We start from the raw sequence: 47,246 nt of genomic DNA on the forward strand, positions 1-47,246 counted from the left end.
ACAAAAGGCCCTTATAGGGCCAGAGGATACCACCCGTTTTACGGGTGGTTTTGATATAAAAACAGCAGTGATGCATCACTTTCCATGAAGACAAAAAGCTCTTCCCGTTTACGCAATTCCTGCCGTGCGGCTGTCGATTTATGGTAAAATAAAGAAAATAAAGGGGACGGGAAGCGCGATGAAGTTCAGCATCCGGCATAAAATCATTTTCTTTTTTTCGCTGGCCAGCCTGCTGGTCTTTTCCGCGCTGGGGGCGTATATCGGCTTTGCGGTGCGTCCCCGGACGATGACCCAGACCCGCTTCGCAATCAGCCAGATGGTCGAATCAAAGGCTAACGAGGTCAGCATGTGGGTGAAGCGCATGGCGGTGGAATACCGCACGATCGCCGCGATTCCGGCATTCAGCTCAATGGACGTGCGCGAGATTACGCCGTTGATCGACCGCTTCACCGAGCTTTACAAGAAGAATGGGGAAACGATGGAAACCTTCTCTTATATCGGAAAAAACGGCTTCTGCTGGATCAACTCCAGCGCTGTGGAAAACCTGATGGATCACACCGACTACCAACAAGCCTATCAGAATGACCGTGAATTTATTCTGTCGCTGCCGGTGACCAATCCTGAACACCGGCAGGTGATGCTGTTTTACTATCCGATTTTAGGCAGCACGGGGATCAAGGAAGCGCTGATCTGCGCCGCGATCCCGACAGTGCGCTTAAAGGAAATCGTCAATCCGGTTCAGATCTACGAAGGCCGCAGCTGGGTCATGACGCGCAACAAAGATCTGATCACGACCGACGAGGAATATTTCGTTGAAAATGTTCTTTCCCGCAGCGCGTTGGATCAGCTGGATATGCGCTCGATTACCAGCTCCGACCAGTTCCGTGTCCGCGACGCCCGGGGAAAGCAGGCGACGTTGTTTGTTTCGCCGGTTACGGAATATGACGACTGGGTATTCTGCACGCTGGTGCAGGACTCCGTGATCGGCCGCTCAACCCATCAGATTTTAATCGGCGTGCTGATTCTGTTCTGCGTGCTGTTGTTGATCAACATCGTGATGGGCGCTTCGTTAGTGCAGTGGGTGCTCAAGCCGATCCGCTCGCTGCAGGGACGGATGAAAAAGGTCGAGGAAGGTACGCTGGACGCCTACTACACGCTGCCGGGCACGCATGATGAAATCGACTCGCTGGGTCAATCCTACAACGCGATGCTTGACGAGATCATTTCGCTGATCGATCGGATTTATCAGGAACAGGCGGAAAAACGCCAGGCTGAGCTGAAGGTGCTGCAGGCGCAGATCAAACCGCATTTCCTCTACAACACGCTGGATAATCTCAAGTGGATGGCGAAGGCTCAGGGCGCCGACGAGGTGGCCAAAGCGATCACCTCGCTGTCGACCTACTTCCGGATCTTTTTAAGTAATGGTCAGGAAAAAATCACGCTGGCGCAGGAATTTAAACATACCGAGGCCTATTTGACGATGCAGAAAATCCGCTATGGTCAGAAGCTGAATTCCACGCTGGAGCTGGCGGAGGACGCACGCGATTTGCCAATGCTGAAAATCCTGATTCAGCCGTTAGTGGAAAACGCAATTAATCACGGGCTGAAACCGAAGGAGAACGGCGGAACAATACAGGTCAGCGCCCGCTTGATCGGGGATCAGCTGGAAATTCAGGTGCGGGACGACGGCGTAGGGATGGATGAAGCCACGCTGACGGCGCTGCGCGAAGCGCTGCAAAAGGAACAGATGGAAGGCCATTACGGATTGCAGAACGTCTTGCGCCGCTGCCGGATTGAATACGGCGAAAAAGCTCGTCTGAGCATTGACAGCACCCCTGGCGTCGGCACGTGCGTGACGCTGACGCTGCCGGTGAAAGGAAAGGAGGAATCGGTATGATCCGCGCTTTGGTCGGGGACGATGAAGAAAATATCCGCAAGGGCTTAATCCGTCAGATCGAATCGCTGGATCTGGGAATTCAGGTGGTCGCGGCTGCGGAAAACGGCCGGCAGGTCATGGAATACTATGAGAAGATGACGCCCGATCTGCTCGTTCTGGATATCAACATGCCGCTGATGAGCGGGCTGGAGTGTATCGAACAAATCCGCGCGCAGGATCCCGACTGCGTGATTCTGATTCTTTCCGGCTACGATCATTTCAGCTATGCCCAGAAAGCGATCCAGCATCACGTCGATTTCTATTTGTTGAAGCCGGTGGAGGATGAGGAGCTGGAAGACGCGCTGCGTCAGTCCGTGGCGCGCTTTCAGCAGCGGATGGAACAACGCAAGCTGATCCGCCAGGCAAAGGAGGCCGAGCCGGAGCCGGCGTCCCTGATCCGTTATTTATATGAACACTTTACCGATCCGGATCTTAACGCCGAGAAGCTGCAGGAACAATTTTCGATCAGCCATTCGACGCTGTTCAAGCTTGTGAAAACCGCGACGGGCAAGACGCTGGTGGAATTGATCACCGACCTGCGGATGGAGCTGGCGCAGAAGCTGTTAGCCCAAAAGGAACTGCCGGTCAAGGAAATTGCCGGACGGTGCGGGTACAGCGATCAGTTTTATTTCTCCCGGATTTTTAAGAAGCAAACCGGTCTTTCGCCCAAAGAATACCGCGGCGAAGTGACGAAGGGGGATTCTGAATGAAGCGGGCATTGACCGCGCTGGCCTTGTGTCTGGCGCTTTCCGGTTGCACTGCCTCCTCAGCCGCAAAGGGGAAGATGGATGAACAGGGCCGCATCAGCGGGACATTTACCGGTACGGGTCAGGGGAAGCAGGGCGAGATCAAGGTCGATGTGATGATCGACCGCAACCAGATCCAGCACATCGAGATTCTCTCGCATAATGAAATCCCGGGCTTCGATACGGCGATGGTGCAGATGAGCGATGAAATTCTGTCGAAGAATTCCCTGCAGGTCGAAGTCGTCAGCGGCGCGACGTACACGTCAAAAGGTTTTCTGGAAGCCGTGCAGGATGCGCTCGATCAGGCCGGGATCCGCGAGGATCAGCTGGGCTGGAGCGACGAGGAAAACGAGGAACAGGAAATTGCATGCGACGTGCTGATCGTCGGCGGCGGGGGCGCGGGTTTCGCAGCGGCAATCGAAGCGCTGACGCAAAGCCATGATGAAGTTTGCATTGTGGAAAAAATGTCCTTTGGCGGCGGCAATACGCGGATGTCGGGCGGGGAATTTGCCGCGCCGGGCAACTGGGTGCAGCTTCAGGAGGGCATCGACAACGACAGTCCTGAATTGTTTTATGAGGATTTAATGAAGGGTGGAAAAAATCTCGGCAATCCGGAGCTGGTGCGGATTCTGGCAGACAATGCTTTAAGCAACGCCGAGTGGCTGCGCGATACCGTCGGCGTGCAGTACCGCGATCATCAGTCGTGGTATGGCGGGCATACCGTAGCGCGCACGCTGTGGCCCATCGGCGATGGTCCGCAGTATGTGGAAACGTTGATCCGCAAAGCGGAATCGTCAGGCGTAAAGGTGGAGTACAACACGCGCGTAGAGCGTTTCCTGCAGGATGAAACAGGCCGGGTGATCGGCGTGGAGGCTACCCGCGGCGGCCGGCCGCTGCGCTTTTACGCGCGCAAAGGCGTCATTTTGACGACCGGCGGCTTCGGCGCGAATGTGGAAATGCGGATGCAGTATGACACGCATTGGAACAAGCTCGACGCGAGCATCCCGACGACCAACTCCCCGGCAATCACCGGGGACGGGCTGCGGATGGCGGAAGCGATCGGCGCGAATCTGGTGGGGATGGAATACATTCAGCTCTATCCGGTCAACAATCCGGCTACCGGCAACTATTATTTTCTTGATTACGCCCGCCTGACCGCCAACGCGCTGTTAGTCAATAAGGAAGGGCAGCGGTTTGTCGACGAAAAGGAAACGCGCGATAATTTATCCGAAGCTGCGCTGAACCAGACCGGTGCGATGATCTACGAACTGATCGAACAGTCGGTTGTCGACGAGATGCAGCTGGATGAAACGATTGAAGCGGAGGTGCAGCGCTGTTATGACCAGGGCGTGTTGGCGATGGGGACGCTGGAAGAATGCGCGGCGTTCTTCGACATTCCGGTTAAGACGCTGCAAGCGACGGTGGATCGCTACAATCAATACGCCGCAGCCGGTCAGGATCCGGATTTCGGCCGGACCGATCAGCTGCAGCCGTTAGGGGAAGGTCCGTATATGATGTTCTCCGCCGTCGTGTCCGTCCATCACACGATGGGCGGTGTGCAGATTGACACCGAAGCCCGCGTCCTTGATACCGAAGGCCACCCGATTCCGGGTCTGTATGCGGCTGGGGAAGTGACGGGCGGGATCCACGGCGCAAACCGTTTGGGCTCCTGTTCAATTCCCGATACCGTGACATTCGGCCGGATCGCAGCCCGCAGCGCGCTGGCGATGAAATAGATCGTTAGCATTGAAAATCAACCCGGCTTTCCGCTACAATAAAGACATTGATTTGAATGAAGGATACAGGAGGAAATCCATGATATTTTTATGCTACCCGAAATGCAGTACATGCATGAAAGCGAAGAAACATCTGAATCAGCTGGGGCTGTCGTTTGAAGAACGGGATATTTCCCGGGAAAATCCGACCGCGGAAGAACTGGAACGGTGGATCGCGCTCAGCCACCTGCCGGTAAAGAAATTCTTCAATACGTCCGGCCGGCTGTATCAGTCGCTGCAGCTGAAGGAAAAACTGCCGCAAATGAGCGAACATGAGATGATTGCGCTGTTGGCCAGCGACGGGATGCTTGTGAAACGTCCGCTGTTAATTAAGGAAGACAAGGTGTTAGTCGGCTATCAGGCCGAGGCCTACGCCGCGTTAATATGAAGATTCTGTTATCGCCAGCCAAAACCTTCCGCAGGCAGCCGCTGCCGGATGTGCCTGCCGGGCAGACTCCGCAGTACATGGAAACGACAGAGCTGCTTCATGAGGAACTGAAAAAACTGACCGTCGATCAATGGCAAAAGCAGTTTAAGCTTTCGGAAAAAGCAGCGCTGGAAAACAGAGCGCGGATGAATCAGCCGCAGCCGGCGGCCGCCGCGCTGGCCGCTTTTCATGGGGAAGCATTCCGCAATTTCCAGGCAGAAACCTTGAGCGCGGAGGACTGGCGCTATTGCGAGGAACACCTGCGGATTTTATCCGCGTATTACGGCTTGTTAAGACCGCTGGATTTCATTCGGCCGTACCGGCTGGATCCGGTCGATAAAGCCGGCACGCTGACACCGTTAACCTTGTGGAAGCCGCTTTTAAGGCAGGCATTAGACGGCGAGGAGGTGCTGATTCTGGCGTCGCAGGAGTACGCCCGGATGGTCGATGTTTCCGATGCGGTGACGGTACAGTTTGTGAAGAACGGCCGGAAGGCGCCGTCGATGGAAGCGAAGAAGCTGCGCGGCAGGATGGCGCGTCAGATCGTCGATCAGCGGATCACGCGGCGCGCGGACGTGCGTTCGCTGGACGTGGCGGGCTATCGTTACCAGAGGGAGCTTTCCACAGCGGAGGTCTGGGTGTTTGCAGAGGGGGAACAGGAATGAAAAACAAAGGGGTTCAGTTTATTTTATTGTCCGCATTTTTCTTCGCGGTCATGAATTTGTTCGTCAAATTATCCGGCGATCTGCCGTCGATTCAGAAAAGCTTTTTCCGCAATCTGGTGGCGGCCGGGGTTGCGGCGGCGATCTTGATCCGCAGTCATCAGGGGTTTGGATTCCAGAAAAAGAATCTGCCGCTGCTGATCCTGCGCTCGACGCTCGGTACGATCGGCATTCTGTGCAATTTTTATGCGGTCGATCATCTGGTGATGTCCGACGCGTCGATGTTAAGCAAGCTTTCGCCGTTTTTTGTGATCATCTTTTCGGCGCTGTTCCTGAAGGAAAAAGCCGATAACGTGCAGAAGCTGAGCGTTGTGGCGGCGTTTGTCGGCAGTCTGTTTATCATTAAACCGGGCTTGCGGATCGAACAGATCGTGCCGTCGTTAGTCGGTTTTGCGGGAGCGATGGCCGCCGGCAGTGCGTATACCTGTGTGCGCGGTTTAAGTCAGCGCGGCGAGCGCGGACCGCTGATCGTCTTCTTCTTTTCCGCTTTTTCCTGTCTGGTGACGCTGCCGTATCTGGTGTTCAGCTTCGCGCCGATGACGCTGTTTCAGCTGATCTCGCTGTTGTTAGCGGGGGTGGCCGCGGCCTGCGCCCAGTTCAGCGTGACGGCGGCATACAGCTATGCCCCGGCCAAGGAAATTTCAGTGTTCGATTATTCCCAGGTCGTCTTCTCGGCAATCCTGGGCTGGATTGTTTTTGGTCAGATCCCGGACGCGCTGTCGTTTGTCGGCTACGCACTGATCATCGCCGTTGCGGTGCTGTTGTACCGGCATAATCAGAAGGTCGGCGGATGATTAAAGAAGGTGCGCTTTATCCCGTGTATATCAGTTCTTTTCCACAATGGCTGCGTCCGTGGATGGAAATCCCCGCAATGAAGCGGCTGAAAGACATTGGCATGAACTGCGGGCTGGAATATACCCGGTACCCGATCTATCGCCATCTGACGAAACCCTATTTCCGTTATGAACACAGCGTTGGAACCGCGTTGATCGTCTGGCATTTCACGCAGGATCGGGCTCAGACAATCGCGGCGCTGCTTCATGATATCAGCACGCCGGTGTTCGCGCATGTGATCGACTTCCTCAACGAGGATCATCTGACGCAGGAATCGACGGAAGGGCCGACGCGCCGGGTGATTGAACAGTCGCCGGAATTGCAGCGGCTGTTAACTCGCGCCGGACTGAGTACGGAACAGGTGTGCGATTATCATCACTATCCGATTGCGGATAACGATTCGCCGCAGCTGTCGGCAGACCGGCTGGAATATACGCTGGGCAACGCGCTGGCGTTTCAAGCCTATCCTTTGGATCGGCTGCGGGCGATCTATGCGGATCTGATCGCCGCTCATGATGAACACGGTCAGCCGGAGCTGGTGTTTCGCTCCTTCAGGCGGGCACGGGAATTCGCTCGGCTGGCTTTGATCAATTCCTGGATTTATGTCGCGGATGAGGATCGCTATGCCATGCAGCGGCTGGCGGATTTAATCCGGTCTGCACTGCATCGCCGCGTGTTGTCGCTGGAGGACTTGATGACGAGTGAACCGCAGGTCATTGCCAGGCTGAAACAAGAGGATCAAAGCTGTAAGGCATGGGACGCCTATTGCCAGCTGCATCAGCTGCGCCGGGCGGTCGTACCGGGGCAAAAGGAAGGTTGGCTGCAGGTCAAAGCGAAGCGGCGCTGGATCGATCCGCTGGTGCTGAATCAGGGGCGGTTAAGCAAGCTTGATCCGTTTTATAAGGCGGAGATCGAAGCGTTTCTGCATCAGGATCAAACGATCTGGCTGAAAGAAATTTCCAACGAAAAATAACGGCAGAAAAAAATCTGCCTTTTTTGTTGACAGAACAGTTATCCTGTGGTAACATTTAATCATAAGTTAGATAATACTAACTTAAATGCAGCTAAAATCTCCTCTTTCCTGCATGTGTATCAAGTTCGCTGCGGTCCCGGATTTTCACTTTCAAAGGAAAGGTGAAAATTCCGCAGCCTCCTCTTATTGATCATCCTCACCCCCTGTATTGCCTAACAATTTCCCCCAGGAAAATCAATCAGGATGATCAAAATCTTAGCTCTCTTTCGCTGGCGGCAGAGAGCTTCTTTTACTTTTGCTTCCCCCTTGCCTGCGGGCAACTTACAACACTGAAGTTGCCTTACGCTAATAAAGTTAGTTAATCTTAACTAAATGCGTTGACATGGCTGGGGACCATGCTAAAATTGTACTGGAACAGTTAGAAAGAAGGAATGGCATGACCTTATTTGATTGTCAGGTCGGCGAAAAAGCGGAGGTTCTCGGCGTCAGCGGGGAACGGGCGATCCGCAAACGTTTGATCGATATGGGAATTACCACAGGCACTGTCCTGTTTATCAGAAAAGTAGCGCCGCTGGGCGATCCGATTGAGATTCGCTGCCGCGGTTATGAATTATCGCTGCGCAAAGACGAGGCGAAAACGATAGAAGTCAGGAGGGTCGGTTAATGAATTTTAAAGTCGCCCTCGCAGGCAATCCGAATTCCGGAAAAACGACGCTGTTTAACCGGCTGACCGGTTCCAGGCAGCATGTCGGCAACTGGCCGGGCGTTACGATTGAGAAAAAAGAAGGTTCCTTTCAGATTGAGGAGCATGAAATCACGCTGGTCGATCTGCCGGGAATTTATTCGATGTCCGTTTACAGCATGGAGGAAATCGTCGCGCGTGATTTCATCATGGACGAACATCCGGATTTGATTTTAAACATCGTTGACGGCACCAACATCGAGCGCAACCTGTACCTGAGCTTACAGCTGAAGGAGCTGGGCATCCCGATGGTCATCGCGGTGAACATGCTTGACGAGCTGAAGGGCAAAGGCATAACGATAGATTTGAAAAAACTGGCAGCGCTGTTAGATACGCCGGTTGTCGCAATCAGCGCGAAAAACGGCAGCGGCATGGAAGAACTGATTCATGAGCTGGTTCACAACACACACAGCTCGGTATTGGACTACGATCCGGCGACAGAAGCGATCCTGAAACAGATCAGCGTGATCCGCGAAGCCTGCCGGCACGATCATGTCCACGACAAGTTCTATGCGATGAAAATGCTGGAAAACGACGAGGTGATCGTCCGCGATCTGCGGATGTCCAAAGCGCAGCTGAACGAACTGGAGTCGCTGCAGAAGCAATTCTGCGCTCAGCGGGGACAACGGGAAATCGACATGGCGGTCGCAGACATGCGCTACGCATTGATCGAAGCGATGATGAAGCAATGCGTAAAAAAGAGCGACAGCGAGACGTCGGTTTCCGACCGCATCGACATGATCGTCACCAACAAGTATTTGGGGATTCCGGTTTTCTTTCTGATCTTATTTTTAATGTTCATCGTGACCTTCGGCCCGATCGGCGAAGGGCTGAAGGGCTGGGTTGAAACGTTGATCAACGACGTGCTCGCAGCAAATCTGTTAGTGGCGCTGACTTCGATGGCCGTGGCGCCGTGGGCGCTGGATCTGGTCAACACGGTGATCGGCGGGGTGGGCAGCGTGCTGTCGTTCATGCCGCAGATCATGCTTCTGTTCTTATTTCTGTCAGTGCTGGAAGACAGCGGTTATATGTCCCGGGCGGCGTTTCTGATGGATGGGATGCTGCGCAAGATCGGTCTGAATGGCAAGGCGTTCATTCCGATGCTGATGGGGTTTGGCTGTACAGTGCCGGCCGTCATGGCTTCGCGGGTGCTGGAACATGAACAGGACCGCAAGATGACGATCCTGTTGATTCCGTTTATGTCCTGCGGCGCGAAGCTGCCGGTCTATGCCCTGTTTGCCGGGATTTTCTTTCCGGAACATTCCGGCGTGGCGATCTTCAGCATGTATGTGCTGGGCATTCTGGTTGCGATTGGCTGCGGCTTCCTGCTTCGCCATACGGTGTTTAAAGAGAATGAATCCACATTTATTTTAGAGCTGCCGCCGTATCGGATTCCGTCGTTTCAGGTCACGATGATCCACATGTGGCAGAAGGCCAAGGGGTTCCTGATCAAAGCCGGAACGATCATCTTCTCGATGACGGTGCTGCTGTGGGTGCTGACCAATTTCAGCTTCACACTGCAGATGGTGGCGGATCCGACTTCGAGTATTCTGGGGACGATCGGCCGGTTGATCGCGCCGCTGCTGATCCCGCTGGGCTTTGGCCACTGGCAGTCGGCGATCGCGCTGATTTCCGGGCTGATCGCGAAGGAGAGCGTCGTCTCGTCGATGGCGGTCATGTACAACGTCGGCAATGTTTCGCAGCTTTCAGGCGTTTTGACCCGCGTCTTCACGCCGGCCTCGGCGATCGCGTTCATGACGTTTGTGCTGCTTTACGCGCCATGCGTCGCGGCCATTTCAGCGATTCACTCGGAGGCGGGCAGCTGGAAATATACGCTCAAGTCGATGGGCTTTCAAATCAGCGTGGCCTATTGCGTTTCCTTTGTCGTGTACCATGTCGTTTCCTTATTTATATAAGTCGATAATTTCTGCTGCCAAGACAATCTCAAAAAAGGGCTGAGGAATCCGATTCGGATTCCTTTTTGCGAGGGGGAATAGCCTGATGAAAACGTTCTGTTTCCATCATAAGAAAAATAAGCACGACGCAGAATGCACTGCGGGCTGCTTACAGCTGATATTGTGGGGGGTTCAGGATCTGAGACCGCCGGACGCAGTTTAACCTGTCCGTCTGGCCGACGCTGTACCCGCGCGAGCAAAGGCTGGGGCTGCCGGTTCAGTTTGGGATTCAAGCTTGGAATTTGCGAAGAAAGAAAGCGGTTTAGTTGTTCTGATTCAAAGGATTTGTTATAATAAAAAGCAGAAAGCGAGGGCAGGATCATTATGGAACGAATTAATGAATCATCAGAGAATTATCTGGAAAGCATATTGATTCTGGAACAGCGCAACCCGAGCGTCAGAATGAGCGACATCGCCGCCATGCTTCACGTCAGCAAGCCCAGCGTCAATAAGGCGATGGGCGTCCTGAAGGATGCCGGCTACATTCATCAGGAAATTTACGGTACGATCCACCTGACCGAATCCGGCCGCCAATATGCCGAAAAAGTTTACAGCCGGCACATTTTGTTTAAACGATTTCTGACGGAAGTGCTGGAAGTCGACGAACCGACAGCGGAGGAAGATGCCTGTCATATGGAACATTGTGTCAGCGATGAAACCATGGACAAACTGCGGATCTTCCTGACTGAGGCGCTGGAACGCAACGCACAGAAAAACAAGTAATTCACGAAAGCGGCGAAGGCCGCTTTTCTGATGGTGCCGCGCAAGATCGGTCGCCGCAAAAAGGCCGCCGCAAAACATTCGGGAGGTCAAATTCAGCCGGGATTGCGCGAACATTGCCGATGACAGAGCAGGCATGTGTCCGATCCTTTTCTGCGGTCCTTTTGTTTTGGATCGTTGAAGGTAAAAACAAAAAACGTCGTTTCTGATAATAGAACGACGTTTTTCGATGAAACATCCGCAATCACTGAGATTGCGATGCGTCTGTTTCGCTGATTCTTATAGAACAGCGGTGCAGGGAAGCTTATTTCACTTCCTGGATTGAAGAAGCGACATGCTGAGCCGCGATTCTTCCAAACGTGATCGCGTTGGAAATGGTATAACCGTTGGAATTGGTCACGGTGGTCACTTCACCCGCGGCATACAAGCCGTCAATGACGCTGCCGTCAATCCGCGTAACCTGAGCGCTGCTGTTTTTCGTGATCCCGCCATGACAAACGCTGGAGAAGAACGTCGTCTTTAACGCATAGTACGGGCCCGTTGAGATCGGGAACCAGAACTGCGCGGTGCGGCCATAATCTTCATCTTCCATCTTTGCCGCAAAGGAGTTCCAGCGATCAACGGTGGCTTTTAACGTTTCCGCGTCGATTCCGGTTTTCTGCGCCAGCTCATCCAGCGTATCCGCAACGACGACGCCTTCATGATCCTTAGCCGCGTCTGCGATCTGCATCATTTCCAGCGATGCTTCGTCGGCAAGACTCCAGAAATAATCGACGCCGGTTCTTCCATACAGATCAACGACGTCATCTTTGATTTCCTGATTCCAGGTCTGCGCCGTTCTTTTCTCATCCATAAAGCGGCGGCCATCCTGACCGACAAAGATCGTAAACATATATGGGAACTGGCTCGTACGGTTTTCAACCTCGCGCAGATAGACCTGAATCTGATCAAGATTCTGAACGCCTGCGCCCACCGCAGCAGCCATCACCAGACCATCGCCGGTCTGATAAGCTAAATTCGACGTCTGAAAATAGCGGTTCTGCTCGGCCACGGCAGCCATCAAATCCCCGTTGGCGCTGTATCCGCCGGTAGCCATGAGCGTCGCCCTGGCTTTAATCCGGATTGTTTCGCCGTTTTCGTTCACACATTCCGCGCCGATGACACGGCCTTCCTCCATGATTAAGGCTTTGGCTTCCGTATTCAGCCGCACGTCGATGGAACGATCCGCAACAGCTTTTTCAAACGGTTCGCGCAAGCCGGAACCTTCGCCTTCGACCAGATGGATGGTCGGGAACGTACCGTAACCGTCTTTAACGATGACCTCCGGCTGAAACGGAACGCCCAGCGTATTGATCATCCAGTCGATCGTTTTGCCGGCGCTTTCAATCGTTAGCCGGGTTAATTCTTCATCCAGAATGTAGTGCTTTTCCCGCTGCTGCTCCGCAATCACATCCTCAACATTCACGTGCAGATCCAGCGCTTTGGTGACTTCCGTTTCCACGCCGCCGAAGATTCCGCCGGAGTAAACGGCCGCGCCGCCCAGCATTCCGGTTTTTTCAACGATCATGATGTTTTCAACGCCCTGATCCGCAGCTTCAACCGCGCTGGCAATGCCTGCCGCGCCGCCGCCGATGATCAGGTAGTCGACTTCCGCATCAAATTTTACAGTTGGGGTCTGCGCTTCTGGCGCTGCGCTGCATCCTGCGAACAGGAGCGCTGCCAGAAGGGGCAGGAAGAACTTCTTCATTCGCATTTCTTTTTCCTCTTTTAACTCATGTTATGATGAGTCTTTCTTTCTGATTTTTAGAATACAACATCCGTCACCGGGACAGTCAAGCCGGATTTTTACTGTCTTTTTTTCGCTTATTTCCGCAACTTGTCCTCATTTCTGAACATTTAATTATTATTTTCACATTCTTCCTTGAAAAAACTGTCCTGTACGGGTATGCTTTGACTGAGGTGATTTTTCATGCGCGTTCATGAAGCCTGCAAGAAAACGGGATTAAGCCGCAAGGCAGTGCATTTTTACATTCAGGAAGGACTGGTCTGTCCGGCCAAAAATGAAAATGGTTATTATGATTTAAGTGAAGTTGATCTGAAAACGCTCAAGATTATTCAGCGGCTGCGCCGGCTGGGACTGCCGATCGAAGTGATCCATGAAGCGTTCCGGTATCCCATTTCGTTAAATTTTTTCCTGCATCGCCATGTTTATCAACAAAAGCAGAAAATCAATGAAATGGCGGCCCAGCTGGAAGTGATCCGTTATCTTCTGGAGAGCATTCCCTGCAACGCGACGCCGGAGCTTCTTTTGAAACTGCCGCGTCAGCACTTTGACGAGCTGCCCAAAAATCGCCTGGCGGATTCGCTGGGGATGGTTTCCGACGCGCGGATGATCGCAATTTTATTATTAGCGCCGTTTCTGGATATCGAGGTTGATCCCTACCGGCAATTTTTGTGGGATCGGATTTCTTCTGAACTGAAGGTGCAGTTTAAAGAAAATCTGACCGTCCTGCAGCAGTTGATTTATCATCTGAGCGCGCAGCAGATTCAGCGGTCGACAGAAGCACAGTACGCGTTGTTTCTGCGGCTGTCGCAGGGGGATTCGCTGGAACCCTTTGAAGCAGAGCTGTTAAACCAGTGTCAGCTTTTAAGTGAAGACGAACATCTGCAGGCGGTCTGGCTGCTGCTGTATGAGCTGATTCTGCGTCCGACTCTGGAATTTTATCAAAGCGCGCTGCTGGGATTGATGATGGAGTTCAGCGATCGTTTCACGCTGTGCATGCAGCGGTTGGAAACGATTCTGGAAAATGTCCGGAAAAATCCGAAGTCGCTGCCGTTAATCGAACGCCTGACGACAACGCTGCATGGAAAATTTCAAATAGGGCAAGGTCTGGACTCCGATTTGTTTCTGGTCTATACCTTCAGCTGCAGCCTGTTTTCTTCCTGCCCGGTCGAACAGCTGCGGGAGTGGCTGAAGCCTTCGCTATATTAAGCAGTTTGCTTTGCGATGGGAAAAGTATGCGAAAGAGTAACCTCGTCTTGGCCGAAGACCGCGGCGCAGCGATTTTTGATAAGCAAAAAGAACGATTGGAATAATAACTTTCAATCGCTTAGACCGGCAAGGAAAACAACGAACGCAGAACAACGCAAACAAAGAAATGTTTGAGGCTCTGGGGGGGGGTTAAAGACTGGGAAATAATTGGGAATCTTCTGGAATTCGTGTCTATCAAAGTATAAAAGAGGGGATTCAGGGTATACAAAAAGAGCTGGAAAACGAAGAAAACCGCAAAATGCAACGCCTGAAACAGTGGATTGCGCGGGAAACCGGAAAAGAAATGCGAAATTTCTAAAAAGGTTGTTCTTTTCTCGTTGACAATTCATTGAATATCCGCTAGAATTAACCTCGCTTAGCTACGAATAAGGGTTTCCTGCGTGGAAACTTATATTTATGCCAAGGAATGGCACGCTTGGAAGTGTGTGCTTGAAAAGATCGAAAGGAGAAAAACCATGCCAACGATTAATCAGTTAGTCCGCAAGGGCCGTGAGAACAAGGTTTGGAAATCGAAGTCCCCGGCTTTAAACAGAGGTTACAACAGCCTGCAGCGTCAGGCCACCACCATCGCATCTCCACAGAAGAGAGGCGTCTGCACCCGTGTCGGTACCATGACACCGAAAAAGCCGAACTCGGCGCTGCGTAAATACGCGCGTGTTCGTCTGAGCAACGGAATGGAAGTTACAGCTTATATCCCAGGAATCGGTCACAACCTGCAGGAGCACAGTGTTGTTCTGATCCGCGGCGGCCGTGTTAAGGACCTCCCAGGTGTCCGTTACCACATCATCCGCGGAACTCTGGACTGCGCCGGCGTTGCCAACCGGAATCAGAGCCGTTCTCTGTACGGGGCAAAGAAGCCGAAAGCTAAGAAATAAGGAGGGAATAACACATGCCAAGAAAAGGTTATATTGCGAAGAGAGATGTATTGGTCGATCCAATTTACAATTCGAAACTGGTCACTCGCTTAATCAACAAGCTGATGCTGGATGGCAAGAAGAACGTCGCTCAGGATATCCTGTACAACGCTTTCGATATCGTCGAAGCGAAGACCGGACGTCAGCCGATGGAAGTCTTTGAACAGGCTCTGTCCAACATCATGCCGCTGCTGGAACTGAAGGTTCGCCGTGTCGGCGGCGCCAACTACCAGGTCCCAATCGAAGTTTCTTCTGAAAGAAGACTGACGCTGGGTCTGCGCTGGCTGGTTAATTACAGCCGTCTGCGCCATGAAAAAACCATGGAACAGCGTCTGGCTGCGGAAATCATGGATGCGGCCAACGGCACCGGGGCTTCCGTCAAGAAGAAGGAAGATACCCACAAGATGGCCGAAGCCAACAAGGCTTTCGCTCATTACCGCTGGTAAGCGGCTGCAGAATCTGCAGAGTTACGAAAGGAGAAATTTATGGCTCGTGAATTTTCGCTAGAAAATACCCGTAATATCGGAATCATGGCTCACATTGATGCTGGCAAGACCACCACAACGGAACGTATCCTTTATTACACCGGAAAAACTCATAAACTGGGAGAAACCCATGACGGCGCCTCTCAGATGGACTGGATGGCGCAGGAACAGGAACGTGGCATCACGATCACTTCTGCGGCCACAACCGCTTCCTGGAAAGGCCACCGCATCAATATCATTGATACTCCGGGTCACGTCGACTTCACGGTTGAAGTTGAACGTTCCCTGCGTGTCTTAGACGGCGCGGTTACCGTTCTGGATGCCAAAGCCGGCGTTGAGCCGCAGACGGAAACTGTCTGGCGTCAGGCGTCGACCTATAAAGTTCCGCGGATCGTTTTCTGTAATAAAATGGATGCGACCGGCGCAGACTTCATGATGTCGGTGCGCAGCATCGGCGATCGCTTAGGCGCGAAAGCGGCGGCGATCCAGCTGCCGATCGGCGCGGAAAACACATTCCGCGGCATCATCGACCTGCTGGAAATGAATGCGATCTTCTACGCTGACGATCTGGGAACCAAGATGGAAGTCAAGGAAATCCCGGCGGATATGCTGGAACAGGCGCAGCAGCTGCGGGCGGAGCTGATCGAAAAAGCAGCCGATTACGATGATGAACTGATGATGAAGGTATTGGAAGGCGAAGAGCCAACGATTCCTGAAATCAAAGCGGCGATCCGTAAGGGCGTCTGCTCGTCGGAATTCTTCCCGGTTCTGTGCGGTTCCGCTTATAAGAACAAAGGCGTACAGCTGATGCTGGATGCTGTTATCGACTACCTGCCGTCCCCGCTGGATATCCCGTCCATCCAGGGTCACCTGGAAGACGGCACGCAGGAAGCCCGTCATGCCAACGACAGCGAACCGTTTGCGGCGCTGGCGTTCAAGGTCATGACCGACCCGTTTGTCGGCCGTCTGACTTACTTCCGCGTTTACTCCGGAACGGCAACGGCAGGCTCTTACGTCCTGAATGCGACGAAGGATACGCGCGAACGTTTCGGCCGTATCGTTCAGATGCACGCGAATCACCGTGCGGAAATCACGGAAGTCTTCGCCGGTGATATTGCGGCGGCGGTCGGCTTAAAGGCCACGACGACCGGCGATACGCTGTGCGATGAAAAAGCCCCGATCATCCTTGAATCGATGGTCTTCCCGGAACCGGTTATCCAGATGTCCGTTGAGCCGAAGACCAAAGCGGACTCCGATAAGATGGGCCTGGCGTTAGCGAAGCTGGCGGAAGAAGACCCGACGTTCAAGACGTACACGGATGAAGAAACAGGCCAGACGATCATCGCCGGTATGGGCGAATTGCATCTGGACATCATCGTCGATCGGATGCGCCGTGAATTTAAGGTTGAATGCAACGTCGGCGCGCCGCAGGTTGCTTATCGTGAAACGATTCGCCAGGCGGCCGAGTGCGAAGGCAAGTTTGTCCGTCAGTCCGGCGGTCGCGGTCAGTATGGCCACGTCTGGATCAAATTTGAACCCAACGAAGAAGGCAAGGGCTTCGAATTTATCGACGCTGTTGTCGGCGGCACCGTTCCGCGCGAATACATCAAGCCGACTCAGGAAGGCCTGGAGGCAGCGCTGAACAACGGTTTAGTCGCAGGCTATCCGGTTGTCGATATCAAGGCTACGCTGTTCGACGGTTCCTACCATGAAGTCGACTCGTCTGAAATGGCGTTTAAGATTGCGGCTTCGATGGCCTTGAAAGAAGCGGCTAAGAAATGTAAGCCGGTGCTGCTGGAACCGATCATGTCGGTTGAAGTCACAGCGCCAAACGAATACCTCGGCAGCGTGATGGGCGACATCACCAAGCGCCGCGGTCAGATCCGCGATCAGGAAGAACGTGCCAACGCAATCGTTGTCCGCGCTTTCGTACCGCTGTCTGAAATGTTCGGTTATTCCACGGATCTGCGTTCGTTTACCCAGGGCCGCGGCAACTATGTAATGCAGATGGACCACTATTCAGAAGTTCCGAAGAGCATTGCTGAAAAAATCGCCAAGAAAAACGCTTCCGCTGAGTAATCTGACCTTGATTTCTTCGGACGTTTATCTTAAAATAGACTTGGCTAATTGAATGGAAAATTAGGAGGAATTTGCAAAATGGCAAAAGCAAAATTTGACAGATCTAAAGAGCATGTCAATATCGGTACCATCGGTCACGTTGACCATGGTAAAACTACACTGACAGCCGCTATTACAAACCACCTGGCAAAGAACGGTATGGCGGAAGCGAAAGCTTACGACCAGATCGACGGTGCACCGGAAGAGAAGCAGCGCGGTATTACAATCAACACAGCTCACGTTGAATACCAGACGGCTACTCGCCACTACGCTCACGTTGACTGCCCGGGCCACGCTGACTACATCAAGAACATGATCACTGGTGCAGCTCAGATGGACGGCGCGATCCTGGTTGTTGCGGCAACTGACGGACCGATGCCTCAGACACGTGAACACATCCTGCTGGCTCGCCAGGTAGGCGTTCCTGCAATCGTTGTATTCCTGAACAAGTGCGACATGGTCGACGATGAAGAACTGATCGACCTGGTTGAAATGGAAGTTCGCGAACTGCTGAGCGAATATGGCTTTGACGGCGAAAACGCTCCGGTTATCCGCGGTTCCGCATTAAAGGCTCTGGAAGGCGATCCGGCTTGGGAAGGCAAGATCGACGAACTGATGGATGCTGTTGACAGCTACATCCCGACTCCGGCACGTGACGCTGACAAGCCGTTCCTGATGGCTGTCGAAGACGTCTTCACCATCACAGGCCGTGGTACTGTTGCGACAGGCCGTGTTGAACGTGGTATCTTGAAGCTGGGCGAAGAAGTTGAAATCGTCGGTATCCATGATTCCAAGAAGACCGTTGTTACCGGTATCGAAATGTTCCGTAAACTGCTGGACTACGCTGAAGCAGGCGATAACATCGGTGCGCTGCTGCGTGGCGTTAACCGTGATGAAGTACAGCGTGGACAGGTCCTGGCGAAGCCGGGAAGCGTTCATCCGCACACGGAATTCAAGGCTCAGGTTTACGTTCTGACGAAGGAAGAAGGCGGACGTCATACACCGTTCGTTTCCAACTACCGTCCTCAGTTCTACTTCCGTACAACGGACGTTACAGGCGTTATCAAACTGCCGGAAGGCGTTGAAATGTGCATGCCGGGCGACAACGTTGAAATGACGGTTGAACTGATCGCTCCGATCGCTGTTGAACAGGGAACAAAGTTCTCTATCCGTGAAGGCGGCCGTACCGTCGGTTCCGGAAACGTTATCGAAATCATTAAATAAGTTTCGGTCATCGTTAAAAAATTCTGAAAAGAGATCCTCTGCGGATCTCTTTTTTGCGTTTGGACAGGGGGAATGCTATAATAAAAAACAGGAGAAAATCGCATGAAACCATTCCGACATGATTACATTACCTCTCAAGTTCTGCGCTTTCATCAGACGGCGCTGCGTTATTCCGACTCCGCTTTGAGTGTTGTCGCCCTTCTGGAGGGTCAGGCCCAGGTGAAGCGGTTCAGCCGGCTGAGTGAAATGAACGCCGGGGATGTTTTTTTTGTCAATGCCGGGGAAGTGTGGGCCATGACATCGCGCGAAGGCTGCACGGCATTGTGTGTGGAGATTGAAACGGCGCTGCTGCCGCAGGTCAGCTATCCCTATGCCGAGCGTCTTCAGCTGGTGGATTCGTTAGTCGATCCCGATCAAACCCGCGAGGTATCGCTGGTTTACCGCGATTGTATTTTTCTGAAGGATATCCTGGAAACCTACGCGTTGTTCAATCAGGAAGAAAAAGTGGCTCAGCGGCCGCTGATGGAAGAAAAGCTGGGCCTGACGCTGGTTATGGAATATAATGTGCAGAACGAAGTTAACCGGCAGTTCCGGGCGGTCAGTGAAGATAAATTCGTGCGGTATTACCGGATCATTGATTATATTGTAACGCATCTGCAAGCGAAGCTGACGCTGCAGCAGGCTGCGGATGCGGAGAAAATGCAGAAGAGCTATTTTGCCCAGCTGTGGAAACAGAATGAACATATGACGTTTCTGGAGTGCGTCAGCCGCTGCCGGCTGCGGGAGGCGGAGCGGCAGCTGTTGTTTACACCGGAAAGCAACGCCGGTATCTGCAAGGCGTGCGGCTTTTCCGATTCCAAGTATTTTTACCGCAATTTCCAGCAGGAGTTTCAGATGACGCCAAGTCAGTGGAAAAGTCAGTGGACGCAGGGGCGCTGTCCGGATGAAGTGGTTCTGCCTGTGGAAGAAGGACTGCGTTATGTCGCGGCGCAGCAATGTCAGCTGGACTATGTGAAGACGGATACCCGTCTGTATCAGCAGTATCTGTGGCTGCGCGAGTGTCCGGCAATGAAATCGTCAACATTGGAGCTGAATCTCGATCTGTATCATCCTGATAATGTGCTGATGCTCGCTCAGCAGCGGGTTTTGACGTGGTATGGCTTCGATCTGCTGATGAACATCGTGCGCCAGCGCCAGCTGCCGGTCACGCTGCAGCTGCGGATGGACTGTCTGCTTGACCTGCAGGATCGGCAGGAATTTGAGGAATTGATCGCTCAGGTCTATGCCCGTCTGGGAACCCGGGTTACGAAAAACTGGAAATTTGAACTGATCTGCCGCTCGGCTCAGGAACTGGATCATGCGGAAAAACTCTGCAGCTGGCTGCAAAAGAAACTGCCTGCCTGCAAGGCGGTCTGTGTTCTTGCGTGAATGGTCAATATATCAAAAAATAAAATGATAAAAATATAAATATACGCTATACAAATCTCAGGCGACTTGTTATAATAATCTCACAAAGGAGAAACGGGGTATGAAGATAGGAATTGCCGAGATCATTGTGATCTGTGTGATCGCGCTGGTGGTCTTAGGACCGGAGAAGCTTCCGATCTATGCTAAAAAGCTGGGGGCGTCGCTGAAAGAAGTCAAGAAAGTGACGGGCGATCTGTCCAAGGACATCCGCGAGAATATCGTCGAACCGCTCGATGAAGCGAGCGCGCCGTTAAAGGAAGCGATCGAACCGATCGTGTCGCTGAAGGAAGACGTCAACAAGTCGATCGACGATGTGACGAAGTCATTCAAGACGATTGGCAAGCCGGCGAAGAAGGAAGAGGCCAAGCCGGAGGTCATCGAAGCGGAAGTGACGGAAACCGCCGCTGCAAAAGCAAAGACAGAAGCGGAAATGCAGCCGGAAGTTTCGGCTGAAGAAAAGCCGACGTTAGCGGAGGCATATACGGGCCGCAAAGCACCGCGCCGTCAGCGTCCAGCAGCTAAAACCGCAGGCCGCCGCTCGCATAACGCGTAATTGATCAATAAAATCAGGAGGGAAAAATTATGTTTGGAAAATTGGGAACTACGGAATTATTAGTCATCTTAGTTATCGTCATCATCGTCTTCGGACCAAAGCAGCTGCCGAAGTTAAGCAAGATGTTTGGCAAGACGATCAAGAACTTCAAGGAAGGCATGTCCGATAATAAGGATTCCGACAAGTCTGACGACGAAGAATAAGCAGTATGGCGAAGCATAAACAGAAACAGGAACAAGAGAATGATGAAGCGGTCATGTCGCTGACCGGTCATCTGAAAGAACTGCGCAACCGGATCCTGGTTGTGATCGCAGTTCTGTTCGCTGGCTTACTGATCTGTTTCAACTACGCGGGGCCGATTGTCAACCTGTTGACCCAACAGGGGACCGAGCTGGGCTATCAGTTCGTTTACCTTTCGCCGCAGGCGCTGTTCATGCAGTATATCAAGGTCGCGCTGATCGGCGCCGTCTGCCTCGGTTCACCGGTGATTCTGTATGAAATCTGGGCGTTTATCCGTCCGGGGCTGGAACGAAAGGAAAACTTCGTGTTCTTCTTCGCGATGGTAGCCGGTTTGTTTTTCTTCATTCTCGGCGCGGGGTTCGCGTATAAGATCGCGCTGCCGTTCATGTTGTATTTCTTCATTCATGTCAACGCGTCGGCGTCGATCATCGCGTCGATTTCGATTGAAAGTTATCTCAGCTTTATCATGACGATCTTTATCACCTTCGGCACGGTGTTTGAAATGCCGGTTGCGACGGTAATTCTGACTCAGCTGGGGCTGATGCGGCCGGAATGGATGGTCAAAGGCCGCTCGGTGGTAATCGTTGTGATCTTCATTGTCGCCGCGATCATTACGCCGCCGGACGTTGTCTCGCAGATCATGATCGCCCTGCCGATGCTGCTGCTGTATCAGCTGAGCATCTGGCTGTGCCGGGTTTTCCGCAAACGCAAAATTGCCGGCAATGAGGACGAAGAGGAAGACTAAGAAGAGGAAAAAGCGAAGGCTAAGGATGAGCCGAAACAGTCATAAGCATGGATTCTCAAACCAGGTCAGGAGCGATCCTGATCTTTTTTTGTTCTCTATTGAACAGTTGTCTGCTTTCTTTCTGGGATTTTTCACAGTCTTCGTGTAAAATGAAATTGGAATGGGGGAGATTATTATGTTTGTACGCGCAGAATTAAAAAGCCGGGCCAAGGCGGTATTGAGCCGAAAGTATTTAAAACTGTTTGTGGCGTGTTTGTTTTTGTACTGGCTGGGGAATGGCGTTGGAAATTTCAAGATCTTTTCGATCAACTTCAACTTCAGCGGGCCGACGACGCAATGGCTGGATGCCATGACGATCACGCTGTTTGGCAAGACGTTTGTTGGATTGAGTTCCTTAATGGGGCTGTTTGGTCCGCTGGTTTTGATGTATACGCTGTTGTCGGCGGCAGTTGCGGTGCTGATCCGGCTGATCGTACTGAATCCGCTGAGCTTCGGTTTGATGAATTATATGAAAAAAGCGTCCACGGATGAGGAAAACGCCAACGATGTGTTTCGCTGCTTCAATCAATGGGAAGAATTGAAACGGGTAGCGCTGACCGGATTCTGGCGGGATCTGATCGTATCTTTGTATTCACTGTTGTTCGTCATTCCGGGGATTGTGAAATCATACAGCTATCGGTTTGTGCCGTATTTGACTGAGGATGAACCGGATCTTGATCCGCAGCAGATTCTGGCGCTTTCCCAGGAAATGACGCAGGGAATCAAACTGGATTTGTTTGTGCTGGATCTTTCCTTCTTTTTATGGTATTTATTAGGGGCGGTGACATTCAATATCGGCACTTATTTCATTCGTCCATACGTCAATCAGACGGATGCAGAGTGCTATTTGGAAGTCAGAAATCAATATTATGGAGGAACGCATGAGGACTGGGATTAAAGGAATTTTGTTTGATTTGGATAATACGCTGATCGACCGGCAGGCGGCGGCGGACGCCAAGATCAGGAAGTTGGTCGACGCACTGTTTCCGCAGCTGCGGGAAGAGCCGGTGGAGCGGGAAAACGTCGTTCAGAAGCTGCTGACCTGGGACGAATATGGCTCGATCGAGAAAATCCACATGTACTCGATGCTGGCAAAGGAATACGGCTTAAGCCAGGAACAGGTCGACGCATTGTGCAAGGACTGGTATGAAACCTTCGGCGATTATACGGTAGTTTTTCCGCAGGCTCGTTCCGTGGTGGAACAGCTGAAGAAAAAATATAAGGTTGGGATTGTGACCAACGGGAATTCACGGATGCAGCGGCGTAAGCTGGAATTGTGCGGCCTGGCGGATCTGTTTGAAGTGATCGTCATTTCCGGAGAATTCAAAGCGCACAAACCGGATGTGGAAATCTTTTTGGAAGGCGCGCGCCAGCTGGAGCTGCCGCCGGAAGAAATCGCGTTTGTCGGCGATACGTTCTTCACCGACATTATCGGGGCTTACCGGGCAGGCATGCAGCCGATCTGGATTTTTGCGAATCCGGGACAGCAGTGTCAGGCGGATTTGCCGCGGATTTACCGGATTGAGGAATTGCTCGATCTGTTGTAGGAGATGAATAAAACAGGCGGGGGAAAGCGGATTCGGAATACAGGAATCAAGGCTGGAACCTGGCCTTTTTCTTTTTTGGGAAAGCTAAAGAGCAAAACCACAGCTCAGGCCATGAAGTAAAAAGCATTTGTCAAGCTGAATGCTCAGAAAAAAGGAAAATCCTTCAAAAAAAGATTGACATAATTGTTAGTCTAAGATAACATATAACCTGTAAGTTAGCTAAAGCTAATTAAACTGATCTTTTTACTTCAAGGAGGGGGGAGGTTGATGCCGTTAACATTCGCACAGGCTGGACAGATCAACGCTGTAAAACGAATCGGCGGGAAGGAAGAAGTTCGGCGTTTCTTAAATTCACTCGGTTTTACCGAAGGCAGCGAGGTCATGCTCGTTTCGCAGAACCAGGGCAACGTCATCGTCAAGGTGAAGGGGTGCCGTGTGGCCATCAGTAAGGAAATGGCCAATAAGATCATGATATAAAAGGGGGGATAGAATGAAAACGTTAAAGGATATCCGGGTCGGAGACACCGTTTCCGTCAAGAAGCTTCATGGCGAAGGCGCGGTTAAGCGCCGAATCATGGACATGGGCATTACGAAGGGTGTCGAAGTCTATGTGCGCAAGGTTGCGCCGCTGGGCGATCCGGTGGAGATCAACGTCCGCGGTTATGAATTATCGCTGCGCAAAGCCGACGCCCAGATGATCGAAGTGGATTAAAGGCCGGAGGGCCTGTCTTTTTTGGGTATATAGTTAGCTTAAGCTAATTTTTAGGAGGGATAGAACATGGCAGTTAAAATTGCGCTGGCCGGCAATCCGAACAGCGGAAAAACAACACTTTTCAACGCTCTGACGGGTTCCAATCAATTTGTGGGCAACTGGCCGGGCGTCACGGTCGAAAAGAAGGAAGGCAGGTTGAAGGATCGGAAGGAAGTCACGATCACCGATCTTCCGGGGATTTATTCCCTTTCCCCATATACGCTGGAAGAAGTCGTCGCCCGGAATTATCTGATTCACGAACGTCCGGAAGCGATTCTGAACATTGTCGACGGCACGAATCTGGAACGCAATCTGTACTTAACCACACAGCTGCTGGAGCTGGGCATTCCGGTCGTCGTTGCCATCAATATGATCGACGTCGTCAACAAGAACGGCGATCAGATCAACACGCAGCTGCTCGCCAGGGCACTGGGATGCGAAGTCGTCACGATTTCGGCGCTGAAACAAACAGGTATTCAGGAAGCCGCAGCGCTGGCCGTCAAATTGGCGAAGCAAGGGCAAGTCTTGCCGCCAGTGCATCGCTTTAGTCCGAAAGTGGAACAGGTGCTCGACGCGATCCTCTCCCAGCTGCCCGCAGAAGTCCCTTCGGCGATGCGGCGTTTCTACGCGATCAAGCTGTTTGAGCGCGACGATAAAATTGCGGCGATGATAAGCGGCGTCCCAGATGTCGAAGCGCTGATTCAAAAAGCGGAAGACGAGCTGGATGACGACGCGGAAAGCATCATCACTAACGAACGATATAATGATATCAGTTCGATCATTCGCACATGTTATACAAAGAAAAATCAATCCCGGATGTCGGTTTCTGATAAAATCGACACGATCGTGACCAACCGCTGGCTGGCGCTGCCGATTTTCATTCTCGTCATGGCGCTGGTCTACGCGATTTCGATGGGCGGTTGGTCAATCTCGATCGGCACGCTGGGTACAGACTGGGCCAACGACGTGTTGTTCGGCGAGTGGGTGCCGGGCACAGTCGACGCTTTCTTACAGATGATGGGCGTCGGCGGCTGGCTCGCCAGTCTGATTCAGGACGGAATTGTCGCGGGGGTCGGCGCGGTCTTGGGCTTCGTGCCGCAGATGCTCGTGTTGTTCTTCCTGCTTTGCATTCTTGAAGATATCGGCTACATGGCGCGAATTGCGTTCATTATGGACCGGATCTTCCGTCGGTTCGGTTTAAGCGGCAAGAGTTTTATCCCGATGTTGGTGGCGACCGGCTGCGGCGTGCCGGGAATTATGGCTTCGCGGACGATCGAACAGGATCGCGACCGGAAAATGACGATCATGACAACCGGTTTCATTCCCTGCGGTGCGAAAATGCCGATCATCGGTCTGTTTGCCGGGGCGTTGTTCAACAATTCCGCCGCAGTTGCGGCATCAGCGTATTTCATCGGCGTGGCCGCGGTGATTATAAGCGGAATCATCCTGAAGAAGTTTAAGATGTTTGCGGGCGATCCGGCGCCATTTGTCATGGAATTGCCGGCCTACCATATTCCCTCGGCATCCAATGTGCTGCGGGGAACATGGGAACGCGGTTGGTCGTTTATCAAGCGGGCCGGTACGGTTATTCTGTTAAGCTCGATTGTCTTGTGGTTCTTACAGGGCTATGGCTTTGTGGACGGCGTCTTCCAGGCGGTTGAAGATAACAACAGCTCGCTGCTGGCGCTGATCGGCAATGCGGTATCCTGGATTTTCTATCCGCTGGGCTGGATCGGCGATATGGCGTGGAAAGCAACAGTGGCAACGGTAACCGGCCTGATCGCCAAGGAAGAAGTTGTCAATACCTTCGGTGTCCTTTACCATTACAGCGGGGAACTGAGCGAAGCGGGCAATGAGATTTGGACGCTGATCGCGGCGGATTTCACAGCCCTCTCGGCGTACAGCTTCATGATTTTCAACCTGTTGTGCGCGCCATGCTTCGCGGCGATGGGTGCGATCAAACGGGAGATGAACAATCCGAAATGGACGCTTGGGGCGATTGGCTACATGTGTGGTTTTGCTTACGCCGCCGCCATGATCGTCTACCAGATCGGCGGCCTGATCACAGGCGAAACGCCGTTTACCGTGTTTACTGGGATCGCGATTGTCCTGCTTGCGGCTTTAGTTTATCTGTTAATCCGGCCATATAAAGAAAGTCGGACACTGGAAGTCGATCTGAAGGAAACCACAAAAATTTAAAAGCCGGAATCGGCGGAAAGGAGAACGAATGCTCGCTGCTATTCAAAGTTATTTTGGCGAAGGCGTTGTATTGTTGATCGTGATCGACGCCTGCCTGTTGGCGATCCGCAGTCTGCGGCGGCAACATCGTCAAGAAGGCTCCTCCTGCGCAGGCGGCTGCGCGGGCTGCGGCATGACGGGAATCTGTCACAGTGAAGGGCCGCAGAACCCGCTGCTCAGCGCTTACCGGCACGATCATCCTTCGGGGCAATCACCGCAATACCCTGGCTCATTTTCCGGCGGCGATTCAGCGTCAGAGCACGGCTGCGAAATTGGAAAACGATAGCTCAGCGTCCAACCTTCCGGTCATTTCCATTCATGCCCTGTTAAAATCCTGATATAATAAAAAAAAGAAAGGCGGGGATGAACAATGGCGACGTTGCTTGTAATATTGATCATCGGAGGCTGGACGGCCTACTGCCTGATCCGGCTGCGCTCCAAAAAGAACCGGGGCTGCGCGGCCTGCGCCAGCTATCAAGCGGGCAGCTGCCGGATGAAATCGGCATTGTGCGATTACCGCAAGGATCACCCGCGTTGCGATCAATAAGAAAATCCCGTCTGTCGCCTGTGACAAACGGGATTCGTTTATTTTTTCGGTGTGTTGAACAACCTCATCTTGCGTTTTAACACCGCCAGATTTTCCTGCAGCGCTTCAATCTGATGCTCAATCTGAGCTTGGTGACGCTCAAATAAGGCAGTTCGCTGTTCCAACGTCGCATCGCCCTTGCGGATCAGCTCGACGAACTCGCGGATTTCTTCGACCGGCATGCCGGTTCGTTTTAAGCACTGGATGATCTGCAGCAGCCGGAGATCGTCTTCGGTAAAGATGCGGACCTGGCCCGCACCGCGCCGCAGCGGACCGATTAACCCGCGCTTTTCATAATACCGCAGCGTGGAAGCGGGGATGCGGAGCCGCTCAGAAATTTCTTTGATCGAATAATCCATACCATTTCTCCTTTTCGGCTTGACTTCAACCTGGGTTTAACTTGTATTATAGAGAAGTCATAAGGGGGATGCAAGCATGACAAAAAAGAAATCAGTGTTCAGAATGCTGGTGATCACGGTCTTGTTGGGAATCGGCATGAATTTCCATCATCCGGTGACGCCGACCTTATATACGGCGATGGGACTGCCGTCGCGGATTTTCGGAACGTCGATGGCGGTGATGTGCTTCTTTTCATTTCTAACGTCTGTATTCTGGGGCGAGTTCAGCAATCATCTCGGCCGCGTGAAGGTCTTTACGATCTCCTGCGTCTGTTATGGGCTGGCGCAGCTGAGTCTGGGCTTCTCATCGAGTGAGCTGATGGTGCTGATCTCACGCGGGGCGGCCGGGGCTTTTTCCGGCGGCGCGATCGTGGCGACGATGGCGTATGTGATCGACGTCAGTGAGCCTGCAAAACAGGCTTCCAATCTGGCGGTCTATACGGCGATGCAGTCCGCTTCGCTGGCGGTGGGCTATCTGCTGGGCGGCGTTCTGGGAACGATTCACTTCCAGCTGGCGTTCAACGTTCAGGCGGTCTGGATGATCGTGCTGGGCGTGGGCGCAATGTTCTTTGTCGAAGATTCGATTGTGGATCCGCAGACTGTTCGTCCGCGCGTGCTGCTGAAAACCGTCAATCCGTTCAACTCCTTTGCCAGCGCCCGCAGTCTGATGAGCACCGTCATGATCCTGTTTCTGACCGTCGTCTTTCTGACCGGCTTCGCCAGCAACTGCCATGAAAATGCGTTTAACTATTTCTTGAAGGCCGAGCTGGATTTTAAACCGGTTTATAATGGATTAATCAAAGCGGTCATCGGTCTTATCGGCCTGATCGCAAATTTCTCCATCAATCTGTGGATCATCCGCCGCACTGAGGTGAAGAAATCACTGATCGCCGTGCTGGCGCTGTGCGCGCTGAGTGCAGCGGGAGCACTGATTCCGGGCAATCTGACGCTGTTCATTGCGATGAACCTGATTTTCTTTACCGCCAATGCCGTTTATCAGCCGATCACGCAGGCTTTATCCGTGGAGGGGCGAAAAAACAGCGAAGTCGGCATCATCACCGGTCTGTTCAACGCGATCAAGTCGATGGGCAATGTGCTCGGCTCACTGGCTGCGGGGATCGTCTACGACCTGAATATGTTGTTTCCGTTTGTGCTGAGCGCCGGAGCGTTCGCACTGTCGGCTGCTGCGGCGCTGGCGTACTGGCGCAGCGCGAAGCGGCCGTCTTGAAATAGAATAAGATCATAAAAAAGCTGTAACGTTTGAAGATAAAAATCAGAAGCGCTGCAGCTTTCCTTTATATAAAGGAAGAACAGAAAAGAACAGAACCGGAAAGGATCAGGTTAAGCAGTCTTGGCCGGTCAGAGCACAAGAACTCCTGGAATGATCAAAAATGGAACTGATCGGCGATGAACGCGGCGATGGTGTTCAACGCCAGCGAAGCGTAGACCGGATCGTCCAGAATCGCATGGCCGACCCCTTCCAACATGATCAGTCCCTTCTGCGCGGCCGGAATTTTTTTGTAGATCTTGCGGCTGGATGAAACGGAAATGGTTTCGTCATCCGTACCGTGGAAGATCAGCACCGGACATTCCACCAGCGCGGCATCCTGCTTCAACAGATCGACGACGTTCATGAACACCGAAGTAAAATCAGCGGGCAGCGGCGGATACGGGTCAGGCTGTTCTTTTTTTCCGGGGCTGCTGAACCAGCCGGTGATGTAATCCGCGGCGTTGGCGACATTGATATAATTGAATGCCGGCGCCAGCAGAATCAACTTCTTTACCGGTTTGACAGCGGCCAGATGCGCGGCGATGACGCCGCCCATCGAGAAGCCGACCAGAATGACTTCCGCGTTCTGGGCTGCCAGCTGATCGACGACTTCCTCAGCCCGCTGGATCCATTTCTGCGGATCGACATCCTGCGGGTTGCGCGGATTAAATAACTCCGGCATGATCAGTTCGATGTTCTTGGCGGCGAGGAAATTTTTTAACGGCAGAAACTCATCGGTCCGCCGCCGTCCAAACCCATGCAGCGCGACAACGACCTGCCGGCGTTCCTGTTTTCTAAACTTCAGAAATTCAAACATGCGCTCACCTCCTGAAAGTATCCTTATTATAATATAAATCAGACCTGCATAGAAACGGAATCCTGCGAAATCTGTCAAAGATTCGTTAATCTTGCCAGATGTAAGCGCTGCCAGACGAAAAATATCGTGAAATTGGGCGAAAAACAGTGAAAATCGCCTGCGGATAGTACCTTATTTTGGGAAGAATTCGGTCAGGAAGATAATAATGGCACACTGATCTTCGTTGCCAGGGAATTGTTGAAATCATTGATTTTCGAAACTTGAAAAGAGCTTGATCTGAAGCCGTATTTCCAAGTTTTTAACTTTTTTGAAAAAAGTGTTGCATTGCCTGTTTTTGAGTGCTATAATAGCGAAGCATTCGCATGGACGTGGGAGGTTGCCGGCACGCTGATCGGCGTTGTCACGATAGCGCCAGCTAAGCGTGAAGACCGGGGAATTCACACCGAGCGAATCTGCCGAAACGGCGGATGAAATGAAGGAGGAAGATTTCATGGCAAAAAACAGCGTAAGAATTCGTTTAAAAGCTTACGAACACAGAATCCTGGATACAGCCAGCGAAAAGATCGTTAAGGCTGCTCAGGAACACGGCGCAAAGAAAGTCGTCGGACCTGTACCCCTGCCGACAGAGAAGCAGGTGGTAACCATTTTGAGAGCTGTTCACAAGTACAAAGATTCGCGTGAGCAGTTTGAAATCAGAACACATAAGCGTTTGATCGAGATCGTCGGACCGACTGCAGAAACCATTGACGCATTGAGCCGTCTGGAACTGCCGAGCGGCGTCGACATCGAGATCAAGCTGTAAGGACAGTGGAGGTGACATCATGAAAGGTATTTTAGGACGTAAACTTGGCATGACGCAGGTATTCACTACGGACGGCGTATTGATTCCTGTCACGGTCGTAGAAGCGCTGCCGAACGTAGTGCTGCAGAAGAAAACCCTGGAAAACGATGGCTACGAAGCTGTTCAGCTGGGATTTGAAGATCTGAGCGAAAAGGGTTCCAACAAAGCTGAAAAGGGTCATGCTGCCAAGGCATCGACCGCAGCGAAGCGTTTCGTCCGCGAAATCCGCGGCACGGAAATGACAAACCTGGAAGTCGGCAACGAAGTGAAGGTTGATCTGTTCGCCGCCGGCGAAATCGTCGACGTAACCGGCACCAGCAAGGGCCGCGGCTACAACGGCACGATCGTCAGAAACAACGCGACAATGGGCCCGAAGACCCACGGCGGATCCAAGAACATGCGGCATATCGGTTCTCTGGCTACAACCGGACGTAACAACGGCCGGATCGAAAAGGGAACGGCTGGCGCTGGCCAGGAAGGTGGATATACCACCACGACACAGAATCTGGAAATCATCAAGGTTGATGTTGAAAACAACTACATGCTGATCAAGGGCAATGTCCCGGGACCGAAGCGCGGACTGGTTGTTGTTAAGTCATCCGTCAAAGGAACAGCTGCTGTTTCGGCCAAGGATCTGATCAGCTATTCCGAAGAAGCAAAAGAGGAGGAATAACAGATGCCAAAGTTAAATGTATATAACCTGGAAGCTAAAGAGATTCGCGAAATCGAACTGGCTGAGGCTGTATTCGGCATTGAACCTAATCAGCAGGTCATGTTTGACGCGCTCATCATGCAGCGTGCGAATATGCGTCAGGGTACGCATGACACCAAGAGCCGTCACGAAGTCAGCGGCGGCGGCAAGAAGCCTTGGCGTCAGAAGGGCACAGGCCGTGCCCGTCAGGGTTCCATCCGCGCTCCGCAGTGGAGAGGCGGCGGCATCGCCTTCGGCCCGACGCCGCGCAGCTATGCTTACCGTCTGAACCGCAAGGTTCGCCGGTTGGCTTTAAGATCGCTGCTTTCTGAAAAGGTCATTGAAAACAACCTGGTTGTCGTCGATGCGCTGAAGTTCGACGCGATCAAGACAAAGGAATTTGTCAAGGTTATGGATGCGTTCAAGTTTGAAGGCAAAACGCTGTTTGTAGCGGATATCGCCGAGGACTTCGACAATGCCTTCATGTCCCTGCGCAACATTCCGAACGCTGCCTTATTGACAGTTGAAGAACTGAACGCCTTCGACATCGCCAACGCTCAGAAGCTGGTTATGACGGAAGCGGCTGCCAACAAAGCTGGGGAGGTATTCGCATAATGAGTAACGCAAGAGATATCATTATCCGCCCGATCATCACTGAAAAGACGATGAAGCTGATGGACACTGACAACAAGATCACTTTCGCGGTCGCAAAGGGCGCGAACAAGACGCAGGTCCGTCTGGCTGTTGAAGAAATTTTCGGCGTCAAGGTTGAACAGGTCAACATTCTGAACTGCAAGCCGAAGACGAAGAGAATGGGCAAATACGTCGGTAAGACGAGCGCTGTCCGCAAAGCAGTTGTCAAGCTGCCGGAAGGACAGGATATCAACTTATTCTCGGAATAAGCTGATCAACATATCGGAAGAACACGCTATTTCCGGAAAAATGCGTAAGGAGGACTAAATCCAATGGCGATTAAGAAATATAAACCAACGACTCCAGGTCGTCGCGGTATGTCAAGCCTGAGCTTCGAAGAAATCACATCGACTTCTCCAGAACGCTCGCTGCTTGAACCGCTGTCCAAAAAGGGCGGCCGCAACAACACCGGTCGGATCACAACCCGTCATCAGGGCGGCGGACACAAGCGTCAGTACCGCGTGATCGACTTCAAGCGTAATAAAGACAACATCCCGGCGAAGGTCGCGACGATCGAGTACGATCCGAACCGTTCCGCCAACATCGCGCTGCTGAATTATGCAGACGGTGAAAAGCGCTATATCCTGGCTCCGAAGGGAATGCAGGTCGGACAGACCATCGTTTCCGGCGAAGCGGTCGACATCAAGGTCGGCAACGCGATGGAGCTGCGCAACATCCCTGAAGGTACTTTCGTTCACAACGTTGAACTGAAGCCGGGCAAGGGCGGCCAGCTGGCACGTTCCGCTGGTGTTTCCGCACAGATCCTGGGTTCCGAAGGCCGCTACACGATTCTGCGTCTGGCCTCTGGCGAAGTCCGCAAGGTTCTGAGCAACTGCCGCGCTACCATCGGTACGGTCGGCAACGAAGATCACAGCCTGGTTAACCTGGGTAAGGCTGGACGTTCCCGCTGGCTGGGCATTCGTCCGACAGTCCGTGGTTCCGTCATGAACCCGAACGATCACCCGCATGGCGGTGGTGAAGGCAGAACTCCGGTTGGCCGTAAATCACCAATGACGCCGTGGGGTAAGAAAGCCATGGGCGTCAAGACCCGCAAAACCAAAAAGGCGTCTACGAAATTAATCACACGCCGCCGCAACGGTAAGTAAACGAAAGGAAGGAAGCTAAAATGAGTCGTAGTTTGAAAAAAGGACCGTTCTGTGATGACCATTTAATGAAAAAAGTGGAAAAGCTGAACGCGTCAGGCAAGAAAGAAGTCATCAAAACATGGTCTCGCCGTTCCACTATTTTCCCGCAGTTCGTTGAACATACGTTCGCGGTTTACAACGGTAAGGAACATGTCCCTGTCTATGTCACAGAAGATATGGTCGGCCATAAACTTGGCGAATTCGTCCCAACCCGCAAATTCGGCGGTCATGGCGACGACAAGAAAGCGTAGGAGGTGCCACAATGGAAGTCAAAGCAACAGCGAAAACTGTCCGCATCGCCCCTCGCAAAGTCAGACTTGTTCTGGATTTAGTCAGAGGCAAAGATGCGAAGGAAGCAGAAGCAATCCTGAAGTTCACACCGAACCACGCTGCCGAAGCGGTTGGGAAAGTGCTGAAATCAGCCGTTGCCAATGCGGTCAACAATCATCAGCTGGATGAATCAAAATTGTACGTTAAAGCGTGCTATGCCAACGAGGGAATCACCATGAAGCGTTTCATGCCTCGGGCAAAGGGCAACGCCGCTCAGATTTTAAAGCGCACCAGCCACATTACTGTTGTGGTTGAAGAACGGTAGGAGGTACTCTCATGGGTCAGAAAGTTAGTCCAATTGGAATGCGTGTCGGCGTCATCCGCGACTGGGAATCCAGATGGTATGCTGAAAAAGATTACGGCACCCTGTTGATGGAAGACGTCAAAATCCGTGAATTCCTGTTTAAGGAACTGCATGCGGCTTACGTTTCCAGAATCGAAATCGAACGCTCTAAGAACCGTGTTGAGATCATCATCCGTGCCGCTCGCCCGGGCGTGATCATCGGCAGCAACGGTGAAAGCATTGAAATCTTAAAGAAGAAGCTGCAGAAAATGTGCGCTGGCAAGCAGATTCACATCAAAGTGGTCGAAGTTGCCAATCCGGATCTGGATGCACATCTGGTCGCTCGCGCTATCGCTGAGCAGTTGGAACAGCGTGCTTCGTTCAGAACCTGCCAGAAGCGTCAGATTCAGAAGACGATGCGGGCGGGCGCCAAGGGTATCCGTACCCTGGTTTCCGGCCGTTTAGGCGGCGCGGATATCGCGCGCAGCGAAGGCTATTCCGAGGGCGTCGTTCCTCTGCATACGCTGCGTTCGGACATCGACTTCGCGATTGTCGAAGCGATGACGACTTACGGCAAGCTGGGCGTTAAAGTCTGGATCTGCCGCGGTGAAGTCCTGCCGGGCCAGATGGTTCAGGAACCGGAAGCACCGAAGATGCCTCAGGGCCGCGATCGCCGGCGTGGCGGACGGAATGACCGCCGCGGCAACCGCAGCAACAATAACAACAACCGCAATGCCGAAGCCAGGGAAGCTAAAGCAGCTGCACCAAAGGCTGAAGGAACCGTTGAAGGAGGTAATTAATCATGTTAATGCCTAATAGAACAAAATACAGAAGACCTCATCGCCAGAGTTACGAAGGTCGCTCGAAGGCTGGACGTGAGATCGTATTCGGTGAGTATGGATTAATTGCTTACTCCGGTGCGTACGTCAGCAACCGTCAGATCGAGGCGGCGCGTGTCGCCATGACTCGTTACATGAAGCGTGGCGGCCAGGTTTGGATCAAAATCTTCCCACATCTGGCAATTACGAAGAAACCGCTGGAAGTCCGAATGGGTTCCGGTAAAGGCGCACCTGAAGGATGGGTAGCCGTAGTTCAGCCAGGCCGCGTCCTGTTTGAAGTCGGCGGCGTCGATGAAGAAACCGCGCGTGAAGCTCTGCGCTTAGCAGCCCACAAGCTGCCGGTCAAGTGCAAATTCGTGCGCCGAGGCGAGGAGGAATAGGAAATGAACGTTAAGGAAATTCGTGATAAGAGCAATACTGAATTACTTCAGGAAATTGAATCTTTAAAAGAAGAGCTGTTCAACCTGCGTTTCCAGCAAGCTACCGGCCAGCTGGAGAATCCTTCCCGCATGAAGGAAATTCGCAAGACGATCGCTCGCATCAAAACTGTCATCACTGAGCGCGAACTCAGTGAGGCGAAATAAGGAGGATAACTGGTCATGGAAAGATCAAACCGTAAAGTATTACGCGGAAAAGTCGTTTCTGATAAGATGGACAAGACCATTACGGTTGAGGTAGCAACCAGCAAGAGTCATCCGCTTTATTCGAAGCGTATTAAATATTCAAAGAAATTCAAAGCACATGATGAGAACAATGAGGCGAAGATCGGTGATATCGTAGAAATCATGGAAACTCGTCCGTTATCCGCGACCAAGCGTTTCCGCCTGGTTAAGATCGTCGAAAAGGCTGTAATTCTTTAATAGCACAAGGAGGAACTGACAATGATTACGAATGAAAGTAGATTAAATGTCGCGGACAACACCGGTGCTAAGGAATTATTAGTCATCCGTTGCCTGGGCGGCAGCAAGCGCAAAAGAGCGAACATCGGCGATATCATCGTCTGCTCGGTCAAGACAGCAGCTCCTGGCGGAACTGTAAAGAAGGGCGACGTCGTCAAGGCGGTCATCGTCCGGACACGTTACGGCATCCGTCGTGAAAACGGCAGCTACATCAAGTTTGATGACAATGCAGCCGTTATCATCAAGGACGACAACACACCAAGAGGAACCCGTATTTTCGGTCCTGTTGCAAGAGAACTGCGTGACAAAGACTTCATGAAGATTGTTTCTTTGGCACCAGAAGTTTTATAGGAGGTGGCTTGAGATGAAAATTAAAAAAGGCGATAAAGTAAAAGTCATCACTGGACATTACAAGGGAACGATCGGCGAAGTTCTGGCCGTTATGCCGAAAGAGAACAAAGTCATCGTTGAGGGTGTCAATCTGATGAAGAAACACCTGAAGCCGACTCAGGCTAACCCGGACGGAGGCATCATTGAAAAGGAAGCTCCGATTCATGTATCCAATGTCATGGCGTATGATTCCAAAGCCAAAACAGCCAGCCGGATCGGCTTTAAGGTCGAAAAGGGCGAAAAGGTCCGCGTATTCAAGAAATCCGGCAACGTCGTCAAGGGAGGTAAGAAATAATGAACCGTCTTGTTGAAAAATACCAGAAGACAGTCATTGAATCTCTGATGAAGCAGTTCAATTACAGCTCTGTCATGCAGTGCCCGAAGATCGAGAAAGTCGTCATCAACATGGGTGTCGGCGATGCGATCGCCAACCCGAAGGCGCTGGACGAAGCAGTTGCCGAACTGACTCAGCTGGCAGGCCAGAAGCCGGTCATCACCAAGGCGAAGAAGTCCATCGCGAACTTCAAGCTGCGTGAAGGCATGCCGATCGGCTGCAAGGTCACCCTGCGCGGTGAACACATGTATGAATTCCTGGATAAGCTGTTCAACATTTCCCTGCCGCGTGTCCGCGACTTCCGCGGCGTCAGCACAACGGCGTTCGACGGTCGTGGCAACTACACGCTGGGCGTGAAGGAACAGATCATTTTCCCGGAAATCAACTTTGATAAAGTAAGCAAAGTACGCGGTATGGACATCGTTATCGTAACGACGGCCAATACTGATGAAGAAGCAAAGGCATTGCTGGCAGGTATGGGCATGCCGTTTGCGAAATAAGGAGGACAACAACCATGGCAAAGACATCAATGAAAATTAAGCAGCAGCGTCCTCAGAAGTACAAAGTCAGAGAGTACACGCGCTGCGAACGTTGTGGACGTCCGCACTCTGTCTTAAGCAAGTACAAAGTCTGCCGTATCTGCTTCCGCGAATTAGCCTATAAGGGCCAGATTCCGGGAGTCAAGAAGGCAAGCTGGTAAGGATACGGAAGGAGGAAAAAGCAATGATGAATATGACTGATCCTATCGCAGATATGCTGACCAGAATCCGTAACGGTGTTCAGGCGCGCCACGAAGCCGTTGAAATTCCGGCAAGCAAGCAGAAGGTTGAAATTGCGAAGATCCTGAAGAACGAAGGATTTATCCTGAATTACGCAGTCACAGGTGAAACCGCTGCAGAAAAGAAGATCACAGTCACTTTGAAATACGGCCCGAATAACGAAAAAGTTATCAGCGGCATCAAGCGTATCTCGAAGCCAGGCTTACGGGTATACGCCAAGAGCGGCTCGATCCCACGTGTCCTGAACGGTTTAGGCATCGCGATCATCTCTACCTCTCAGGGATTGATGACCGACAAAGAAGCAAGAGCGAAGCATACGGGCGGCGAAGTTATCGCCTACGTATGGTAAGCGTGTTAGAGAAAGGAATAGAAAACAATGTCACGTATCGGTAATAAAACGATTACCATTCCAGCCGGTGTTGAAGTCACGGTTGCGGCTGGCAATGAGGTGACGGTCAAAGGACCTAAGGGTACTTTAACACGTCAGTTTAACGAAAACATGCAGATCGATGTCAACGGCAATGAAATCAAAGTCGTTCGTCCGAACGATGAGAAGCATATCAAACAGCTGCACGGCACAACCCGCGCGCTGCTGCACAACATGGTCGTCGGCGTTTCTGAGGGCTTCACCCGTGAACTGGAAGTTGTCGGTATCGGCTTCCGTGCCGCGGTCAGCGGCAACAAGCTGACACTGAACGTCGGCTTCTCTCACCCGGTTGAATTCGAGGTTGAGGAAGGCCTGAAAGTTGAGTGCCCGTCCGCAACTGAAATTAAAGTTTCCGGCATCGACAAGCAGCGCGTCGGCGAATTCGCTGCGGTCGTCCGGGCAACAAAGAAACCTGAACCATACAAGGGTAAAGGTATTCGCTATAAAGGCGAACATGTCCGTCGTAAAGAAGGCAAGACGGCTGGTAAGAAATAGTGGGAAAGGAGAGAGTGAACAATGCTTAAGAAAGTATCTAAAAATGATGAAAGAATTCGTCGTCACATTCGCGTCCGTACAAAGATCAGCGGAACTCCGGAACGCCCACGCCTGAACGTCTTCCGTTCTAACAGCCATATCCACTGCCAGATCATCGACGATGTTAACGGCACGACGTTGGTTGCCTGCAGCAGCGTGGACATGAAGCTGGAAAACGGCGGAAATATCGAAGCCGCAAAGACAGTCGGAACCGAACTGGCGAAGCGTGCTTTAGCTAAGAACATCACTGAAGTTGTATTTGACCGTGGAGGTTATGTTTATCACGGACGTGTCCAGGCCCTGGCCGAAGCTGCCAGAGAGGCCGGACTGAAATTCTAGGAGGGCTCGCTGAATGGAACGTAAACCAAGAAGAGTTGAACGCGATAAAGAATTTGAAGAACGCGTTGTTGTCATCAACCGTGTAACCAAGGTTGTTAAAGGTGGACGTCGTTTCCGCTTTGCCGCCCTGGTTGTCATTGGTGACAAAAAAGGCCGCGTAGGCTACGGCACAGGAAAAGCTAACGAAGTTCCTGATGCAATTAAGAAGGCCAGTGAAAATGCCAAGAAGAATCTGTTCAGAGTTCCTCTGGTAAACAATGGCTCCACGATCCCACATGCTGTCACCGGCGTTTACGGCGCGGGTGAAGTGTTCCTGAAACCGGCTGCAGAAGGTACCGGCGTTATCGCCGGCGGCGCTGTCCGTGCGGTTCTGGAGCTGGCAGGCGTCAGCGACGTTCTGTCCAAGTGCATCGGTTCCCGCACGCCGATCAACATGGTTCATGCCACGGTTGCCGGTCTGAAAGAACTGAAAACGATCGAAAGCGTTAGCAAACTGCGTGAGAAGAAGCCGCAGGAAATTCGCTAAGTTAGACGGGAGGCAGCTACAATGAAATTAAACGAACTGAAATACACAGAAGGTGCACGTCGTAACTCGAAGAGAATCGGCCGCGGCCATGGCTCCGGATGGGGCAAAACTGCAGGCAAGGGTTCCAAGGGCCAGAACGCTCGTTCCGGCGGCGGAGTCGCACTGGGCTTTGAAGGCGGCCAGACACCGATCTGGCGTCGTCTGCCGAAGCGTGGTTTCACCAACTTCACCCGTAAGGAATACTCGATCGTCAACGTCGAACTGCTGAATCGGTTCGAAGATGGCGCTGAGATTACTCCGGAACTGTTAAAGCAGGCGGGTTTAGTCCGCAAGGAACTGGACGGCGTGAAGATCCTGGGCGTTGGCGAACTGGAAAAGAAGCTGACGGTCAAAGCCAATAAATTTTCCAAATCAGCAGTAGAAGCAATTGAAAAAGCAGGCGGAAAAGTAGAGGTGATCTAACATGATCCAGACCTTTACCAGCCTGTTCAAGAATAAAGAAATCCGGTCTAAGATTATCTTTACTCTGGCCATGCTGTTCATCTACCGACTCGGATCCGGCATTCCGGTTCCGGGCGTAGATGCGACGGCGCTGACCGCCGGCATCGCTGATAATTCCATTCTGGGAATGATGAACCTGCTGGGCGGCGGCGCATTACAGCGTCTGTCGGTCTTCGCCTTGGGCGTTACACCGTACATCACCGCTTCGATCATCATCCAGCTGATGTCGATGGACGTCATTCCGGCACTGACGGAAATGGCGAAATCAGGTCAGCAGGGTCGCATGAAAATGGATAAGATCACACGATATATGGGTGTGGTCTTAGCGTTTATTCAAGCCTTTACGATGGTCTATGCTTTTGATAAGAGCTATGGGATCCTCTCCGGCGCCGGCGTTTCCACTTACCTGTACGTGGCGACGGTGCTGACAGCGGGTACAATGTTCTTATTGTGGGTCGGCGATCAGATCTCGGCGAAGGGGATCGGAAACGGCGTTTCCATCATCATCTTCGCGGGTATCGTCGCAAACATCCCGTTCCAGTTTGTTCAGGTCTTCAATACCCTGGTTGATACGACAAACAACACGGCGATGTTTAACGGCATCCTGACGTTTATGCTGTATGTATTAATGTATCTTTTGATCATCGTGCTGGTTGTCTTCATGCAGCTGGCAACCCGAAAGATCCCGGTACAGTACACATCCAGCTCCATGACCAAGGGCCGCAACGATATGACCTACTTACCGTTAAAAATCAACTCCGCCAGCGTCATCCCGGTTATCTTCGCTTCGGCGATCATGACGGCGCCGCTGACGATCATGAGCTTCTTTGAAGCCAACAGCTTCACAACCACTCTGAATAACATCTTGTCGCTGCAGAAGCCGTTGGGCCTTTGCATCTATGCGGTACTGATCGTTCTGTTTACCTTCTTCTACACTAATTTACAGGTGGATCCGGAGAAGATTGCAGAAAATCTCGGCAAGTCCGGAACCTATATTCCCGGCATTCGTCCGGGTACAGAAACCAGGGAATACTTATCCAAGGTGCTGAACCGGATCACGGTGCTGGGCGCGATCTTCCTCGTGTTTATCGCGCTGCTTCCGTACATCCTGCCAATGGTGACAAACCTGCCGTCCTCTGTTTCAATGGGCGGAACCGGAATCATCATCGTTGTCGGCGTTGCCATGGAGACGATGAGTCAGCTGAAAGGGCAGCTGACCCAGAAATCATACCGCGGTTTTATTCAAAAATAAGAGGTGAGTGAGAATGAACATTCTGATCATGGGACCTGCCGGAAGCGGCAAGGGGACAATGTCGGCAAAAATTCTGGAAAGCTTTAAAATTCCGCACATCTCCACAGGAGATATGTTCCGCGCCAACATCAAAGAAGGCACGGAGCTGGGGAAAAAAGCGCAGGAATACATGAACGCCGGCAAGCTCGTACCGGATGAAATTACGGTCGCAATGGTCGCAGATCGGCTGAAACAGCCGGACTGTCAAGCTGGTTATCTGTTGGATGGCTATCCAAGAACGCTGGTTCAGGCAAAATCTTTCGAAAATTTATCAAAAGAAATTGCCAAACCGGTGGAAGTTGTTATAAACTTAGTAGTGGAGTTTGAAGCTCTGGCCGATCGCATCACGGGCCGCCGCATGTGTAAGAACTGCGGTGCGATCTATCATGTCCGTAATCACCCAAGTCAGGTGGAGGGCATTTGTGATGTCTGCGGTTCTCCGCTCATTCAGCGCGCTGATGATACAGAGGAACAGCTTCGTGTTCGTCTTGACGAGCATGAAAAGAATACCAAGCCGGTTCTTGATTACTACCGTGAAAAAGGACTGGTCGTCGACATCAATGCCACGCGTTCGATTGACGAAGTGTGGAATGATGTCGCCGCGGCATTGGAGAACGTGAAATGATCTCTGCCAAATCGCCGCGAGAAATCGCAACGATGAAGCAAGCCGGAAAGATCGTAGCCCTGGCCCGCGCGGCTGTGGCGGCTGCGATCGCTCCGGGAGTAACTACTAAACAGCTGGACAGGATTGCTGAGAAAGTGATCCGGCAACAGGGAGCCTCGCCGTCCTTTAAAGGGTACGGGGGCTTTCCTGCGTCTATCTGTACTTCGATCAATTCAGTGCTGGTTCATGGCATTCCGGATCAGACTGTGTTGAAAGACGGAGATCTCATTTCCATTGACATCGGAGCTTGTTATAAAGGCTATCATGGGGACGCCGCGTGGACGTTCGCCGTCGGCCGCGTCAGCGAGGAAGCGGTGCGATTGATGGAAGTTACACGCCAATCTCTTTTTATAGGTTTAGAACAGGCAAAACCTGGGAATCGTTTAAGTGATATTTCGCACGCGATCGGCGAGTTTGTCGAAGCGCACGGGTATTCAGTGCCAATCGATTATACAGGTCATGGAATCGGCACGCACCTGCACGAAGAACCTGCGATTCCGAATTTTGGTTCACCGGGCAAAGGCATTCTGTTAAGGGAAGGCATGACGTTCGCAATCGAACCGATGGTTCACGCAGGCAAGCCGCACACACGGGTGTTGGCTGATGACTGGACAGTCGTTACCAAAGACGGCTCTCTGGCAGCACATTACGAACATACCATCGTCATTACCAAAGACGGGTATGAAATTCTGACAATCAATCCAGATGAGGAGGAAGATTCAGTTTATGGGCAAACAGGATGTCATTGAAATTGACGGGATAGTAGAAGATACACTTCCCAATGCGATGTTTAAGGTGAAGCTCGCCAACGGTCACACCATTTTAGCTCACGTTTCTGGTAAAATCCGTATGCATTACATTCGCATTTTACCGGGAGATCGGGTTACCGTTGAAATTTCACCGTATGATTTAACACGTGGGCGTATTACATTTAGACACAAATAGTCTACAGGAGGAAAAACGCATGAAAGTAAGACCATCTGTCAAACCAATATGCGATAAGTGCCGCATCATCAAGCGCAAAGGCCGCGTTATGGTTATTTGTGAAAACCCTAAGCACAAGCAGCGTCAAGGAAACTAGGAGGAATTAGAGAGATATGGCTCGTATTGCAGGAATCGATATCCCACGCGACAAGCGCGTCGTGGTATCCTTAACTTATATCTACGGAATCGGCAGCTCTACAGCGAAGACCATTCTGAAGAAATGCGGAATCAGCGAAGATATCCGTGTTAAAGATCTGACAGACGAACAGGTCAACGCAATCCGTCAGGAAGTTGACCAGATCAAAGTTGAAGGCGATTTGCGCCGTGAAACCCAGCTGAACATCAAGCGCTTGATGGAAATCGGCTGCTACCGCGGTGTTCGTCATCGTAAGGGACTGCCTGTCCGCGGACAGCGCACCAAGACCAACGCTCGTACACGCAAAGGACCGCGTCGTACGGTAGCGAATAAGAAGAAATAAGCGGGAGGATAGTAGTCAATGGCAAAAGTGAAACAGACAAGCCGCAAGCGTCGTGTCCGCAAGAATGTCGCTAAAGGCGTTGCACATATTCATTCAACATTTAACAATACAATCGTAACGATTACCGATGAAAGCGGAAATGCCATCGCATGGTCCAGCGCGGGTGCATTAGGCTTCAAGGGTTCTCGTAAATCTACACCGTTTGCCGCTCAGATGGCAGGCGAAGCTGCCGGCAAGGCTGCTGTCGATCACGGCATGAAGGTTGTCGAAGTCAACGTTAAGGGTCCGGGACCTGGACGTGAAGCGGCTGTCCGTTCTTTACAGACGGCTGGCTTGGAAATCACAGTCATCAACGACGTTACTCCGATTCCGCACAATGGATGCCGTCCACCGAAGCGGCCACGTGGTTAATAACCTAATTGAGGAGGGAAATGGTTATGCAAAAATTTGAACGCGCAAAGTTTGAAGTCAAAGAATATGTTGAATCTGACCATTATGGAAAATTCGTTGTAGAACCTCTTGAAAGAGGCTTCGGCACTACCCTTGGTAATGCCCTCAGACGTGTTTTACTCTCCTCTTTACCGGGAGCTGCGGTTTACTCGATTAAGGTCGAAGGTGTTTACCACGAGTTTACATCCATTCCTGGCGTTGAAGAAGACGTCACGATGATGATTCTGAACATCAAGAATCTGATCATGAAGATTGATGACGATGAATCCTATACCTTAAGAATTGCCGCAAAAGGCCCAATGACCGTGACCGCGGGCGATATTATCTGCCCGACGGGTGTGGAAGTATTGAACAAAGATCTGGAAATCGCGCACCTGGAAGAAGGCGCCACGCTGGAAATGGAACTGAAGGCCCGCAACGGTCGCGGCTACATCAGCGCTGATGGCAACAAAGCCTTGTACCAGGGATCTTCTCAGGGGATTGGAACGGTGTATACCGATTCCATCTATACCCCGATCGACCGTATTTCGTATAATGTGGAACCGACTCGTGTCGGCCAGGATGCGAAATACGACCGCCTGATTTTTGAAATCTGGACTAACGGTTCGATCACGCCGCAGATGTCGCTGGCGCTGGGCTCCAAGATTCTGATCGATCATCTCGATCTCTTGACCCATGTCAACGAATCCGTCGCGGATATGGAATCCGTCATGAAGGATGTCAACGGCGAATCGCCGAAGAACATGCAGTCCATGGCGATCGAAGATCTGGATCTGTCTGTCCGTTCTTACAACTGTTTGAAACGGGCCGGTATCCAGACGGTCGAAGAACTGACTCAGCGTTCTGAAGAAGAAATGATGAGAGTCCGGAATCTGGGTAAAAAATCGTTAAAAGAAGTCAAAGACAAGATTTACGAATTGGGTCTGAGCTTCAAATCATACGACTAATCGCAAGTAAAGGAGGAACCCCCTATGTGGAATCGTAAATTAGGACGCACTGCTGACCACCGGAAAGCGATGCTTCGCAATATGGCTACCAGCCTGATCCTGAACGGCAAAATTGAAACAACTGAAATGAAGGCGAAAGAACTGCGCTCTGTTGTCGACGAACTGATCACGTTGGCCAAGCGCGGAGATCTGCATGCCCGCCGTCAGGCTGCTGCTTATGTCCGCAATGTCGTTGCGGATGAAAAGACAGGCGAAACGGTACTGAAGAAGCTGTTTGACGAAATCGGTCCGAAATATGCCGACCGCAACGGCGGATATACCCGCGTCTTAAAGACCGGCTTCCGTCGCGGCGACAGCGCACCGATGGCGATCATCGAACTGGTTTAATTATCCAATGAAAAGCATGGCTTTGGCTGTGCTTTTTTTTCTGCAGTTCAGACAATGGAAAGAAGCAGGGGAAAGGACTCTCTTTCAGGACAGGACTTGCAGCTTCCGGGGCAAACTTCAAACCATGATTGATAAAGAACCTGCCGGGGGAAAATCAGCCTCAGACGCCATTTCTGAGCGAATGAGCGTCAAATCTGCTTGAAATGAAGGAAAACCGGATGGGAATGGGAAAACGGCGAAAATGAGAAAAGAAACGCTTTTCATCGAATTCCGGGGGTTGTAAAGTTGAGTCAATCCCCTATAATGAGAATGAAAGACTGACCTGGTCAGTCAGGAGGCTCTTTGATGAACGAGAAGTTCTATGAATTACCAGCCGCGAAGCAGCAGCGGATCATCAACGCCGGACTGGAAGTCTTCGGGGCGCACGATTATCCGCATGCCTCGACGGATGACATCACAGCCAAAGCTGGAATCTCCAAGGGGCTGCTTTTCTATTATTTTAAAAACAAAAAAGAGTTCTATCTGTTCCTGTTTGACTACTGTTGTGAATTCTTTCATTTACGGGTAGTTACCGACGATTTCATTCAGATTACCGATTTTTTCGAACTGATGGAATATGCCGCCCGAGTCAAATATTCGATTATCCTGCAATATCCTTATTTAATGAATTTTGTGATGAAAGCTTATTATTCCCGTCGGGAGGAAGTCAGCGAGGCGATGAAAGACCGGATTACCGCTACGTTAGCCGAGGTGTATTCCGTTTATTTTAAAAACATTCATTTTTCCCGGTTTAAGGACGATGTCGATCCCCGGCAGCTGCTGCAGATGCTGACGTGGATGGCGGAAGGTTATATCCAGGATAAGCTGAGACAATCCGAAACATTGGAAATTGACGAATTAATGCAGGATTTCCATGATTGGCAAACGATGTTCCGTAAAATCGCCTATAAGGAGGAAATAAATGAAAACCATTCTCAAAGTTAAAAATATGACCAAGAATTACGGTCAGCAGCGCGGCGTGTTCGATCTGAGCTTCAATGTGGAAAGCGGAGAGGTCATGGGTTTTCTCGGCCCGAACGGGGCTGGAAAAACAACGACAATCCGGACACTCATGGGATTTATTCAGCCCGATCATGGACGTGTCAGCATTAAGGGACACGATTGTTTCCGCAATGCCGCCCAGATTCAGAAGGACGTCGGGTATCTGCCTGGAGAGATCGCGTTCATGGACGATATGGACGGAATGGAGTTTATCAAATTCATCGCCGCGATGAAAAAGATGCCAAACATAACAAAAGCCAGGGAACTGCTGGACTATTTCGAGTTGGAACCCAAAGGACGGATCAAGAAAATGTCCAAGGGCATGAAGCAGAAGATCGGCTTAGTCTGCGCGCTGATGAACGAACCGGAAATTCTGATCCTGGATGAGCCGACCAGCGGCCTCGACCCGCTGATGCAGAAAAAATTCGTGGATAAAATCAAAGAAGAAAAACAAAAAGGAACAACGATTCTGATGTCGTCTCACTTGTTCGAAGAAGTGGAACAAACCTGCGACCGCGTCGTTATTATTAAGGAAGGCCGCCAGATCGCAGTGGAAAAGATGAAGGACCTGAATCAAAACCATCAGCGCACGTTGATCTTGAAGTTCCGCTATCCAGCGGAGGCCGCTGATTTTGCCGCGCGGGTAAAGAATGCCGCACTGCATGAGAATCAGGTTACGCTGCAAACCTCCGGCGCTATGGATCCGATTTTAAAACTGGCCGCCCGCTATGAAGTCGTTGATCTGGAAACACGCCGTCAAACGTTGGAGGAATTATTTCTGCACTATTATGGGAAGGAGCATACCGCATGAGTCTGCCGTTACTGCGCCGCGAACTGCGCGCCAACTATAAAATGATTTTGTTATTTCTGGCGGTGATCACGCTGTACAGCACGGTGATTATCGCAATGTATGATCCCAAGCTGGGCGCCAGTCTGGATCTGATGGCGGAAAGCATGCCGGAACTGTTCGCCGCGTTCGGGATGACCAACGCGGGGGCGACGATGCTGGATTTCATTGCCAATTATTTGTATGGCTTCATCCTGATCGCAATCCCAATGCTGTGTCTGGTGTTGATCGCAGTTCGGCTGGTTGCGCGCTATGTTGATCAAGGTTCAATGGCCTATCTGCTGGCAACGCCCAATACTCGCGGCGTAATCGTTATAACCCAGATGTTTTTCATTCTGCTTTGTACGCTTTTGCTGGTCGGATATGCCACGGTGTTAGGACTGGCAGCCAGCAGTCTGTTATTTCCTGGAGAACTGGATGTGGTTAATTATCTGCGGATGAACATCGGATTGCTGGGACTGCATCTGTTCTTAGGTGGATTGTGCTTCTTCTTTTCCTGCGTGTTTTCAGAACAGAAAAAAGCTTACGGCTGTGCTGGCGGCTGCCTGATCGCATTTCTGTTAATTCAGATGCTTTCTCAAACGTCAGATCAGCTCGACAAATTAAAATTCTTAACGCCGCTGACTCTGTTTCAGGCCAAAGAATTGGCTGCTGGAAGCAATGAAGCCTTACTTCTGGCGGGACTCCTGGCCGTTCTGGGGCTTATGTTCTATATAGCCGCCATCGGGATATTCCGTCGGCGTGATTTATCACTGTGATTCAGTCTTCAGGCTGATTCACTTTTTTTATGGAAAATTGAATTGAGGAAGAGGCGGGAAAGATTCTCTATTTTCTGCCCGAGAAAAGAAAAAGGAAAAATCCGAAGCAGGAAATGGAACAGGAAATAAGCGGATAGCTCTACTTCCATGAAAAAAAGAAAAGAAATAAAGGGAGAAGGGGATACAAAGCGAGAAGGGATAAATTATACTGAACAGTCAATAGGAAATGAAATGTCTTACTTTCTTGCACTATGATGCATCGCGTCTATCGTCAATCAGTTTAAGGCGTGAGTGGAAAACGATAAATTCCCAGCTGAATTACCAGGCTCATTTTATTTTATCAGGACAGAGATAAGGATACAGAAGAGATAAAGAATTTTCTTATAGGTAAAAAAGCCTTTTGTTAAGGGAGATAATGAAAGAAACGAAGAAAAAATGAAAAAAATTTAAAAAAACACTTGCCAAAACCTTGCCCTCGGGCTATAATAACTAAGCTGACTCGGTGAGAGTCAAGCGCTTCGATCTTTGAAAACTAAACAGGAAGAAAAGCACAAATACAACGTCAATTCATAA

At 51.5% G+C, this 47,246-nt stretch carries 62 protein-coding genes; 59 read left to right on the top strand and 3 right to left on the bottom strand.

Features of this window, described 5'->3' with window-relative positions:
- Positions 1 to 178 precede the first annotated feature (178 nt).
- The 10 genes from I2G61_RS11975 to I2G61_RS12020 all read left to right on the top strand — a co-directional run bounded on the left by I2G61_RS11975 (position 179) and on the right by I2G61_RS12020 (position 10,833).
- A complete protein-coding gene (locus I2G61_RS11975; protein ID WP_229056914.1) occupies positions 179 to 1,897 on the top strand; it encodes a sensor histidine kinase in 1,719 nt (572 codons plus the stop codon).
- Complete coding sequence (locus tag I2G61_RS11980) at positions 1,894 to 2,646, top strand: response regulator (RefSeq protein ID WP_072685378.1); 753 nt, start codon at positions 1,894 to 1,896, stop codon at positions 2,644 to 2,646. Before I2G61_RS11975 ends, I2G61_RS11980 begins: the two co-directional genes overlap by 4 nt.
- On the top strand, positions 2,643 to 4,418 hold the full coding sequence (locus tag I2G61_RS11985) for a flavocytochrome c (RefSeq protein WP_072685379.1): 1,776 nt from the start codon (positions 2,643 to 2,645) through the stop codon (positions 4,416 to 4,418). Before I2G61_RS11980 ends, I2G61_RS11985 begins: the two co-directional genes overlap by 4 nt.
- A gap of 79 nt (positions 4,419 to 4,497) precedes the next feature.
- Positions 4,498 to 4,845, top strand: a complete 348-nt coding sequence (locus tag I2G61_RS11990) for an arsenate reductase family protein (RefSeq protein WP_072685380.1) — start codon at positions 4,498 to 4,500, stop codon at positions 4,843 to 4,845.
- Entirely contained in the window at positions 4,842 to 5,549 is a 708-nt protein-coding gene (locus I2G61_RS11995; protein ID WP_072685381.1) for a YaaA family protein, read from the top strand. The genes I2G61_RS11990 and I2G61_RS11995 overlap by 4 nt, the downstream gene beginning before the upstream one ends.
- A complete protein-coding gene (locus tag I2G61_RS12000; protein WP_072685382.1) occupies positions 5,546 to 6,400 on the top strand; it encodes a DMT family transporter in 855 nt (284 codons plus the stop codon). Before I2G61_RS11995 ends, I2G61_RS12000 begins: the two co-directional genes overlap by 4 nt.
- On the top strand, positions 6,397 to 7,413 hold the full coding sequence (locus I2G61_RS12005; RefSeq protein ID WP_072685383.1) for an HD domain-containing protein: 1,017 nt from the start codon (positions 6,397 to 6,399) through the stop codon (positions 7,411 to 7,413). Before I2G61_RS12000 ends, I2G61_RS12005 begins: the two co-directional genes overlap by 4 nt.
- 436 nt (positions 7,414 to 7,849) lie before the next feature.
- On the top strand, positions 7,850 to 8,077 hold the full coding sequence (locus I2G61_RS12010) for a ferrous iron transport protein A (RefSeq protein ID WP_072685384.1): 228 nt from the start codon (positions 7,850 to 7,852) through the stop codon (positions 8,075 to 8,077).
- Positions 8,077 to 10,071, top strand: a complete 1,995-nt coding sequence (feoB, locus tag I2G61_RS12015) for a ferrous iron transport protein B (RefSeq protein ID WP_072685385.1) — start codon at positions 8,077 to 8,079, stop codon at positions 10,069 to 10,071. Before I2G61_RS12010 ends, feoB (I2G61_RS12015) begins: the two co-directional genes overlap by 1 nt.
- A gap of 363 nt (positions 10,072 to 10,434) precedes the next feature.
- Positions 10,435 to 10,833, top strand: coding sequence for a metal-dependent transcriptional regulator (locus I2G61_RS12020; protein ID WP_072685386.1), 399 nt, complete (start codon positions 10,435 to 10,437; stop codon positions 10,831 to 10,833).
- Between the two features lie 301 nt (positions 10,834 to 11,134).
- On the opposite strand, the gene I2G61_RS12025 is transcribed toward I2G61_RS12020, so the two are convergent.
- Positions 11,135 to 12,583: an FAD-dependent oxidoreductase gene (locus I2G61_RS12025; RefSeq protein ID WP_072685387.1), complete on the bottom strand. Its 1,449-nt coding sequence runs from the start codon at positions 12,581 to 12,583 to the stop codon at positions 11,135 to 11,137.
- Positions 12,584 to 12,799: 216 nt separating this feature from the next.
- On the opposite strand from I2G61_RS12025, the gene I2G61_RS12030 reads away from it, so the two are divergent.
- From I2G61_RS12030 to I2G61_RS12105, 16 genes are all read left to right on the top strand, one after another.
- Positions 12,800 to 13,822 (top strand): MerR family transcriptional regulator, encoded by a 1,023-nt coding sequence (locus tag I2G61_RS12030; protein WP_072685388.1) that lies wholly within the window; start codon positions 12,800 to 12,802, stop codon positions 13,820 to 13,822.
- 515 nt (positions 13,823 to 14,337) lie between these two features.
- On the top strand, positions 14,338 to 14,757 hold the full coding sequence (gene rpsL / locus I2G61_RS12035; protein WP_039864122.1) for a 30S ribosomal protein S12: 420 nt from the start codon (positions 14,338 to 14,340) through the stop codon (positions 14,755 to 14,757).
- 14 nt (positions 14,758 to 14,771) lie between these two features.
- On the top strand, positions 14,772 to 15,242 hold the full coding sequence (gene rpsG / locus I2G61_RS12040; RefSeq protein ID WP_006058545.1) for a 30S ribosomal protein S7: 471 nt from the start codon (positions 14,772 to 14,774) through the stop codon (positions 15,240 to 15,242).
- Positions 15,243 to 15,281: 39 nt separating this feature from the next.
- Positions 15,282 to 17,360: an elongation factor G gene (gene fusA, locus I2G61_RS12045; protein WP_072685389.1), complete on the top strand. Its 2,079-nt coding sequence runs from the start codon at positions 15,282 to 15,284 to the stop codon at positions 17,358 to 17,360.
- Between the two features lie 78 nt (positions 17,361 to 17,438).
- A complete protein-coding gene (gene tuf / locus I2G61_RS12050; protein ID WP_072685390.1) occupies positions 17,439 to 18,623 on the top strand; it encodes an elongation factor Tu in 1,185 nt (394 codons plus the stop codon).
- Positions 18,624 to 18,725: 102 nt separating this feature from the next.
- Complete coding sequence (locus tag I2G61_RS12055; RefSeq protein WP_072685391.1) at positions 18,726 to 20,051, top strand: helix-turn-helix transcriptional regulator; 1,326 nt, start codon at positions 18,726 to 18,728, stop codon at positions 20,049 to 20,051.
- 100 nt (positions 20,052 to 20,151) lie between these two features.
- Positions 20,152 to 20,643, top strand: a complete 492-nt coding sequence (locus I2G61_RS12060; RefSeq protein WP_072685392.1) for a twin-arginine translocase TatA/TatE family subunit — start codon at positions 20,152 to 20,154, stop codon at positions 20,641 to 20,643.
- 29 nt (positions 20,644 to 20,672) lie between these two features.
- The gene (gene tatA, locus I2G61_RS12065; protein WP_072685393.1) at positions 20,673 to 20,846 is read left to right on the top strand and encodes a twin-arginine translocase TatA/TatE family subunit; all 174 of its coding nucleotides are present in this window, start codon (positions 20,673 to 20,675) and stop codon (positions 20,844 to 20,846) included.
- A 5-nt stretch (positions 20,847 to 20,851) separates the two neighbouring features.
- Entirely contained in the window at positions 20,852 to 21,628 is a 777-nt protein-coding gene (tatC, locus tag I2G61_RS12070; RefSeq protein WP_072685394.1) for a twin-arginine translocase subunit TatC, read from the top strand.
- 175 nt (positions 21,629 to 21,803) lie between these two features.
- Positions 21,804 to 22,565: a DUF975 family protein gene (locus I2G61_RS12075; protein WP_072685395.1), complete on the top strand. Its 762-nt coding sequence runs from the start codon at positions 21,804 to 21,806 to the stop codon at positions 22,563 to 22,565.
- A complete protein-coding gene (locus tag I2G61_RS12080) occupies positions 22,549 to 23,214 on the top strand; it encodes an HAD family hydrolase (protein ID WP_072685396.1) in 666 nt (221 codons plus the stop codon). The genes I2G61_RS12075 and I2G61_RS12080 overlap by 17 nt, the downstream gene beginning before the upstream one ends.
- 267 nt (positions 23,215 to 23,481) lie before the next feature.
- Entirely contained in the window at positions 23,482 to 23,691 is a 210-nt protein-coding gene (locus I2G61_RS12085) for a FeoA family protein (protein WP_195397574.1), read from the top strand.
- Between the two features lie 13 nt (positions 23,692 to 23,704).
- Positions 23,705 to 23,926, top strand: coding sequence for a ferrous iron transport protein A (locus tag I2G61_RS12090; protein ID WP_072685398.1), 222 nt, complete (start codon positions 23,705 to 23,707; stop codon positions 23,924 to 23,926).
- Positions 23,927 to 23,992: 66 nt separating this feature from the next.
- A complete protein-coding gene (gene feoB, locus I2G61_RS12095) occupies positions 23,993 to 26,164 on the top strand; it encodes a ferrous iron transport protein B (protein WP_072685399.1) in 2,172 nt (723 codons plus the stop codon).
- Positions 26,165 to 26,192: 28 nt separating this feature from the next.
- The gene (locus I2G61_RS12100) at positions 26,193 to 26,489 is read left to right on the top strand and encodes a FeoB-associated Cys-rich membrane protein (RefSeq protein WP_072685400.1); all 297 of its coding nucleotides are present in this window, start codon (positions 26,193 to 26,195) and stop codon (positions 26,487 to 26,489) included.
- Between the two features lie 84 nt (positions 26,490 to 26,573).
- On the top strand, positions 26,574 to 26,750 hold the full coding sequence (locus I2G61_RS12105) for a hypothetical protein (RefSeq protein ID WP_159432822.1): 177 nt from the start codon (positions 26,574 to 26,576) through the stop codon (positions 26,748 to 26,750).
- Positions 26,751 to 26,788: 38 nt separating this feature from the next.
- Here the strand turns inward: I2G61_RS12105 and I2G61_RS12110 are convergent, their stop codons facing one another.
- Positions 26,789 to 27,148, bottom strand: coding sequence for a MerR family transcriptional regulator (locus I2G61_RS12110; RefSeq protein WP_072685401.1), 360 nt, complete (start codon positions 27,146 to 27,148; stop codon positions 26,789 to 26,791).
- 76 nt (positions 27,149 to 27,224) lie between these two features.
- Here I2G61_RS12110 and I2G61_RS12115 point away from each other — a divergent pair, with 76 nt between their 5' ends.
- Positions 27,225 to 28,415, top strand: a complete 1,191-nt coding sequence (locus I2G61_RS12115; RefSeq protein ID WP_072685402.1) for an MFS transporter — start codon at positions 27,225 to 27,227, stop codon at positions 28,413 to 28,415.
- A 157-nt stretch (positions 28,416 to 28,572) separates the two neighbouring features.
- Here I2G61_RS12115 and I2G61_RS12120 read toward each other — a convergent pair whose 3' ends face one another.
- Positions 28,573 to 29,274 carry a carboxylesterase gene (locus I2G61_RS12120; protein ID WP_072685403.1) on the bottom strand — a complete coding sequence of 234 codons (702 nt, stop codon included), beginning with the start codon at positions 29,272 to 29,274 and terminating at the stop codon, positions 28,573 to 28,575.
- Between the two features lie 490 nt (positions 29,275 to 29,764).
- Between I2G61_RS12120 and rpsJ the strand changes: the two genes are divergently transcribed.
- From rpsJ to I2G61_RS12280, 32 genes are all read left to right on the top strand, one after another.
- Positions 29,765 to 30,076 (top strand): 30S ribosomal protein S10, encoded by a 312-nt coding sequence (gene rpsJ / locus I2G61_RS12125; RefSeq protein ID WP_020226047.1) that lies wholly within the window; start codon positions 29,765 to 29,767, stop codon positions 30,074 to 30,076.
- 19 nt (positions 30,077 to 30,095) lie between these two features.
- Positions 30,096 to 30,788: a 50S ribosomal protein L3 gene (gene rplC, locus I2G61_RS12130; RefSeq protein ID WP_006058565.1), complete on the top strand. Its 693-nt coding sequence runs from the start codon at positions 30,096 to 30,098 to the stop codon at positions 30,786 to 30,788.
- A 3-nt stretch (positions 30,789 to 30,791) separates the two neighbouring features.
- Entirely contained in the window at positions 30,792 to 31,421 is a 630-nt protein-coding gene (rplD, locus tag I2G61_RS12135; RefSeq protein WP_006058566.1) for a 50S ribosomal protein L4, read from the top strand.
- Positions 31,421 to 31,708, top strand: a complete 288-nt coding sequence (gene rplW / locus I2G61_RS12140; RefSeq protein ID WP_006058567.1) for a 50S ribosomal protein L23 — start codon at positions 31,421 to 31,423, stop codon at positions 31,706 to 31,708. Before rplD ends, rplW begins: the two co-directional genes overlap by 1 nt.
- 63 nt (positions 31,709 to 31,771) lie before the next feature.
- Complete coding sequence (gene rplB / locus I2G61_RS12145) at positions 31,772 to 32,605, top strand: 50S ribosomal protein L2 (protein WP_072685404.1); 834 nt, start codon at positions 31,772 to 31,774, stop codon at positions 32,603 to 32,605.
- A gap of 20 nt (positions 32,606 to 32,625) precedes the next feature.
- Entirely contained in the window at positions 32,626 to 32,895 is a 270-nt protein-coding gene (gene rpsS, locus I2G61_RS12150) for a 30S ribosomal protein S19 (protein ID WP_006058569.1), read from the top strand.
- A gap of 11 nt (positions 32,896 to 32,906) precedes the next feature.
- Positions 32,907 to 33,239: a 50S ribosomal protein L22 gene (gene rplV / locus I2G61_RS12155; protein WP_006058570.1), complete on the top strand. Its 333-nt coding sequence runs from the start codon at positions 32,907 to 32,909 to the stop codon at positions 33,237 to 33,239.
- A gap of 11 nt (positions 33,240 to 33,250) precedes the next feature.
- Positions 33,251 to 34,057: a 30S ribosomal protein S3 gene (rpsC, locus tag I2G61_RS12160; protein WP_072685405.1), complete on the top strand. Its 807-nt coding sequence runs from the start codon at positions 33,251 to 33,253 to the stop codon at positions 34,055 to 34,057.
- Between the two features lie 2 nt (positions 34,058 to 34,059).
- Complete coding sequence (gene rplP, locus I2G61_RS12165) at positions 34,060 to 34,476, top strand: 50S ribosomal protein L16 (protein ID WP_006058572.1); 417 nt, start codon at positions 34,060 to 34,062, stop codon at positions 34,474 to 34,476.
- A 3-nt stretch (positions 34,477 to 34,479) separates the two neighbouring features.
- On the top strand, positions 34,480 to 34,680 hold the full coding sequence (gene rpmC / locus I2G61_RS12170; protein ID WP_006058573.1) for a 50S ribosomal protein L29: 201 nt from the start codon (positions 34,480 to 34,482) through the stop codon (positions 34,678 to 34,680).
- Positions 34,681 to 34,695: 15 nt separating this feature from the next.
- On the top strand, positions 34,696 to 34,956 hold the full coding sequence (rpsQ, locus tag I2G61_RS12175) for a 30S ribosomal protein S17 (protein ID WP_020226055.1): 261 nt from the start codon (positions 34,696 to 34,698) through the stop codon (positions 34,954 to 34,956).
- Between the two features lie 21 nt (positions 34,957 to 34,977).
- Entirely contained in the window at positions 34,978 to 35,346 is a 369-nt protein-coding gene (gene rplN / locus I2G61_RS12180) for a 50S ribosomal protein L14 (protein ID WP_020226056.1), read from the top strand.
- A 13-nt stretch (positions 35,347 to 35,359) separates the two neighbouring features.
- The gene (rplX, locus tag I2G61_RS12185; RefSeq protein WP_006058576.1) at positions 35,360 to 35,680 is read left to right on the top strand and encodes a 50S ribosomal protein L24; all 321 of its coding nucleotides are present in this window, start codon (positions 35,360 to 35,362) and stop codon (positions 35,678 to 35,680) included.
- A complete protein-coding gene (gene rplE, locus I2G61_RS12190; protein WP_240281466.1) occupies positions 35,677 to 36,219 on the top strand; it encodes a 50S ribosomal protein L5 in 543 nt (180 codons plus the stop codon). The genes rplX and rplE overlap by 4 nt, the downstream gene beginning before the upstream one ends.
- Before the next feature lie 14 nt (positions 36,220 to 36,233).
- Positions 36,234 to 36,419 (top strand): type Z 30S ribosomal protein S14, encoded by a 186-nt coding sequence (locus tag I2G61_RS12195; protein WP_006058578.1) that lies wholly within the window; start codon positions 36,234 to 36,236, stop codon positions 36,417 to 36,419.
- A gap of 26 nt (positions 36,420 to 36,445) precedes the next feature.
- Complete coding sequence (gene rpsH, locus I2G61_RS12200) at positions 36,446 to 36,847, top strand: 30S ribosomal protein S8 (protein WP_039864159.1); 402 nt, start codon at positions 36,446 to 36,448, stop codon at positions 36,845 to 36,847.
- 27 nt (positions 36,848 to 36,874) lie between these two features.
- The gene (gene rplF / locus I2G61_RS12205; protein ID WP_072685406.1) at positions 36,875 to 37,420 is read left to right on the top strand and encodes a 50S ribosomal protein L6; all 546 of its coding nucleotides are present in this window, start codon (positions 36,875 to 36,877) and stop codon (positions 37,418 to 37,420) included.
- A 21-nt stretch (positions 37,421 to 37,441) separates the two neighbouring features.
- Positions 37,442 to 37,798: a 50S ribosomal protein L18 gene (rplR, locus tag I2G61_RS12210; protein ID WP_072685407.1), complete on the top strand. Its 357-nt coding sequence runs from the start codon at positions 37,442 to 37,444 to the stop codon at positions 37,796 to 37,798.
- Between the two features lie 13 nt (positions 37,799 to 37,811).
- A complete protein-coding gene (gene rpsE / locus I2G61_RS12215; RefSeq protein WP_006058582.1) occupies positions 37,812 to 38,324 on the top strand; it encodes a 30S ribosomal protein S5 in 513 nt (170 codons plus the stop codon).
- Between the two features lie 21 nt (positions 38,325 to 38,345).
- The gene (gene rplO, locus I2G61_RS12220; RefSeq protein ID WP_006058583.1) at positions 38,346 to 38,786 is read left to right on the top strand and encodes a 50S ribosomal protein L15; all 441 of its coding nucleotides are present in this window, start codon (positions 38,346 to 38,348) and stop codon (positions 38,784 to 38,786) included.
- A 1-nt stretch (position 38,787) separates the two neighbouring features.
- Positions 38,788 to 40,077 carry a preprotein translocase subunit SecY gene (gene secY / locus I2G61_RS12225; protein WP_072685408.1) on the top strand — a complete coding sequence of 430 codons (1,290 nt, stop codon included), beginning with the start codon at positions 38,788 to 38,790 and terminating at the stop codon, positions 40,075 to 40,077.
- Positions 40,078 to 40,090: 13 nt separating this feature from the next.
- Entirely contained in the window at positions 40,091 to 40,741 is a 651-nt protein-coding gene (locus I2G61_RS12230; protein WP_072685409.1) for an adenylate kinase, read from the top strand.
- Positions 40,738 to 41,529, top strand: a complete 792-nt coding sequence (map, locus tag I2G61_RS12235; RefSeq protein ID WP_072685410.1) for a type I methionyl aminopeptidase — start codon at positions 40,738 to 40,740, stop codon at positions 41,527 to 41,529. The genes I2G61_RS12230 and map overlap by 4 nt, the downstream gene beginning before the upstream one ends.
- Entirely contained in the window at positions 41,507 to 41,725 is a 219-nt protein-coding gene (gene infA, locus I2G61_RS12240) for a translation initiation factor IF-1 (protein WP_006058587.1), read from the top strand. Before map ends, infA begins: the two co-directional genes overlap by 23 nt.
- Positions 41,726 to 41,744: 19 nt before the next feature.
- A complete protein-coding gene (rpmJ, locus tag I2G61_RS12245; protein ID WP_008979808.1) occupies positions 41,745 to 41,861 on the top strand; it encodes a 50S ribosomal protein L36 in 117 nt (38 codons plus the stop codon).
- 16 nt (positions 41,862 to 41,877) lie between these two features.
- Positions 41,878 to 42,243, top strand: a complete 366-nt coding sequence (rpsM, locus tag I2G61_RS12250; RefSeq protein ID WP_072685411.1) for a 30S ribosomal protein S13 — start codon at positions 41,878 to 41,880, stop codon at positions 42,241 to 42,243.
- 18 nt (positions 42,244 to 42,261) lie between these two features.
- Entirely contained in the window at positions 42,262 to 42,654 is a 393-nt protein-coding gene (rpsK, locus tag I2G61_RS12255; RefSeq protein WP_072685412.1) for a 30S ribosomal protein S11, read from the top strand.
- 26 nt (positions 42,655 to 42,680) lie between these two features.
- On the top strand, positions 42,681 to 43,640 hold the full coding sequence (locus tag I2G61_RS12260) for a DNA-directed RNA polymerase subunit alpha (protein WP_020226066.1): 960 nt from the start codon (positions 42,681 to 42,683) through the stop codon (positions 43,638 to 43,640).
- A gap of 24 nt (positions 43,641 to 43,664) precedes the next feature.
- The gene (rplQ, locus tag I2G61_RS12265) at positions 43,665 to 44,027 is read left to right on the top strand and encodes a 50S ribosomal protein L17 (protein WP_072685413.1); all 363 of its coding nucleotides are present in this window, start codon (positions 43,665 to 43,667) and stop codon (positions 44,025 to 44,027) included.
- Between the two features lie 345 nt (positions 44,028 to 44,372).
- On the top strand, positions 44,373 to 45,011 hold the full coding sequence (locus I2G61_RS12270; protein ID WP_072682794.1) for a TetR/AcrR family transcriptional regulator: 639 nt from the start codon (positions 44,373 to 44,375) through the stop codon (positions 45,009 to 45,011).
- Positions 44,989 to 45,879 (top strand): ABC transporter ATP-binding protein, encoded by an 891-nt coding sequence (locus I2G61_RS12275; RefSeq protein ID WP_072682795.1) that lies wholly within the window; start codon positions 44,989 to 44,991, stop codon positions 45,877 to 45,879. Before I2G61_RS12270 ends, I2G61_RS12275 begins: the two co-directional genes overlap by 23 nt.
- Positions 45,876 to 46,673 carry an ABC transporter permease subunit gene (locus I2G61_RS12280; protein ID WP_072682796.1) on the top strand — a complete coding sequence of 266 codons (798 nt, stop codon included), beginning with the start codon at positions 45,876 to 45,878 and terminating at the stop codon, positions 46,671 to 46,673. Before I2G61_RS12275 ends, I2G61_RS12280 begins: the two co-directional genes overlap by 4 nt.
- Positions 46,674 to 47,246 lie beyond the last annotated feature (573 nt).

The organism is Holdemania sp. 1001095H_141210_F2 (genome assembly GCF_015558105.1).
Lineage (GTDB): Bacteria > Bacillota_I > Bacilli_A > Erysipelotrichales > Erysipelotrichaceae > Holdemania.

Excerpts from the sequence above, each read along its gene's own strand:
- I2G61_RS11975 (WP_229056914.1), top strand. The coding sequence starts at position 179 with ATGAAGTTCAGCATCCGGCATAAAATCATTTTCTTTTTTTCGCTGGCC.
- I2G61_RS11980 (WP_072685378.1), top strand. The coding sequence starts at position 1,894 with ATGATCCGCGCTTTGGTCGGGGACGATGAAGAAAATATCCGCAAGGGC.
- I2G61_RS11985 (WP_072685379.1), top strand. The coding sequence starts at position 2,643 with ATGAAGCGGGCATTGACCGCGCTGGCCTTGTGTCTGGCGCTTTCCGGT.
- I2G61_RS11990 (WP_072685380.1), top strand. The coding sequence starts at position 4,498 with ATGATATTTTTATGCTACCCGAAATGCAGTACATGCATGAAAGCGAAG.
- I2G61_RS11995 (WP_072685381.1), top strand. The coding sequence starts at position 4,842 with ATGAAGATTCTGTTATCGCCAGCCAAAACCTTCCGCAGGCAGCCGCTG.
- I2G61_RS12000 (WP_072685382.1), top strand. The coding sequence starts at position 5,546 with ATGAAAAACAAAGGGGTTCAGTTTATTTTATTGTCCGCATTTTTCTTC.
- I2G61_RS12005 (WP_072685383.1), top strand. The coding sequence starts at position 6,397 with ATGATTAAAGAAGGTGCGCTTTATCCCGTGTATATCAGTTCTTTTCCA.
- I2G61_RS12010 (WP_072685384.1), top strand. The coding sequence starts at position 7,850 with ATGACCTTATTTGATTGTCAGGTCGGCGAAAAAGCGGAGGTTCTCGGC.
- feoB (WP_072685385.1), top strand. The coding sequence starts at position 8,077 with ATGAATTTTAAAGTCGCCCTCGCAGGCAATCCGAATTCCGGAAAAACG.
- I2G61_RS12020 (WP_072685386.1), top strand. The coding sequence starts at position 10,435 with ATGGAACGAATTAATGAATCATCAGAGAATTATCTGGAAAGCATATTG.
- I2G61_RS12025 (WP_072685387.1), bottom strand. The coding sequence starts at position 12,583 with ATGCGAATGAAGAAGTTCTTCCTGCCCCTTCTGGCAGCGCTCCTGTTC.
- I2G61_RS12030 (WP_072685388.1), top strand. The coding sequence starts at position 12,800 with ATGCGCGTTCATGAAGCCTGCAAGAAAACGGGATTAAGCCGCAAGGCA.
- rpsL (WP_039864122.1), top strand. The coding sequence starts at position 14,338 with ATGCCAACGATTAATCAGTTAGTCCGCAAGGGCCGTGAGAACAAGGTT.
- rpsG (WP_006058545.1), top strand. The coding sequence starts at position 14,772 with ATGCCAAGAAAAGGTTATATTGCGAAGAGAGATGTATTGGTCGATCCA.
- fusA (WP_072685389.1), top strand. The coding sequence starts at position 15,282 with ATGGCTCGTGAATTTTCGCTAGAAAATACCCGTAATATCGGAATCATG.
- tuf (WP_072685390.1), top strand. The coding sequence starts at position 17,439 with ATGGCAAAAGCAAAATTTGACAGATCTAAAGAGCATGTCAATATCGGT.
- I2G61_RS12055 (WP_072685391.1), top strand. The coding sequence starts at position 18,726 with ATGAAACCATTCCGACATGATTACATTACCTCTCAAGTTCTGCGCTTT.
- I2G61_RS12060 (WP_072685392.1), top strand. The coding sequence starts at position 20,152 with ATGAAGATAGGAATTGCCGAGATCATTGTGATCTGTGTGATCGCGCTG.
- tatA (WP_072685393.1), top strand. The coding sequence starts at position 20,673 with ATGTTTGGAAAATTGGGAACTACGGAATTATTAGTCATCTTAGTTATC.
- tatC (WP_072685394.1), top strand. The coding sequence starts at position 20,852 with ATGGCGAAGCATAAACAGAAACAGGAACAAGAGAATGATGAAGCGGTC.
- I2G61_RS12075 (WP_072685395.1), top strand. The coding sequence starts at position 21,804 with ATGTTTGTACGCGCAGAATTAAAAAGCCGGGCCAAGGCGGTATTGAGC.
- I2G61_RS12080 (WP_072685396.1), top strand. The coding sequence starts at position 22,549 with ATGAGGACTGGGATTAAAGGAATTTTGTTTGATTTGGATAATACGCTG.
- I2G61_RS12085 (WP_195397574.1), top strand. The coding sequence starts at position 23,482 with ATGCCGTTAACATTCGCACAGGCTGGACAGATCAACGCTGTAAAACGA.
- I2G61_RS12090 (WP_072685398.1), top strand. The coding sequence starts at position 23,705 with ATGAAAACGTTAAAGGATATCCGGGTCGGAGACACCGTTTCCGTCAAG.
- feoB (WP_072685399.1), top strand. The coding sequence starts at position 23,993 with ATGGCAGTTAAAATTGCGCTGGCCGGCAATCCGAACAGCGGAAAAACA.
- I2G61_RS12100 (WP_072685400.1), top strand. The coding sequence starts at position 26,193 with ATGCTCGCTGCTATTCAAAGTTATTTTGGCGAAGGCGTTGTATTGTTG.
- I2G61_RS12105 (WP_159432822.1), top strand. The coding sequence starts at position 26,574 with ATGGCGACGTTGCTTGTAATATTGATCATCGGAGGCTGGACGGCCTAC.
- I2G61_RS12110 (WP_072685401.1), bottom strand. The coding sequence starts at position 27,148 with ATGGATTATTCGATCAAAGAAATTTCTGAGCGGCTCCGCATCCCCGCT.
- I2G61_RS12115 (WP_072685402.1), top strand. The coding sequence starts at position 27,225 with ATGACAAAAAAGAAATCAGTGTTCAGAATGCTGGTGATCACGGTCTTG.
- I2G61_RS12120 (WP_072685403.1), bottom strand. The coding sequence starts at position 29,274 with ATGTTTGAATTTCTGAAGTTTAGAAAACAGGAACGCCGGCAGGTCGTT.
- rpsJ (WP_020226047.1), top strand. The coding sequence starts at position 29,765 with ATGGCAAAAAACAGCGTAAGAATTCGTTTAAAAGCTTACGAACACAGA.
- rplC (WP_006058565.1), top strand. The coding sequence starts at position 30,096 with ATGAAAGGTATTTTAGGACGTAAACTTGGCATGACGCAGGTATTCACT.
- rplD (WP_006058566.1), top strand. The coding sequence starts at position 30,792 with ATGCCAAAGTTAAATGTATATAACCTGGAAGCTAAAGAGATTCGCGAA.
- rplW (WP_006058567.1), top strand. The coding sequence starts at position 31,421 with ATGAGTAACGCAAGAGATATCATTATCCGCCCGATCATCACTGAAAAG.
- rplB (WP_072685404.1), top strand. The coding sequence starts at position 31,772 with ATGGCGATTAAGAAATATAAACCAACGACTCCAGGTCGTCGCGGTATG.
- rpsS (WP_006058569.1), top strand. The coding sequence starts at position 32,626 with ATGAGTCGTAGTTTGAAAAAAGGACCGTTCTGTGATGACCATTTAATG.
- rplV (WP_006058570.1), top strand. The coding sequence starts at position 32,907 with ATGGAAGTCAAAGCAACAGCGAAAACTGTCCGCATCGCCCCTCGCAAA.
- rpsC (WP_072685405.1), top strand. The coding sequence starts at position 33,251 with ATGGGTCAGAAAGTTAGTCCAATTGGAATGCGTGTCGGCGTCATCCGC.
- rplP (WP_006058572.1), top strand. The coding sequence starts at position 34,060 with ATGTTAATGCCTAATAGAACAAAATACAGAAGACCTCATCGCCAGAGT.
- rpmC (WP_006058573.1), top strand. The coding sequence starts at position 34,480 with ATGAACGTTAAGGAAATTCGTGATAAGAGCAATACTGAATTACTTCAG.
- rpsQ (WP_020226055.1), top strand. The coding sequence starts at position 34,696 with ATGGAAAGATCAAACCGTAAAGTATTACGCGGAAAAGTCGTTTCTGAT.
- rplN (WP_020226056.1), top strand. The coding sequence starts at position 34,978 with ATGATTACGAATGAAAGTAGATTAAATGTCGCGGACAACACCGGTGCT.
- rplX (WP_006058576.1), top strand. The coding sequence starts at position 35,360 with ATGAAAATTAAAAAAGGCGATAAAGTAAAAGTCATCACTGGACATTAC.
- I2G61_RS12195 (WP_006058578.1), top strand. The coding sequence starts at position 36,234 with ATGGCAAAGACATCAATGAAAATTAAGCAGCAGCGTCCTCAGAAGTAC.
- rpsH (WP_039864159.1), top strand. The coding sequence starts at position 36,446 with ATGAATATGACTGATCCTATCGCAGATATGCTGACCAGAATCCGTAAC.
- rplF (WP_072685406.1), top strand. The coding sequence starts at position 36,875 with ATGTCACGTATCGGTAATAAAACGATTACCATTCCAGCCGGTGTTGAA.
- rplR (WP_072685407.1), top strand. The coding sequence starts at position 37,442 with ATGCTTAAGAAAGTATCTAAAAATGATGAAAGAATTCGTCGTCACATT.
- rpsE (WP_006058582.1), top strand. The coding sequence starts at position 37,812 with ATGGAACGTAAACCAAGAAGAGTTGAACGCGATAAAGAATTTGAAGAA.
- rplO (WP_006058583.1), top strand. The coding sequence starts at position 38,346 with ATGAAATTAAACGAACTGAAATACACAGAAGGTGCACGTCGTAACTCG.
- secY (WP_072685408.1), top strand. The coding sequence starts at position 38,788 with ATGATCCAGACCTTTACCAGCCTGTTCAAGAATAAAGAAATCCGGTCT.
- I2G61_RS12230 (WP_072685409.1), top strand. The coding sequence starts at position 40,091 with ATGAACATTCTGATCATGGGACCTGCCGGAAGCGGCAAGGGGACAATG.
- map (WP_072685410.1), top strand. The coding sequence starts at position 40,738 with ATGATCTCTGCCAAATCGCCGCGAGAAATCGCAACGATGAAGCAAGCC.
- infA (WP_006058587.1), top strand. The coding sequence starts at position 41,507 with ATGGGCAAACAGGATGTCATTGAAATTGACGGGATAGTAGAAGATACA.
- rpmJ (WP_008979808.1), top strand. The coding sequence starts at position 41,745 with ATGAAAGTAAGACCATCTGTCAAACCAATATGCGATAAGTGCCGCATC.
- rpsM (WP_072685411.1), top strand. The coding sequence starts at position 41,878 with ATGGCTCGTATTGCAGGAATCGATATCCCACGCGACAAGCGCGTCGTG.
- rpsK (WP_072685412.1), top strand. The coding sequence starts at position 42,262 with ATGGCAAAAGTGAAACAGACAAGCCGCAAGCGTCGTGTCCGCAAGAAT.
- I2G61_RS12260 (WP_020226066.1), top strand. The coding sequence starts at position 42,681 with ATGCAAAAATTTGAACGCGCAAAGTTTGAAGTCAAAGAATATGTTGAA.
- rplQ (WP_072685413.1), top strand. The coding sequence starts at position 43,665 with ATGTGGAATCGTAAATTAGGACGCACTGCTGACCACCGGAAAGCGATG.
- I2G61_RS12270 (WP_072682794.1), top strand. The coding sequence starts at position 44,373 with ATGAACGAGAAGTTCTATGAATTACCAGCCGCGAAGCAGCAGCGGATC.
- I2G61_RS12275 (WP_072682795.1), top strand. The coding sequence starts at position 44,989 with ATGAAAACCATTCTCAAAGTTAAAAATATGACCAAGAATTACGGTCAG.
- I2G61_RS12280 (WP_072682796.1), top strand. The coding sequence starts at position 45,876 with ATGAGTCTGCCGTTACTGCGCCGCGAACTGCGCGCCAACTATAAAATG.